General features: G+C 51.5%; 57 protein-coding genes, 2 pseudogenes, 1 riboswitch and 1 other annotated feature (2 of these 61 only partly in view). Of the genes and pseudogenes, 27 read left to right on the top strand and 32 right to left on the bottom strand.

Annotated features, from left to right (window positions below):
• The 9 genes from J4645_RS09055 to wzzB form a co-directional block, all read left to right on the top strand.
• On the top strand, positions 1-835 hold the 3' portion of the coding sequence (locus J4645_RS09055) for a glycosyltransferase family 1 protein (protein ID WP_000924686.1). The gene continues 167 nt to the left of window position 1, outside the view; 835 of the gene's 1002 nt are visible here — the last part of the coding sequence; its start codon lies off the left edge, out of view; its stop codon occupies positions 833-835.
• Positions 819-1826 (top strand): glycosyltransferase, encoded by a 1008-nt coding sequence (locus J4645_RS09050; protein WP_001536394.1) that lies wholly within the window; start codon positions 819-821, stop codon positions 1824-1826. The genes J4645_RS09055 and J4645_RS09050 overlap by 17 nt, the downstream gene beginning before the upstream one ends.
• The gene (locus J4645_RS09045; protein ID WP_000415709.1) at positions 1813-3012 is read left to right on the top strand and encodes a glycosyltransferase; all 1200 of its coding nucleotides are present in this window, start codon (positions 1813-1815) and stop codon (positions 3010-3012) included. Before J4645_RS09050 ends, J4645_RS09045 begins: the two co-directional genes overlap by 14 nt.
• Positions 3009-4427, top strand: a complete 1419-nt coding sequence (locus J4645_RS09040; protein ID WP_000632420.1) for a mannose-1-phosphate guanylyltransferase/mannose-6-phosphate isomerase — start codon at positions 3009-3011, stop codon at positions 4425-4427. The genes J4645_RS09045 and J4645_RS09040 overlap by 4 nt, the downstream gene beginning before the upstream one ends.
• Positions 4428-4441: 14 nt before the next feature.
• Positions 4442-5812, top strand: a complete 1371-nt coding sequence (cpsG, locus tag J4645_RS09035) for a colanic acid biosynthesis phosphomannomutase CpsG (RefSeq protein ID WP_001061775.1) — start codon at positions 4442-4444, stop codon at positions 5810-5812.
• A gap of 285 nt (positions 5813-6097) precedes the next feature.
• Positions 6098-7624, top strand: coding sequence for a hypothetical protein (locus J4645_RS09030; RefSeq protein ID WP_001259152.1), 1527 nt, complete (start codon positions 6098-6100; stop codon positions 7622-7624).
• A gap of 136 nt (positions 7625-7760) precedes the next feature.
• Positions 7761-9167: an NADP-dependent phosphogluconate dehydrogenase gene (gndA, locus tag J4645_RS09025; protein ID WP_000043532.1), complete on the top strand. Its 1407-nt coding sequence runs from the start codon at positions 7761-7763 to the stop codon at positions 9165-9167.
• 236 nt (positions 9168-9403) lie between these two features.
• On the top strand, positions 9404-10570 hold the full coding sequence (gene ugd / locus J4645_RS09020; RefSeq protein WP_001606027.1) for a UDP-glucose 6-dehydrogenase: 1167 nt from the start codon (positions 9404-9406) through the stop codon (positions 10568-10570).
• 142 nt (positions 10571-10712) lie between these two features.
• A complete protein-coding gene (wzzB, locus tag J4645_RS09015; RefSeq protein WP_000215265.1) occupies positions 10713-11696 on the top strand; it encodes an LPS O-antigen chain length determinant protein WzzB in 984 nt (327 codons plus the stop codon).
• 82 nt (positions 11697-11778) lie between these two features.
• On the opposite strand, the gene hisIE is transcribed toward wzzB, so the two are convergent.
• From hisIE to hisL, 9 genes are all read right to left on the bottom strand, one after another.
• Entirely contained in the window at positions 11779-12390 is a 612-nt protein-coding gene (hisIE, locus tag J4645_RS09010) for a bifunctional phosphoribosyl-AMP cyclohydrolase/phosphoribosyl-ATP diphosphatase HisIE (protein ID WP_000954846.1), read from the bottom strand.
• Entirely contained in the window at positions 12384-13160 is a 777-nt protein-coding gene (hisF, locus tag J4645_RS09005; RefSeq protein ID WP_000880125.1) for an imidazole glycerol phosphate synthase subunit HisF, read from the bottom strand. Before hisF ends, hisIE begins: the two co-directional genes overlap by 7 nt.
• Complete coding sequence (hisA, locus tag J4645_RS09000) at positions 13142-13879, bottom strand: 1-(5-phosphoribosyl)-5-[(5-phosphoribosylamino)methylideneamino]imidazole-4-carboxamide isomerase (protein ID WP_000586408.1); 738 nt, start codon at positions 13877-13879, stop codon at positions 13142-13144. The genes hisF and hisA overlap by 19 nt, the downstream gene beginning before the upstream one ends.
• Positions 13879-14469, bottom strand: a complete 591-nt coding sequence (gene hisH, locus J4645_RS08995) for an imidazole glycerol phosphate synthase subunit HisH (protein WP_001103591.1) — start codon at positions 14467-14469, stop codon at positions 13879-13881. Before hisH ends, hisA begins: the two co-directional genes overlap by 1 nt.
• On the bottom strand, positions 14469-15536 hold the full coding sequence (gene hisB, locus J4645_RS08990) for a bifunctional histidinol-phosphatase/imidazoleglycerol-phosphate dehydratase HisB (protein WP_000080044.1): 1068 nt from the start codon (positions 15534-15536) through the stop codon (positions 14469-14471). The genes hisH and hisB overlap by 1 nt, the downstream gene beginning before the upstream one ends.
• Complete coding sequence (hisC, locus tag J4645_RS08985) at positions 15533-16612, bottom strand: histidinol-phosphate transaminase (protein WP_000102715.1); 1080 nt, start codon at positions 16610-16612, stop codon at positions 15533-15535. The genes hisB and hisC overlap by 4 nt, the downstream gene beginning before the upstream one ends.
• Positions 16609-17913 (bottom strand): histidinol dehydrogenase, encoded by a 1305-nt coding sequence (gene hisD, locus J4645_RS08980; RefSeq protein ID WP_023214790.1) that lies wholly within the window; start codon positions 17911-17913, stop codon positions 16609-16611. Before hisD ends, hisC begins: the two co-directional genes overlap by 4 nt.
• Positions 17914-18013: 100 nt before the next feature.
• Positions 18014-18913, bottom strand: a complete 900-nt coding sequence (hisG, locus tag J4645_RS08975; protein WP_000886599.1) for an ATP phosphoribosyltransferase — start codon at positions 18911-18913, stop codon at positions 18014-18016.
• Between the two features lie 47 nt (positions 18914-18960).
• Positions 18961-19084, bottom strand: a sequence feature (His leader region).
• The gene (gene hisL / locus J4645_RS08970) at positions 19060-19110 is read right to left on the bottom strand and encodes a his operon leader peptide (protein WP_001364200.1); all 51 of its coding nucleotides are present in this window, start codon (positions 19108-19110) and stop codon (positions 19060-19062) included. (Overlaps the previous feature by 25 nt.)
• Positions 19111-19272: 162 nt before the next feature.
• Here hisL and J4645_RS08965 point away from each other — a divergent pair, with 162 nt between their 5' ends.
• From J4645_RS08965 to plaP, 4 genes are all read left to right on the top strand, one after another.
• Positions 19273-20097 carry an SDR family oxidoreductase gene (locus J4645_RS08965; RefSeq protein WP_000754712.1) on the top strand — a complete coding sequence of 275 codons (825 nt, stop codon included), beginning with the start codon at positions 19273-19275 and terminating at the stop codon, positions 20095-20097.
• A gap of 45 nt (positions 20098-20142) precedes the next feature.
• Positions 20143-21057: a LysR family transcriptional regulator gene (locus J4645_RS08960; protein WP_000803316.1), complete on the top strand. Its 915-nt coding sequence runs from the start codon at positions 20143-20145 to the stop codon at positions 21055-21057.
• A 233-nt stretch (positions 21058-21290) separates the two neighbouring features.
• Positions 21291-21353 (top strand): membrane protein YoeI, encoded by a 63-nt coding sequence (gene yoeI, locus J4645_RS08955; RefSeq protein ID WP_096335044.1) that lies wholly within the window; start codon positions 21291-21293, stop codon positions 21351-21353.
• A complete protein-coding gene (plaP, locus tag J4645_RS08950; protein WP_001519005.1) occupies positions 21343-22701 on the top strand; it encodes a putrescine/proton symporter PlaP in 1359 nt (452 codons plus the stop codon). Before yoeI ends, plaP begins: the two co-directional genes overlap by 11 nt.
• A gap of 135 nt (positions 22702-22836) precedes the next feature.
• Here plaP and sbcB read toward each other — a convergent pair whose 3' ends face one another.
• Entirely contained in the window at positions 22837-24267 is a 1431-nt protein-coding gene (sbcB, locus tag J4645_RS08945; RefSeq protein WP_001528420.1) for an exodeoxyribonuclease I, read from the bottom strand.
• A 135-nt stretch (positions 24268-24402) separates the two neighbouring features.
• Between sbcB and J4645_RS22215 the strand changes: the two are divergent.
• Positions 24403-24480: pseudogene (locus J4645_RS22215) on the top strand (hypothetical protein); the annotation flags it as partial.
• A 129-nt stretch (positions 24481-24609) separates the two neighbouring features.
• Here J4645_RS22215 and sopA read toward each other — a convergent pair.
• Entirely contained in the window at positions 24610-26958 is a 2349-nt protein-coding gene (gene sopA / locus J4645_RS08940) for an SPI-1 type III secretion system effector HECT-type E3 ubiquitin transferase SopA (protein WP_023215554.1), read from the bottom strand.
• Between the two features lie 261 nt (positions 26959-27219).
• On the opposite strand from sopA, the pseudogene J4645_RS08935 reads away from it, so the two are divergent.
• The 8 genes and pseudogenes from J4645_RS08935 to J4645_RS08900 form a co-directional block, all read left to right on the top strand.
• Positions 27220-27319 (top strand): annotated as a pseudogene (locus J4645_RS08935) (heavy metal-binding domain-containing protein); the annotation flags it as partial.
• Positions 27320-27578: 259 nt separating this feature from the next.
• Complete coding sequence (phsA, locus tag J4645_RS08930) at positions 27579-29855, top strand: thiosulfate reductase PhsA (protein ID WP_023214789.1); 2277 nt, start codon at positions 27579-27581, stop codon at positions 29853-29855.
• A gap of 14 nt (positions 29856-29869) precedes the next feature.
• The gene (gene phsB / locus J4645_RS08925; protein ID WP_001016236.1) at positions 29870-30448 is read left to right on the top strand and encodes a thiosulfate reductase electron transport protein PhsB; all 579 of its coding nucleotides are present in this window, start codon (positions 29870-29872) and stop codon (positions 30446-30448) included.
• Complete coding sequence (gene phsC / locus J4645_RS08920; protein WP_001605991.1) at positions 30445-31209, top strand: thiosulfate reductase cytochrome B subunit; 765 nt, start codon at positions 30445-30447, stop codon at positions 31207-31209. The genes phsB and phsC overlap by 4 nt, the downstream gene beginning before the upstream one ends.
• Positions 31210-31332: 123 nt before the next feature.
• Positions 31333-32505 carry a serine-type D-Ala-D-Ala carboxypeptidase DacD gene (gene dacD, locus J4645_RS08915; protein ID WP_000925038.1) on the top strand — a complete coding sequence of 391 codons (1173 nt, stop codon included), beginning with the start codon at positions 31333-31335 and terminating at the stop codon, positions 32503-32505.
• A 150-nt stretch (positions 32506-32655) separates the two neighbouring features.
• Positions 32656-33123 carry a DNA gyrase inhibitor SbmC gene (gene sbmC / locus J4645_RS08910; RefSeq protein ID WP_001605986.1) on the top strand — a complete coding sequence of 156 codons (468 nt, stop codon included), beginning with the start codon at positions 32656-32658 and terminating at the stop codon, positions 33121-33123.
• Between the two features lie 118 nt (positions 33124-33241).
• Positions 33242-34300 (top strand): FUSC family protein, encoded by a 1059-nt coding sequence (locus J4645_RS08905; RefSeq protein ID WP_023214788.1) that lies wholly within the window; start codon positions 33242-33244, stop codon positions 34298-34300.
• 244 nt (positions 34301-34544) lie between these two features.
• A complete protein-coding gene (locus J4645_RS08900) occupies positions 34545-34880 on the top strand; it encodes a DUF496 family protein (protein ID WP_000450405.1) in 336 nt (111 codons plus the stop codon).
• 33 nt (positions 34881-34913) lie between these two features.
• Here J4645_RS08900 and pduX read toward each other — a convergent pair whose 3' ends face one another.
• The 21 genes from pduX to pduA all read right to left on the bottom strand — a co-directional run bounded on the left by pduX (position 34914) and on the right by pduA (position 51880).
• Positions 34914-35780: an L-threonine kinase PduX gene (gene pduX / locus J4645_RS08895; protein ID WP_031607637.1), complete on the bottom strand. Its 867-nt coding sequence runs from the start codon at positions 35778-35780 to the stop codon at positions 34914-34916.
• Between the two features lie 93 nt (positions 35781-35873).
• A complete protein-coding gene (gene pduW, locus J4645_RS08890; protein WP_000120646.1) occupies positions 35874-37088 on the bottom strand; it encodes a propanediol utilization propionate kinase PduW in 1215 nt (404 codons plus the stop codon).
• The gene (gene pduV / locus J4645_RS08885) at positions 37073-37525 is read right to left on the bottom strand and encodes a propanediol utilization protein PduV (protein WP_000826270.1); all 453 of its coding nucleotides are present in this window, start codon (positions 37523-37525) and stop codon (positions 37073-37075) included. The genes pduW and pduV overlap by 16 nt, the downstream gene beginning before the upstream one ends.
• 4 nt (positions 37526-37529) lie before the next feature.
• Positions 37530-37880 carry a propanediol utilization microcompartment protein PduU gene (pduU, locus tag J4645_RS08880; protein WP_000441100.1) on the bottom strand — a complete coding sequence of 117 codons (351 nt, stop codon included), beginning with the start codon at positions 37878-37880 and terminating at the stop codon, positions 37530-37532.
• A complete protein-coding gene (pduT, locus tag J4645_RS08875) occupies positions 37880-38434 on the bottom strand; it encodes a propanediol utilization microcompartment protein PduT (RefSeq protein WP_000075777.1) in 555 nt (184 codons plus the stop codon). The genes pduU and pduT overlap by 1 nt, the downstream gene beginning before the upstream one ends.
• A gap of 2 nt (positions 38435-38436) precedes the next feature.
• The gene (pduS, locus tag J4645_RS08870) at positions 38437-39792 is read right to left on the bottom strand and encodes a cobalamin reductase PduS (protein WP_023214786.1); all 1356 of its coding nucleotides are present in this window, start codon (positions 39790-39792) and stop codon (positions 38437-38439) included.
• A complete protein-coding gene (gene pduQ / locus J4645_RS08865; protein ID WP_023214785.1) occupies positions 39789-40901 on the bottom strand; it encodes a 1-propanol dehydrogenase PduQ in 1113 nt (370 codons plus the stop codon). Before pduQ ends, pduS begins: the two co-directional genes overlap by 4 nt.
• Before the next feature lie 11 nt (positions 40902-40912).
• Positions 40913-42307, bottom strand: coding sequence for a CoA-acylating propionaldehyde dehydrogenase PduP (gene pduP / locus J4645_RS08860; protein WP_001097675.1), 1395 nt, complete (start codon positions 42305-42307; stop codon positions 40913-40915).
• On the bottom strand, positions 42304-43314 hold the full coding sequence (gene pduO / locus J4645_RS08855) for a two-domain cob(I)yrinic acid a,c-diamide adenosyltransferase PduO (protein ID WP_001029486.1): 1011 nt from the start codon (positions 43312-43314) through the stop codon (positions 42304-42306). The genes pduP and pduO overlap by 4 nt, the downstream gene beginning before the upstream one ends.
• 9 nt (positions 43315-43323) lie before the next feature.
• Positions 43324-43599 (bottom strand): propanediol utilization microcompartment protein PduN, encoded by a 276-nt coding sequence (gene pduN, locus J4645_RS08850; RefSeq protein ID WP_000549823.1) that lies wholly within the window; start codon positions 43597-43599, stop codon positions 43324-43326.
• Positions 43600-43602: 3 nt separating this feature from the next.
• Positions 43603-44094: a propanediol utilization microcompartment protein PduM gene (gene pduM, locus J4645_RS08845; protein WP_023214784.1), complete on the bottom strand. Its 492-nt coding sequence runs from the start codon at positions 44092-44094 to the stop codon at positions 43603-43605.
• On the bottom strand, positions 44091-44723 hold the full coding sequence (locus tag J4645_RS08840; protein WP_000356727.1) for a phosphate propanoyltransferase: 633 nt from the start codon (positions 44721-44723) through the stop codon (positions 44091-44093). The genes pduM and J4645_RS08840 overlap by 4 nt, the downstream gene beginning before the upstream one ends.
• Complete coding sequence (gene pduK / locus J4645_RS08835) at positions 44723-45205, bottom strand: propanediol utilization microcompartment protein PduK (RefSeq protein ID WP_001284380.1); 483 nt, start codon at positions 45203-45205, stop codon at positions 44723-44725. Before pduK ends, J4645_RS08840 begins: the two co-directional genes overlap by 1 nt.
• A gap of 3 nt (positions 45206-45208) precedes the next feature.
• The gene (pduJ, locus tag J4645_RS08830) at positions 45209-45484 is read right to left on the bottom strand and encodes a propanediol utilization microcompartment protein PduJ (RefSeq protein WP_001057755.1); all 276 of its coding nucleotides are present in this window, start codon (positions 45482-45484) and stop codon (positions 45209-45211) included.
• Positions 45485-45503: 19 nt separating this feature from the next.
• Positions 45504-45854 (bottom strand): propanediol dehydratase reactivase beta subunit PduH, encoded by a 351-nt coding sequence (gene pduH / locus J4645_RS08825; RefSeq protein ID WP_023214783.1) that lies wholly within the window; start codon positions 45852-45854, stop codon positions 45504-45506.
• Entirely contained in the window at positions 45844-47676 is a 1833-nt protein-coding gene (gene pduG, locus J4645_RS08820) for a propanediol dehydratase reactivase alpha subunit PduG (protein WP_023214782.1), read from the bottom strand. The genes pduH and pduG overlap by 11 nt, the downstream gene beginning before the upstream one ends.
• A gap of 206 nt (positions 47677-47882) precedes the next feature.
• Entirely contained in the window at positions 47883-48404 is a 522-nt protein-coding gene (gene pduE / locus J4645_RS08815; RefSeq protein WP_001090597.1) for a propanediol dehydratase small subunit PduE, read from the bottom strand.
• A 14-nt stretch (positions 48405-48418) separates the two neighbouring features.
• Positions 48419-49093 (bottom strand): propanediol dehydratase medium subunit PduD, encoded by a 675-nt coding sequence (pduD, locus tag J4645_RS08810; RefSeq protein ID WP_000405048.1) that lies wholly within the window; start codon positions 49091-49093, stop codon positions 48419-48421.
• A gap of 10 nt (positions 49094-49103) precedes the next feature.
• Positions 49104-50768 (bottom strand): propanediol dehydratase large subunit PduC, encoded by a 1665-nt coding sequence (gene pduC / locus J4645_RS08805; RefSeq protein ID WP_001256896.1) that lies wholly within the window; start codon positions 50766-50768, stop codon positions 49104-49106.
• An 18-nt stretch (positions 50769-50786) separates the two neighbouring features.
• Positions 50787-51599, bottom strand: coding sequence for a propanediol utilization microcompartment protein PduB (pduB, locus tag J4645_RS08800; protein WP_000097492.1), 813 nt, complete (start codon positions 51597-51599; stop codon positions 50787-50789).
• The gene (pduA, locus tag J4645_RS08795) at positions 51596-51880 is read right to left on the bottom strand and encodes a propanediol utilization microcompartment protein PduA (RefSeq protein WP_001183618.1); all 285 of its coding nucleotides are present in this window, start codon (positions 51878-51880) and stop codon (positions 51596-51598) included. The genes pduB and pduA overlap by 4 nt, the downstream gene beginning before the upstream one ends.
• 524 nt (positions 51881-52404) lie before the next feature.
• On the opposite strand from pduA, the gene pduF reads away from it, so the two are divergent.
• The 5 genes from pduF to J4645_RS08770 all read left to right on the top strand — a co-directional run.
• Positions 52405-53199, top strand: a complete 795-nt coding sequence (pduF, locus tag J4645_RS08790) for a propanediol diffusion facilitator PduF (protein ID WP_001000023.1) — start codon at positions 52405-52407, stop codon at positions 53197-53199.
• 216 nt (positions 53200-53415) lie between these two features.
• Complete coding sequence (gene pocR / locus J4645_RS08785; RefSeq protein ID WP_000622323.1) at positions 53416-54327, top strand: regulatory protein PocR; 912 nt, start codon at positions 53416-53418, stop codon at positions 54325-54327.
• A 325-nt stretch (positions 54328-54652) separates the two neighbouring features.
• A riboswitch (cobalamin riboswitch) is annotated at positions 54653-54828 on the top strand.
• A gap of 96 nt (positions 54829-54924) precedes the next feature.
• Positions 54925-56304 carry a cobyrinate a,c-diamide synthase gene (locus J4645_RS08780; RefSeq protein WP_023214781.1) on the top strand — a complete coding sequence of 460 codons (1380 nt, stop codon included), beginning with the start codon at positions 54925-54927 and terminating at the stop codon, positions 56302-56304.
• Positions 56301-57260 (top strand): adenosylcobinamide-phosphate synthase CbiB, encoded by a 960-nt coding sequence (gene cbiB, locus J4645_RS08775; protein ID WP_023214780.1) that lies wholly within the window; start codon positions 56301-56303, stop codon positions 57258-57260. The genes J4645_RS08780 and cbiB overlap by 4 nt, the downstream gene beginning before the upstream one ends.
• A gap of 10 nt (positions 57261-57270) precedes the next feature.
• On the top strand, positions 57271-57537 hold the start of the coding sequence (locus J4645_RS08770; protein ID WP_023214779.1) for a cobalt-precorrin-8 methylmutase. The gene runs 366 nt beyond the window's last position; 267 of the gene's 633 nt are visible here — the first part of the coding sequence; its start codon is at positions 57271-57273; its stop codon lies off the right edge, out of view.

The raw sequence follows: 57537 nt of genomic DNA, 5'->3' as shown, positions 1-57537 counted from the left end.
TATTAATATTCAATATCCATCGATTGGATTTTCGACAAACAAAATTGCGGCTTTTAAACCTCATGTTGCATTTATCTTAGCTAAGTTAGTTGGCTTAAAAACATCGATAACGCTACACGAATTTAGTAGTTTATCAAAGAGAGCTCAATATTTCCTAAAAATTTTTAAGCTTGCTGATTATATAATCTTTACAACTCAGTATGAGAAGAATATAGGTGAAAAAACATTATTTAATTCTGCAAAAACAAGACTAATTCCTATCGCATCTAACATACCTTCTTGCCAAAAGAAAGAAAAAAAATTTGATCTTGTTCATTTTGGTATAATTTCCAAAGGAAAGGGAATAGAAGAATTTATCTGGATTATTAAAGAACTTAATAAGAAAAATATTAAATTCCGCTCTGCCTTGATTGGTTATGTTCCTAGTGCTGACAATAGTTATGCCAATTTAATTATAGAACAGTGTACAGAACAAAAGTGCGAGTTACTTTTAAATAAATCAGCAGCCGAAATATCAAATCTGCTAGCTGAAACTGACATGGCTATATTACCATATCCCGATGGCATCTCAGAACGGAGAGGTACTGCCCTTGCTGCGATGATTAATCGAGTATTAGTATTTTCCCTAAGGGGGCAGTTTTCGTCTGAATTTGAAAATATTGCCGTATTAGGGAACGATAAAAATGATCTTTTGAGTAAGGTTTTATATTATATAAATAATACAGATAGCTTTGCCAAAATTAATGATAGTGCCTATGAGTACTCTGAAAAAAGAAATTGGCAGTCGATCGCTCAACTGTATATAGGACTAATAAACAATGATAGTAATAAATAATTATTTTAGTGGTGTTTTAAAAAGAGGAATACCGATTTATACTGAAGAGTTAGTTCTTCAAATGAAAAAGGACTCTATGCAAGTCTGTGAATTAACTTGTCCAAAAGTCCTATACCCTTTACCTGCTTTTATACATAATTTTTTATTCATATTCTATGAACAAATACTTACTCCGCTTATTGGACTTATATTAAAGTCAAAATTTAATATCTATCCATATAATAGTACATCAATTATAGACGCGTACTTGGGTAAATCAGTGGTTATTATTCATGATCTAATAAGCTTAAGAAAAAAGAACCATTCTTTATCCGCGAAATATGTGTCATATTGTATGCTCAAAGCATCACAATTAAAAGCCGATTATATATATATATCAAAAACAACTAAGCGTGTTATAGATAGCATTGAACTCTTTAAAAATTGTAAAGGCTATTATTTCCCAAACACATTTTTTCGTTTCGAGGAAATTGCGAAAAAAAATACGATTCTTGATCTTGGATATATATTATTGGTAACAGGGGTGGGTGATAATAAAGATCTCGATGGTGCTTTGAAATTATATTCATCTATTAGCAAGGATGAACGATTGCCGCTTAAAATATTAGGCTGTGGAAATGCCATAGAGAGGGTAAAAAAAATAATTGATGACCATAGAGTCCAAAGTGAAATTGAAGTTATTCCTTTCTTGGATCTTGATGATGTTGTAAGTCTTTATTGTAACTCTACCTTTATTTGGGCACATTCGAAATATGAGGGTTATGGAAGAGCTGTAGCAGAGGCTAAGTTGTCCCATAAAAAGATTTTATGTACACAAATATCAGCCTTTATGGAACAAAAAGATGAAAATGTATATCTTTATACTAATCAAAATGACTTTCACATCCAATATAAAGCTGTGTTAGCTAGCAAGTATAAAGATATCCATGGGCAATTGATAGAACATGAAATTTTTAAATCCCAACTCGAGTTTTTATATGGAAAAAAGTAAAATACTCATCCTCACCCCACGATTTCCGTATCCAGTGGTAGGAGGGGATAGGTTAAGGATATATCGCATTTGTAAGGAATTGTCTAAATACTACACATTAGATTTGCTAAGTCTATGCGATAGTATCGAAGACTTAAATTTTATAGTAAAAAATGATCACGTCTTTGATAAAATTTTCCGGATCTATCATCCTAAAATAAAAAGTTATTTTAATGTATTAAAAGCATTACCTGGTAGAAAACCACTTCAGATAGCTTATTATAAAAATACTGAATTTGAAAATAAACTTAATGAGATAATTGGGAATTATGATTTGACTCTTTCTCATCTCATTCGTGTTGGTGATTACACTTTAAATAAGCCTGGCTTGCATATTCTTGAAATGACTGATGCAATTTCCTTAAATTATTCGCGTATAAAAAAAGAAGCTCCGAAAAATTCTTTAAAAAGCATCATTTACTCTATCGAACAAGAGCGATTATTAAAATATGAAAAAGAAGTTTATGGCCGCTATTCACTCATATCGTTAATATCAGAGGTTGACAAAAAATTCCTTTTTGGGAATAGGAATGATAACATTTTGGTTTGTAATAATGGAGTTGATCTTGAGGATTATCCTTTTACAAAGAGAGTCATTGAAAATACCAATATAATTAATCTTATTTTTATTGGGAACTTGTGTTCATTCCAAAATTTTGACGGAGTGAAATGGTTCGTAAAAAATATTCTACCATCAATAAATAAAAATAATAACGGTAAGCAATATATTTTCCACATTTTAGGTAAAATAAACAAAAGTGATAAACTATATTTACAAGGTTTTGAAAATGTTGTGGTGAGTGGCAGCGTTACAAATATGGCTGATGCGGCTAAAATAGGACATATCGGAATTTGCCCAGTTCGGTTTGGTGCAGGTGTACAAAATAAAATATTAGAATATATGGCTCTTGGACTTCCAACTATCACATCCCGAATGGGTTATGAGGGTATAGAAGCAAATATTGGTGAAGAGATATTAATTGCTGATAATAGTGATGAGTACTTGAAGTCGTTAGAAACTTTGAGTGAAAATTCTGTATATCAAATGATTGCTAAGAATGCGCGAAATTTTGTTGCGGAGAAATTTAATTGGTCAACGCGTTTATCAGTTTTGGTGAAAAATATTGAGAGGTTAACAGGAAAATGATTACACCAATAATTATGGCTGGGGGAAATGGAAGTCGGTTATGGCCACTTTCTCGAACGTTATATCCTAAACAGTTTTTATGTTTAGATGGCTCTCAAAGTATGCTTCAGACCACAATTACGCGAATTAATAATTTGAATGCTTCAGATCCTATTGTTATTTGTAATGAGCAGCACAGGTTTATTGTTGCAGAACAGCTTAAAGAATTATCTAAATCATCTGGCGATATAATTTTAGAACCTGTTGGACGTAACACGGCCCCTGCAGTAGCCTTGGCAGCTTTAAAATGCCTTAAGAAAAACGCTTTACTGTTAGTATTGGCTGCTGACCATATAATTAAGGACGAAGAAACGTTTTGTAAGACTATACAAGACGCTAGAAAATATGCCGAAGCAGGAAAATTAGTTACGTTTGGTATTGTACCTACCATGCCAGAGACAGGTTATGGTTATATACGGCGTGGGCAAGCTCTTTTCTCTGCAGAAAATGATTGTTCTTTGGCGTTTAGGGTGGCTGAATTTGTCGAAAAACCCAATCTAGAAACGGCTCAGAGTTATCTTGATTCTGGTGAGTATTACTGGAACAGCGGTATGTTTTTATTTAGGGCAGATCGATATATTGAAGAGTTAAAAAAATTTCGCCCTGATATTTATAAAGCTTGCTCATTAGCGATGGAATCTGCTGTTACGGATCTCGATTTCATTCGAGTGGATGAAGATTCATTTTGCGCTTGCCCGGATGAATCAATTGATTATGCAGTGATGGAAAAGACGAATGACGCGGTTGTCGTACCTTTAAATGCGGGTTGGAGTGATGTCGGTTCGTGGTCTTCTCTTTGGGAGATAAGTGATAAAGATAGTAATGGTAATGTGACTAAAGGCGATGTATTAAGCCACAATGCAGATAATTGCTATCTCCATGCAGAAACGGGTTTGGTAACCGCTGTTGGTGTCAAAGATCTTATAGTCGTGCAAACGAAAGATGCCGTTTTAGTTGCAAACACAAACTGTGTTCAAGATGTTAAGAAAATTGTTGAGAAAATTAAATTAGAAAATCGTCATGAGCATATAACTCATCGGGAAGTTTATAGACCATGGGGTAAATACGATTCAATCGATTTCGGTGAGCGTTATCAGGTAAAGAGAATCACTGTAAAACCCGGAGAAGGAATTTCAGAGCAGCAACATTATCATCGCGCGGAACACTGGATTATCGTTGCAGGTACCGCAAAAATAACCATAAAAGGTGAAGTGAAAATTTTAACTGAAAATGAATCCGTATATATTCCTGTCGGTGTTAAGCACTGCCTTGAAAACCCAGGGAAAATTGCACTTGAACTTATTGAAGTAAGATCCGGCGCATATTTAGGGGAGGATGATATTGTTCGTTTTTCAGATAAGTATGGTCGTAATTAAGGAATAACGTAATAATGAATAATTTAACTTGTTTTAAGGCCTACGACATTCGCGGCAGGCTGGGCGAAGAGCTCAATGAAGATATCGCGTGGCGGATTGGCCGCGCCTACGGCGAATATTTAAAACCGAAAACCATCGTGCTGGGCGGCGACGTGCGCCTGACCAGCGAGGCGCTGAAGCTGGCGCTGGCAAAAGGGTTACAGGACGCGGGCGTCGACGTGCTGGATATCGGTATGTCCGGCACCGAAGAGATTTACTTCGCCACCTTCCACCTCGGCGTGGACGGCGGTATTGAGGTGACCGCCAGCCATAACCCGATGGACTACAACGGTATGAAGCTGGTGCGCGAGGGCGCCCGCCCGATAAGCGGCGACACCGGTCTGCGCGACGTTCAGCGTCTGGCAGAAGCGGGCAATTTCCCGCCGGTGAACGAGGCCGCGCGCGGCAGCTACAGACAAATCAGCCTGCGCGACGCCTACATCGACCACCTGCTCGGCTATATCAGTGTTAACAATCTCACCCCGCTGAAGCTGGTGGTGAATTCCGGCAATGGGGCGGCGGGGCCGGTCATTGACGCCATCGAAGCGCGTCTGAAGGCGCTGGGCGCGCCGGTGGAGTTCATCAAAATCCACAACACCCCGGACGGCACCTTCCCGAACGGCATTCCCAACCCGTTGCTGCCGGAGTGTCGCGACGACACCCGCAAGGCCGTTATTGAACACGGGGCGGACATGGGCATCGCCTTTGACGGCGACTTCGACCGCTGCTTCCTGTTCGATGAGAAAGGGCAGTTTATCGAGGGGTACTACATCGTCGGGCTGCTGGCGGAAGCGTTTCTGGAAAAACACCCGGGGGCGAAGATTATCCACGACCCGCGCCTGACCTGGAACACGGAGGCAGTGGTGGCGGCGGCGGGCGGGACGCCGGTGATGTCAAAAACCGGGCACGCCTTTATCAAGGAGCGGATGCGTACGGAGGATGCCATTTATGGCGGGGAAATGAGCGCGCATCACTATTTTCGTGATTTTGCCTACTGCGACAGCGGGATGATCCCGTGGCTGCTGGTAGCGGAGCTGGTGTGCCTGAAGAGACAGTCGCTGGGTGAACTGGTCCGCGACCGGATGGCGGCGTTCCCGGCGAGCGGGGAAATCAACAGCAGGCTGGCGGAGCCGGCGGCGGCCATTGCGCGGGTGGAAGCGCACTTTGCGGAAGAGGCGCAGGCGGTGGATCGCACGGACGGTCTCAGCATGTCATTCCCGGACTGGCGTTTCAACCTGCGCTCGTCGAACACCGAACCGGTGGTGCGCCTGAATGTGGAATCACGCGGCGATATTCCGCTGATGGAAGCGCGAACGAAAGAAATTCTTCAGCTACTCAATTCATAAAAAGCAGCCCTTCTTTATGGAGGGCTAACTTTTCGGATATTCTCTAACCAATTCGTAGTATAAAGCCAATAAATATTAAGTGTGTTTGATTGTTGTTGGTTTCCATTTCTAATAGATATAAGGCTTTCGCTATGTTCTTTTCGGACAGTATAAATAATCATTGATATGATTATTTATTTTACCTTCCTGGTAATATTAATTATTATGGGGCTAATAATAATTGATGTAATCCTGTAACTTCCCACGAATATTTATTTACTTTAAGTTTACATCCGGAAAGTAAAAATGCGAACTATAAAAGCGATTAACAACTTTAAAGTTGATTTATTTATTACTTTTTTTCTTATTGCGCTAGGATTTTATCTTCGAACTATATTTGTCTCTAAGATGGGCGCTGATTTAACAGGTGTGATGTTGTTATTTACACAACTGACTGCTTATTTAAATCTCGCCGAGCTTGGCATAGGGGTAGCTGCGGCAAGCCTTTTATACAAGCCGCTGAGTGAGGGGGATTATGCAAAAATAAAATACTTAACTTTATTGCTGTCTACAATCTATAGATATATCTCGTTTTTAGTTTTATTGATAGGTATAGTAATTGGCTTTGGTATTTACTTTTTCATCGATTCTGTTAATGCAGTAAGTCACGTTTTTATTTATTGGGCATTTTTTGTAATAAATACATCTTTAACTTATTCTTATGCAAAGCATTCAACTCTATTAACTGCAAATCAGCAATATTCAGTAGTCCGTAAAATACAGGGTGGCGGGAAAATATTAATTATTGCGCTGCAAATATTGCTATTAGTCACCACACATAATTTCTTACTCTATTTGCTCGTTGAAACTATTGGCGTGATAGTACAGTATTTTATATTTAAAAATATTATTAATAACGACATCCATTTTAAGGTAGTTCCACAATCTATTAGCGATGATGAAAAAACAACATTAAAAAATGAATTAAAAATAAAAATAAAAAACATGTTTTTTCATAAGATTGGTGGTGTGTTAGTTTTAAATACTGATTATTTGCTAGTTTCAAAATTTCTTAATTTAAGCTACGTCACGATTTATGGAAGTTATATGATGGTCTTCCAGGTTGTGACTGTGCTTATGTCCAGTTTTGTTAATGCTATTACAGCTAGTGTGGGTAATTTTTTAATCAATCAAAATGATGATGAAGTTACCAGTATTGCAAAGCAATTTAACACAGTATTTATAGCATTGGCTACCTTCATTTCTTTGAATATGTATTTTTTGGTTAATGACTTTATTACCAGCTGGATAGGCGAAAAATTCATACTAGGTAATGGTATTGTTATATTAATGCTTGTTAATGTATTTATAAGTGTCATTAGAATTCCTTGTGATATTTTTAAAAACGCAACTGGTTTTTTTGGTGATGTATATTATCCTTTGCTTGAGGGAGTGGTTAATTTATTTTTTTCCGCGCTCCTGGCTTTTTATATTGGTCTTCCCGGTATTATTATTGGCACGATTATATCTAATGTATTAATTACATTAATTGCAAAGCCATTATATCTATATGGTAAAATGTTTGGTAGATTTAATGCATTAAAAAAGTACTTGTCATTTGTACTGAAACCTTTAATATTCTCATTTGTTATTTTTGCTGTTTTTTATTTTACAAGAGAACAAATAATTTTCTTTAAAGTTTCCAACTGGTTTGACTTTATAAGTAAGCTTACTATTGTATCGCTGGTAAGTATGATTATAGTTTTTGCGGTTTTTTATGCAGATGCTAACTTTAGGTCTTTTGTTAAAAGAATTTTACGCGTGGTATTTTAAGTTAACCAAGCGGGAAAATATCCGCCGAACCACAATGTGCTATTAATGGACAAGTATTTAATATGCTTTACGCTGTAAAATTTGTAGCACATAATGGTGAAATATATGTAACTTCCACACCTGACAGGAGTATGTAATGTCCAAGCAACAGATCGGCGTCGTCGGTATGGCAGTGATGGGGCGCAACCTCGCGCTCAACATCGAAAGCCGTGGTTATACCGTCTCCGTTTTCAACCGCTCCCGTGAAAAGACCGAAGAAGTGATTGCCGAGAATCCCGGCAAAAAGCTGGTGCCTTATTACACGGTGAAAGAGTTTGTTGAATCCCTCGAAACGCCTCGTCGTATCCTGTTAATGGTGAAAGCGGGCGCAGGTACTGATGCAGCTATCGATTCGCTGAAACCGTATCTGGAAAAAGGCGATATCATTATTGATGGCGGTAACACCTTCTTCCAGGACACAATCCGTCGCAATCGTGAGCTGTCTGCGGAAGGTTTTAACTTTATCGGTACCGGTGTTTCCGGTGGTGAAGAGGGCGCGCTGAAAGGGCCATCTATCATGCCTGGCGGTCAGAAAGATGCCTATGAACTGGTGGCGCCGATCCTGACGAAGATTGCTGCTGTGGCGGAAGATGGCGAACCGTGCGTGACCTATATCGGCGCCGATGGTGCGGGTCACTACGTCAAGATGGTCCACAATGGTATTGAATATGGCGATATGCAGCTTATCGCTGAAGCTTACTCCCTGCTGAAAGGCGGCCTGAACCTCAGCAATGAAGAGTTGGCGAACACTTTTACTGAGTGGAATAACGGCGAGCTGAGCAGTTATCTGATCGACATCACTAAAGACATCTTCACTAAAAAAGATGAAGACGGTAATTACCTGGTGGATGTCATTCTTGATGAAGCCGCCAACAAAGGGACCGGTAAATGGACCAGCCAGAGCGCGCTGGATCTGGGCGAACCGCTGTCGCTGATTACCGAATCTGTCTTTGCGCGTTACATCTCTTCGTTGAAAGCGCAACGTGTTGCCGCATCTAAAGTGCTCTCCGGGCCGAAAGCGCAACCGGCAGGCGACAAAGCGGAATTTATCGAGAAAGTGCGTCGCGCGCTGTATCTTGGCAAGATCGTCTCCTATGCGCAGGGCTTCTCACAGCTACGCGCCGCGTCTGATGAATATCACTGGGATCTCAACTACGGCGAGATTGCTAAGATTTTCCGTGCGGGTTGTATCATTCGCGCTCAGTTCCTGCAGAAAATCACCGATGCTTACGCAGAAAACGCTGGTATTGCCAATTTGCTGTTAGCGCCTTACTTCAAGAAAATTGCTGATGAGTACCAGCAGGCGCTGCGTGATGTTGTGGCTTACGCGGTGCAGAACGGCATTCCGGTGCCGACATTCTCTGCGGCAGTGGCCTACTATGACAGCTATCGCGCCGCAGTACTGCCAGCTAACTTAATTCAGGCGCAGCGTGACTACTTTGGTGCGCACACCTATAAACGTACTGATAAAGAAGGCATTTTCCATACCGAATGGTTGGAGTAATTTCTGCAAAAATGTTTAAGCCCGGTTTAATACCGGGCTTTTTTTTATCTCTATTCTTATTGATTTATCGCTTTTGCTTAATATTAACTTAATAATCTGTGTTTATCGTAATGAAGATAATCTGAATTGTTTTCGTCTGCGTTGCACTTTATATACTCAGGCGTTAAAACTTTAATATCTTATCAGGATGCGAAATACATCATGATTCATAATTAAGTTAATTCTGAGAGCGAATAATGAAAATCACGATATCCGGGACGGGTTATGTTGGCTTGTCTAATGGTTTGCTTATTGCACAACATCATGATGTGGTGGCATTAGACATTGTTCCTTCCCGTGTTGAACTGTTAAATGATCGGATATCTCCGATTGTTGATAAAGAAATTCAGCAATTTTTAAAGGAAGATAACATCAGATTCAGGGCAACGCTGGATAAGTTTGATGCGTACCAGAATGCAGATTACGTCATCATTGCTACGCCTACAGATTACGATCCAAAAACCAACTATTTTGATACGTCCAGTGTGGAATCGGTCATTCAGGATGTGATCAGCTTCAACCCCGCAGCCGTGATGATTATTAAGTCTACGGTGCCGGTTGGCTTCACGGCAGCAATGCGGCAGAAGTTTGCGACAGAAAATATCATTTTCTCTCCGGAGTTTTTACGTGAAGGTAAGGCCCTTTACGATAACCTTTATCCTTCCCGTATCGTGATTGGGGAACAGTCTGAGCGCGCCAGAGAATTTGCCACATTACTCCAGGAAGGCGCTATTAAACAGGAGATTCCGACGCTGTTTACGGACTCCACTGAAGCGGAAGCCATTAAACTTTTCGCCAATACTTATCTCGCTATGCGAGTCGCTTATTTTAATGAATTAGACAGCTATGCTGAAACGTTAGGGTTAAATACCCGACAAATTATTGAAGGGGTATGCCTCGACCCGCGTATTGGCAATCATTATAATAATCCCTCTTTTGGTTATGGCGGATATTGTTTGCCAAAAGATACCAAACAGTTGCTGGCTAATTATCAGTCGGTGCCTAATAATATTATCTCCGCTATCGTTGAAGCAAACCGTACGCGTAAAGATTTTATTGCCGACGCTATCCTCGCCAGAAAGCCTAAAGTGGTGGGCATTTATCGCCTGATTATGAAGAGTGGCTCCGATAACTTCCGCGCCTCATCGATTCAGGGGATTATGAAACGTATTAAAGCGAAAGGCGTAGAGGTCATTATCTATGAGCCGGTAATGGAAGAAGATACTTTCTTCAACTCTCGCCTTGAGCGTGATTTGCACTGCTTTAAACAGCAGGCGGATGTCATTATTTCCAACAGGATGGCGGCAGATCTTTTGGATGTCGCTGAAAAAGTGTATACCCGCGATCTTTTCGGTAGTGATTAATAAGGCAATCGGGGCTGATGAGTCCCGATGATTTATTGACCAAATGGAAATAATGTCTGATTTTTATCATTAATCCTATGGCATATATTTGCTTTATGACTACACTGTCTCCAGCTTCATCCTTTTTTTAGTTAGGGTATCTATGACAGTGGATAGTAATACGTCTTCCGGGCGTGGGAACGATCCGGAACAGATTGATTTGATTGAGTTATTGCTACAGTTATGGCGTGGGAAGATGACCATTATTGTAGCCGTTGTTATCGCCATTTTGCTGGCCGTAGGCTACCTGATGATAGCCAAAGAAAAATGGACATCCACGGCGATTATTACCCAACCTGATGCCGCGCAGGTTGCCACCTATACCAACGCGCTCAACGTCTTGTATGGCGGGAATGCTCCCAAAATCTCTGAAGTGCAGGCGAATTTTATAAGCCGCTTTAGCTCTGCGTTTTCCGCATTATCGGAAGCGCTGGATAATCAGAAAGAGCGGGAAAAGCTCACCATTGAACAGTCGGTAAAGGGGCAGGCGCTGCCACTCTCGGTTTCTTATGTGAGTACTACCGCTGAAGGGGCGCAGCGTCGGCTGGCGGAATATATCCAACAGGTGGATGAAGAGGTCGCTAAGGAACTGGAAGTTGACCTGAAAGATAACATCACGCTGCAAACCAAAACGTTGCAGGAGTCTCTTGAGACGCAGGAAGTTGTGGCGCAGGAACAAAAAGATCTGCGTATTAAGCAAATCGAAGAAGCGTTGCGCTATGCGGATGAGGCCAAAATCACGCAGCCGCAGATTCAGCAAACCCAGGATGTTACCCAGGACACGATGTTCCTGCTGGGCAGCGATGCGCTGAAATCGATGATACAGAACGAAGCGACGCGTCCACTGGTCTTTTCTCCGGCCTATTACCAGACGAAGCAGACACTGCTGGACATTAAAAATCTGAAAGTGACTGCCGATACGGTGCACGTCTATCGTTATGTGATGAAGCCGACGCTGCCGGTCCGTCGCGATAGCCCGAAAAAAGCCATTACTCTTGTGCTGGCTGTATTGCTGGGTGGGATGATCGGTGCCGGGATTGTGCTGGGGCGTAATGCGCTACGTAGCTATAAGCCAAAAGCCTTGTAAGCTTCTTTGCCGGATGGTGGTCGGCTTCGAAAGGTAAAATTTCTCATTAAAAAAACCGGGCATTGCCCGGTTTTTTTTACGCTTATTGATGACGCTTACGAAGATTGTCGATCACGGTGGTGAGGTTGAGATCCTGATCCTGCAACAGCACCAGCAGGTGGTACATCAAATCAGACGCTTCATTGGTTAATTCAAAACGATCATTGACGGTGGCCGCCAGCGCGGTTTCTACACCTTCTTCGCCAACTTTTTGCGCAATACGTTTAGTACCGCTGGCGTACAGTTTCGCCGTGTAAGAGCTGGCCGGATCGGCGGTTTTGCGCTCTGCCAGTAGCTGCTCCAGTTGATACAGGAATAACCATTGATGGCTGGCGTCGCCAAAGCAGCTGCTGGTACCTTTGTGACAGGTCGGCCCGACAGGGTTTGCCAGCACCAGCAGTGTATCGTTGTCGCAATCTGGCGCAATGCTGACGACATTCAGCACATGGCCTGAGGTTTCGCCTTTGGTCCATAAACGCTGTTTCGTGCGTGAGAAGAACGTGACATGGCCGGATTCAATGGTTTTGTCCAGCGCTTGTGGGTTCATATAGCCCAGCATCAATACTTCGCCGGATACCGCATGTTGCACGATGGCTGGCATCAGGCCATCGGTTTTTTCCCAGTCCAGCTCGCGGCGTTGTTGCTCTGTTAACATATCCTGATCTCCACGCCCTGGCCTGCCAGGTACGCTTTTAATTCGCCAATATTGATGATTTGCTTGTGAAAAACGGAGGCGGCAAGCGCGCCGTCGACATCGGCATCACGGAATGCCTCAAGAAAGTGTTCCATCGTGCCCGCGCCGCCGGAGGCGATCAGCGGCACGCGGCAAACGTCACGGACTTTTTTCAACTGCGTCAGATCGTAACCGTTACGCACGCCGTCCTGGTTCATCATATTCAGGACGATTTCCCCCGCGCCGCGCTGTTGTACCTCTTGCACCCAATCCAGCGTCTCCCACTGCGTCACACGGGTACGGTTTTCATCGCCGGTATACTGGTTAACATGATATTTCCCCGTGGCGTCGTCAAACCAGGTATCAATCCCGACGACAATGCACTGTACGCCAAAACGGTCAGCCAGACGGGTAATCAGCGTTGGGTCAGCCAGTGCCGGGGAATTGATAGAGATCTTATCCGCCCCGAAAGAAAGAATTTTGGCGGCGTCGTCAATTGACCGGATACCGCCCGCTACACAAAACGGAATGTCGATCACCTCGGCAACGCGCGCCACCCAGCTTTTATCGACTACGCGACCATCGCTGGAGGCGGTAATGTCATAGAACACCAGTTCGTCCGCGCCTTCGTCGGCATAGCGTTTGGCCAGCGGAACGATATCGCCAATGATCTCATGGTTGCGAAACTGTACGCCTTTCACCACCTGACCATCACGAACGTCCAGACACGGAATTATACGTTTTGCCAGCATTGGATGGCCTCCTTAACGGTAAATTTCCCTTCTAACAGCGCGCGCCCGACAATCACGCCGCGCACGCCGGTGCCGCGCAGGGCGGCAATATCATCGATATCGCCAATACCGCCGGAGGACTGAAAGGCGATTTGCGGATATCTGGTGCATACCTCTTCGTACAGAGAAACGTTAGAGCCCGCCAGCGTGCCGTCGCGGGAAATATCGGTACACAGTACATGTTTCAGGCCGACGGGGAGATAGGTCTCCACCAGTTGTTCCAGCGAGACGCCGGAATTTTCCTGCCAGCCGCTAACCGCCACCTGCTTATTGCCGTGTTCGTCTATGCGAACGTCCAGCGCCAGCACCAGCGCCTGCGCGCCAAAACGTTCAAACCAGCCTTTCACCACGTCAGGGGATTTCACCGCCGTTGAACCGATGACCACACGGGCAACGCCAGCTTTCAGTAATGCCGCAACGTCTTCTTCGGTACGCACGCCGCCGCCGACCTGAACAGGCACGTTCACGCCCGCGACCAGGGTTTTAATCAGCGGTATCTGTCGCTTCGCCGGATCTTTAGCGCCGGTCAGATCTACCAGATGCAGCACCCCGGCGCCCTGGGCGGCGTAATCCTGCAAACGGGGCAGGGGATCGTTACCGTAATCCCGCTGGCGGGCGTAGTCGCCCTGATGGAGACGCACCACGGTGCCGTCAATTAAATCTAATGCCGGAATAATCATTACATCTCCAGGAAGTTTTTCAGCAACTGTGCACCCGCCGCGCCCGAACGTTCCGGGTGGAACTGTACGCCGAAGAAATTATCTTTCTGTACCGCCGCGGTAAACGGCTCGCCGTAATTGCACTGGGCGATAGTCCACGGGTTGACCGGCATCGCGTAGCTGTGAACAAAGTAAAAATAGGCGCCATCTTCAATGCCCTGAAACAGCCGGTTGCCCGCCTGCGGATACACGCGATTCCAGCCCATGTGCGGCAGCGGCAGACCAAAGTCGGTCATTTTCGGCACGTCTTGTTCGATAATGTTCAGCAGATCCACGCCGCGCGTCTCTTCGCTGCGACGACCCAGCAGTTGCATCCCTAAGCAGATACCCAGTACCGGCTGAGTACACGCTTTAATTAAGTCGATCAGTTCACGTTCGCGCAGTTGATCCATAGCGGCCTGCGCCGTGCCGACGCCGGGCAGAAAGAGTTTGTCAGCGCGTAATACGATTTCCGCTTCGCGGCTGACCACCGGAGTGTAACCGTGGCGCGCCACGGCGGATTTTACCGAGCTTAAATTGGCGCAGCCGGTGTCAAGGATGACGACGTTCATCACAGCACTCCTTTCGAGGACGGTAATGTATCGCCCTCCACGCGAATAGCCTGGCGTAGCGTTCGACCAAAGGCTTTAAACAAACTTTCGACACGGTGGTGATCGTTCTTACCCTTAGTCTTGAGATGCAGAGTGACGCCCATCGTGTAAGAGAGTGAGCGGAAAAAGTGTTCAATCATCTCTGTGCTCAAATCGCCCACACGCTGGTAGGTAAATTCAGCTTTATATTCCAGATGCGGACGACCGGAAATATCCAGCGCGCAGCGCGCCAGACATTCATCCATCGGCAGTACAAAGCCAAAACGGCAGATACCGCGCTTGTCGCCGAGTGCCAGTTTTAATGCCTCACCGAGCGCCAGTCCGGTATCTTCTACCGTGTGGTGATCGTCGATATAGAGATCGCCCTTAACGGTAATCTCCATGCGAAAGCCGCCGTGGGTGGCGATTTGATCGAGCATATGGTCAAAGAAGCCGACGCCGGTATTAATCTTGCTGTTGCCTTCGCGATCCAGCCAGACACTGACATCAATCTGTGTTTCTTTGGTGTTACGGACCACATGCGCATAACGATCGCGTTTCGTTAGCTGTTCGCCAATCATCGTCCAGTTCAGCGTTTCACGATGATAGCGTAAACCAGTAATGCCCATGTTATCAGCGAGCTGGATATCGGTTGCACGATCGCCAATCACATAGCTGTTGGCGCTATCCATTGCTTGTTCCGCAAGATAACGCTCCACCAGCTTCACTTTGGGCTTGCGGCAGTCGCAATCGTCTGCGGGCAGATGAGGGCAGATCAGCACCTCATCAAAGCATACGCCCTGAGAAGTGAAAATCTGCATCATCAGGTTGTGCGGTCCGTCGAAGTCCGCCTGCGGGAAGCTTTGCGTGCCAAGTCCATCCTGGTTAGTGATCATCACCAGCTTAAAACCGGCTTTTTGCAGCTTCAGCAATACGGGAATCACCTCTGGCTCAAAGGCCAGTTTATCAAAGCGGTCTACCTGAAAATCGCTTGGCGGTTCGGAAATTAAGGTTCCGTCCCGGTCGATGAAAAGATACTTCTGACTCATACTGGCTCCGCACGTAAGGCGTCAATGACGCGCTGGTTTTCCTGGCGGGTGCCGACCGTAATCCGCAGGCAGCCGCTTAAAGAAGGTTGTTTATTCTGATCGCGTAAGATAATGCCCTGATCCCATAAGGATTTAAACACGCTGCTGGAGGCAGTAAACCGCGCCAGAATATAGTTGGTTTCAGAGTCAAAGACGTGTTCTACGCAGGCGGTCTGTTGCAGGGCATTCACCAGATACTGACGTTCCTGCACTGTCTGCGCCACGCGATCGCGCATTGCGTTTATTCCCTGCGGACTCAGCGCCTGGGCGGCGATATCCGCCACTGGCGTAGAAAGCGGATAAGGGGCGATCACTTTTAACAGCAGGTTGATCACCTCTTCATTAGCCAGCGTAAAGCCGCAGCGCAGACCCGCCAGCGCAAAAGCTTTCGACAATGTGCGCAGGATAACCAGATGAGGATATTCAACCAGCCAGCCTGTCAGCGTGGCCTGCGGGCAAAACTCAATATAAGCTTCGTCGGCGACGACTATCGCTTTACCGCGTGTCAACTCCAGCAGCGTGCGCAAATCCTGCGGGTTGATAAGTTGCCCGGTAGGATTATTGGGGCTACAAACGAACACCACTTTTGTGCCGTCAAGGTTGTCGGAAATCCCCTGTAGATCCAGCTGCCAGTTTTCAAGCGCGGGAACCGTCCGGCGCTCTACGCCAATGGTTTCGGCGCTGACGCTGTACATACCGTAAGTGGGCGGACAGTAGAGAATGGCGTCTTTTCCCGGTTCGCAGAAGGCGCGGATCACCAGCTCGATCCCTTCATCCGCGCCGCGGCTGACCAGCACCTGCTCTGGCTTTACGCCAGCATATTGCGCGTAGTTTTCAATCACGGCCTTTGGCTGGCATTCCGGGTAGCGGTTAAGCGTTTGTTGGGTGAGCTGAAACTCCACCGCTGTCGGGAATTCATTCGCGTTCAGCCAGACATCGCCGTTACCGCCCAGACGGCGGGCGGACTGATACGGTACCAGGTTGCGGACATTTTCACGGGCTAAGTCAGCGACGCTGAGAGTGTTTTCAGTGCTCATGCTTGCTCCTTGAGGGCGTTTACGCGCAGGGTCACGGCATTTTTATGGGCGGTCAGACGTTCTGCCGCCGCCAATGTTTCAATGGTTGATGCCAGAGCGGAAAAGCCCGCTTTCGACAGTTCCTGAACGGTCATCCGTTTCTGGAAATCCGCTAACCCAAGGCTGGAACAGGTAGCAGTATAGCCATAGGTCGGTAAGACATGGTTGGTTCCGGAAGCGTAATCACCGGCGGATTCCGGCGACCAGTCGCCGAGAAATACCGAGCCTGCGCTGGTAATCGCATCCACCAAATCGCGCGCATTGCGCGTCTGGATGATTAAGTGTTCCGGCCCATACTGATTAGAGATGGCGACGCACTGCGCTAAATCTTTGGTCACAATCAGACGACTGGCGCTCAGGGCCTGCCGGGCGGTGTCCGCGCGCGGCAGTTCTGCAAGTTGACGTTCTACCGCCTCCGCCACCTTGCGGGCAATGTCAGCATCAGGCGTCAGCAGGATCACCTGCGAATCCGGACCGTGCTCAGCCTGGGAGAGCAGGTCAGAAGCGACGAAATCCGGTGTTGCGCCGCTGTCGGCGATCACCAGTACTTCAGACGGCCCGGCTGGCATATCGATAGCCGCGCCGTCGAGGCGTTGGCTGACCTGACGCTTGGCTTCGGTTACAAAGGCGTTGCCGGGGCCAAAAATTTTATCCACTTTCGGTACGGACTCGCTGCCGAAGGCCAGAGCGGCAATCGCCTGCGCGCCGCCGACGTTAAAGATTTCCTGCACGCCACACAGTTGCGCCGCATAGAGGATTTCATCAGCGATGGGCGGCGGCGAGCACAGAACTACGTTCTGACATCCCGCAATGCGCGCCGGCGTCGCCAGCATCAGCACCGTTGAGAAGAGCGGAGCCGAGCCGCCGGGAATATACAGACCGACAGACGCGACGGGACGCGTAACCTGCTGGCAACGCACGCCTGGCTGGGTTTCCACATCTACAGGCGGTAGCGTCTGCGCGGAATGGAACGTTTCAATATTTTTGACGGCCGCGGCCATCGCCTGTTTTAATTCTTCGCTCAGACGCGCGCCGGCGGCGGCGATCTCTTCAGGGGTGACGCGTAGCGCTGTCACTTCTGTTTTATCAAATTTAGCGCTGTATTCACGCAGGGCATCGTCACCGCGCGTTTTTACATTATCCAGAATATCGCTGACCGTCCGGGTAATACTGTCAGAGGCGGAAATCGCCGGACGCGTCAGCAGCGCACGCTGCTGTTCAGGGCTACAGCTGTTCCAGTCAATCAGGGTATTGAAGCTCATGGTCTACTCCATCACAGGGTTCCGCCTTATCCGGCCTACTGAACCCAAAATATCAACGCATTACGTAGGCCTGATAAGCGCAGCGCTATCAGGCGTCAGATCACTCCATCATCTTCTCGATCGGCAGTACCAGAATCGAGCTGGCGCCAAGCGCTTTCAGTTTCTCCATGGTTTCCCAGAACAACGTTTCGCTGCTGACCATGTGCATCGCCACGCGCTGTTGCTCGCCCGCCAGCGGCAGAATTGTCGGCCTTTCAGCGCCTGGCAGTAGGGCGATAACCTCTTCCAGGCGTTCACTTGGCGCGTGCATCATGATGTATTTCGATTCGCGCGCCTGAATCACGCCCTGAATACGGGTCAGCAATTTATCGATCAGCTCTTGCTTGCTCTGTGCCATCTCACCGTCGCGCTGAATCAGACAGGCTTTAGAGCGGTAGATAACTTCGACTTCACGCAGGCCGTTAGCTTCAAGCGTCGCGCCAGTAGAGACCAAATCGCAGATAGCGTCGGCCAGCCCCGCGCGCGGCGCGACTTCGACAGAACCATTTAACAGACACGATTTAAAAGAGACGCCTTTCTGGTCGAGGTAGCGTTTGAGGAGGTGCGGATAAGAGGTAGCGATACGTTTACCGTCCAGCGCGGCCGGGCCGTCCCAGGCTTCGTCAACCGGCGTTGCCAGCGATAAACGGCAGCCGCCGAAGTCAAGACGGCGCAGGGTAAAATAGCGCGGATCTTCGCCCTGCGCGCGGCGGTTGAGTAGCTCTTCTTCCAGCACGTTCTCGCCGATAATGCCGAGATCGACCACGCCATCCATCACCAGACCCGGAATGTCATCATCACGCACGCGCAGGATATCAATCGGCATGTTTTCCGCCATCGCAATCAGGCGCTGAGTGTGTAAATTAATTTTTATGCCGCAGCGGGCCAGCAATTCTCGTGAATCATCGCTTAAACGGCCTGATTTCTGAATAGCTATGCGTAAGCGGGTGTTGTCTAACATTCTGCGTTCCTCTTTATCCTGTCTGAACCGGTCTGTATCGCGCGCCAAAAAAAAAGCCCCCGGAAGATGATCTTCCGGGGGCTTTCTCATGCGTTCATGCACCACTGGAAGATCTGAATGTCTTCCAGCACACATCGCCTGAAAGACTAGTCAGGATGATGGTGATGATGGTGGTGTTTAAATTGAACGCGTGTCATAAAAATTCCGATGAATGCTTATTCATTTGATACCTTTTAACCTAAACCACTTTTACGCCTTAAAGCAAGCGCTTTTTTCATTTCGCATTTATAGTATGAATTGTCAGTCACGGCGGGCTGGCGTAGCCTTATGTATAAGGCGTTAAAGTCAGGAGAAAATGGATGAAAAAGGTCGCAATTGTCGGTTTAGGTTGGTTAGGCATGCCGCTGGCAATGTCGCTGGCAGCGAGAGGCTGGCAGGTTACCGGCAGCAAAACCACCCTTGACGGGGTGGAAGCGGCCCGTATGAGTGGAATTGAAAGCTATCCGCTGCGTCTGGAGCCGGAGCTGGTCTGTGAGGCGGACGATCTTGACGCTCTGCTGGATGTCGATGCGCTGGTGATAACACTGCCCGCGCGCCGTAGCGGTCCGGGAGAGGATTTTTATCTGCAGGCGATGCAGGAACTGGTCGACAGCGCGCTGGCTTATCGTATCCCGCGTATTATTTTTACCAGTTCGACGTCTGTTTACGGCGATGCGCAAGGCGTGGTGAAAGAGAATACGCCGCGTAATCCGGTCACGGCCAGCGGGCGTACCCTGAAGGAACTGGAAGATTGGCTGCATAATCTGCCGGGCACGTCAGTGGATATTCTGCGGCTGGCGGGGTTGGTCGGGCCTGGACGCCACCCCGGACGTTTCTTTGCTGGAAAAACCGCGCCGGATGGTCAACACGGGGTCAATCTGGTGCATCTTGAAGACGTGGTTGGCGCAATTACCCTCTTGCTACAGGCGCCGAAAGGGGGGCACATCTATAATATATGTGCGCCGGCGCATCCAGCCCGCAACGTGTTTTATCCGCAAATGACGCGTTTGCTGGGAATGGCGCCGCCGCATTTTCGTGACGCACCGGACAACGGCAAAGGGAAGATTATCGACGGTAGCCGGATTTGTAATGAGCTGGGATTTGAATATCAATATCCCGATCCGCTGGTGATGCCGATGGAGTGAGTCGCTGTCCAGCAGGTGGTCGCCATATAGCGCAAGGGGACGAGTATGAAACCACTGCTGGACGTTCTGATTATTCTTGATGCGTTAGAAAAAGAAGGCAGCTTCGCGGCGGCGTCGGCAAAATTATTTAAAACGCCGTCCGCCCTCAGTTATACCGTTCATAAGCTGGAAAACGATCTTAATATCCAACTGCTCGACCGTAGCGGGCACCGCGCGCGATTTACGCGAACCGGTAAGATGCTACTGGAAAAAGGCCGTGAAGTGTTGCACACCGTTCGCGAGCTGGAAAAGCAGGCGATTAAACTGCATGAAGGCTGGGAGAACGAACTGGTCATCGGTGTGGATGATACCTTTCCCTTTTCTCTTCTGGCCCCGCTTATCGACGCTTTTTATCAACGCCACAGCGTGACGCGCCTTAAATTTGTCAATGGCGTTCTCGGCGGTTCATGGGAGACGCTGACGCAGGGAAGGGCGGATATCATCGTTGGCGCCATGCGCGCGCCGCCGCCTGACACCGGCTTTGGCTTTGCAAGACTGGGCGATCTTGAACTGGTGTTTGCTGTCGCTCCGCATCATCCGCTGGTTCATGAAGAGGAACCGCTTAGCCGCCAGACGATCAAACGTTTTCGCGCGATTGTGGTTGGCGATAGCGTCCATTCCTCGCGATCAATAGGGTCTGAACTGCTCGACGCTCAGGAAGCGATTACCGTGTTTGATTTTAAAACCAAGCTGGAGCTGCAAATTAGCGGCCTGGGATGCGGCTATTTACCGCGTTATCTGGCGCAGCGATTTTTGGAAAGCGGCGCGCTTATAGAGAAGAAAGTTGTAGCGCAAATCGTCTATGAACCGGTGTGGGTTGGCTGGAATGAACAGACCGCCGGGCTGGCCAGCGGCTGGTGGCGGGATGAAATTTTAGCAAATAATGCTATTGCTGGGGTGTATGCAAAATCGCCGGTTTAAAAATCAATCGCTTATGAAAAATAATTTTTTGAACGCGCTCGCATTCTCTTGTCATTTCACTTCAATTTAGGGCAGAATACGCCGCTTGCAAAAAATGACACTAACCGACGTTTTAATACGCGTCGGTTATTTTTTTGCTTCAAACACATCATTCAATACCAAGAGGCCGGGCTTCGTACCGGATAGATACTTACTTAAAAATCGACAGTTGTTGTCGCTGAGGAATCCAGAAAATGGGGCAATTTTTTGCTTACGCGACGGCATTCGCCGTAAAGGAGAATGACCATGTCGCATAACGTTACTCCAAACACCTCTCGCGTGGAATTACGTAAAACGCTTACGTTAGTTCCGGTTGTAATGATGGGTCTTGCCTATATGCAGCCGATGACGCTGTTCGATACATTTGGTATCGTTTCAGGCCTCACTGACGGTCACGTACCGACGGCGTATGCATTCGCGTTAATCGCGATTCTGTTTACGGCGTTGAGCTACGGGAAACTGGTGCGTCGCTACCCTTCCGCGGGTTCGGCGTACACCTACGCCCAGAAATCCATCAGCCCGACCGTTGGCTTTATGGTGGGTTGGTCTTCTCTGCTCGATTATCTGTTCGCGCCGATGATCAACATTCTGTTGGCGAAAATTTATTTTGAAGCGCTGGTGCCCTCCATTCCGTCATGGGTGTTTGTCGTGGCGCTGGTGGCCTTTATGACGGCCTTTAACCTGCGCAGCCTCAAATCGGTCGCTAACTTCAACACCGTGATTGTAGTGCTACAGGTGGTGCTGATTGCGGTCATTCTGGGCATGGTGGTTTATGGCGTATTTGAAGGCGAAGGCGCCGGTACGCTGGCGAGCACCCGTCCGTTCTGGTCCGGCGATGCGCACGTTATCCCGATGATTACGGGAGCGACGATCCTGTGCTTCTCCTTTACCGGCTTTGACGGCATCAGTAACCTGTCGGAAGAGACCAAAGATGCTGAGCGCGTGATCCCGCGTGCGATTTTCCTGACCGCGCTGATTGGCGGCCTGATCTTCATCTTTGCGACCTATTTCCTGCAATTGTACTTCCCGGATATCTCTCGCTTTAAAGATCCGGATGCGTCTCAGCCGGAAATCATGCTGTACGTGGCGGGTAAAACCTTCCAGGTGGGCGCGCTGATCTTCTCTACTATCACCGTGCTGGCTTCCGGTATGGCGGCGCATGCAGGCGTAGCGCGCCTGATGTACGTAATGGGGCGTGACGGCGTATTCCCGAAAAGCTTCTTCGGTTACGTTCATCCGAAATGGCGTACGCCAGCGATGAACATCATCCTGGTCGGGGCGATCGCGCTGCTGGCGATTAATTTTGACCTGGTGATGGCGACGGCGCTGATTAACTTTGGTGCGCTGGTCGCGTTTACCTTCGTTAACCTGTCGGTGATTTCGCAGTTCTGGATCCGTGAGAAGCGTAATAAAACGTTGAAAGATCACTTCCAGTATCTGTTCCTGCCTATGTGCGGTGCGCTCACGGTTGGTGCGTTGTGGGTTAACCTGGAAGAGAGCTCAATGGTACTGGGCCTGATCTGGGCGGGTATCGGGCTGATTTATCTGGCGTGCGTAACTAAAAGCTTCCGCAACCCGGTTCCACAGTACGAAGACGTCGCGTAATCGCGCGTATTATTGGTAATAGTAAAACCGGAGGCAGTGCCTCCGGTTTTTTGTTTGTCATCCAGCATGTTTACCGGATGGCGGCGTCACTATTTATCCGCTCTGGATTAACAATGCCCGTCAGGCATTGGTCAATTACACAATCTCAGTTGCGTACTGCCACAGTGATTTCAGCAGCCCCAGCTTCGTTTTATCTTCCGCATACTGCTGAGAAAGCATCTGCAATTCGTTGGCATACTGTTGTAAAAACTCCGGCGTCAGCACCTGACGGCGATGCTCCAGCCAGCGCTGCTGCTCTGCGTCATCCAGCGTACCGGGAAAATTGCGCGCGCGGTAATTAAACAGTAGCTTCTCAATGCGCTTATCGACAAAGGTAATATCCAGCGCGGGCAGGTTACGCGGCTCGGTTTCGAGTACGATTTTCATGGCTGCGCGATCGGCATCGCTGAAAAAACCATCATAGAGCTGGGCATCAACGTTATCCGAGGCGGCAAAAGGTTCGGTTTCGGCAAAAATCGCCACCACTTTGTCGCGGACCTGCGGGTTTTCACGCAACACTTTCAGGTTATCCAGGCAGTGCTGGCGGTTAATTCCCAGCCGGTCGGCATCCTCCGGGCGCAAGGTATTCGCCTGCGCCAGTACCGGACATTTATTGATATGCACCAGCTTTACCGGCACTGCGACGTGATCGCCAAGATCGGCTTTGGCCGTATAAAGCCGCTCGCGAAGGGTGTCGCTGTCCAGCTCAAGAAGAGGAGAAATATCGCCTGCTAAATCGACCATGATCACCGCGTTACGGTTTTCAGGATGCCACGCCAGCGGCGCGACCCAGCTTGTATTACCGCGCCACGCGCCAAACATGCCGGAGACATGCACCAGCGGCTTCATTTGCGGAACGTCAATCAGCGCCGCCAGTTTATGTTTACTGCGGTGGCTATAAAGATAATCAAACAGCCGCGGCTGGCGTGTTTTCACCAGTTGCGCCATCGCAATAGTGGCGTAGACATCCGCCATCGCATCATGCGCGTTGCTGTGTTCGATCCCGTTCGCCTGGGTTAAATGTTCCAGACGAAAGCTGGGCAGGCCGTCGTCGTTTTCCGGCCAGTTAATTCCCTCCGGGCGCAGCGCATAACAGGCGCGCATGACATCCAATAGATCCCAACGTGAATTATCATGCTGCCAGCTCCAGGCATAGGGATCGTAAAAGTTGCGATAAAAAATATTGCGCGTGACTTCATCATCAAAACGCACATTGTTGTAACCCACAACGCAGGTTTTAGGAACGGTAAACAGCGCATGAATGCGTCTGGCGAAAGCGGCTTCGTTTTCTCCTTTCTCACGCGCTTCCTGCGGCGTGATGCCGGTAATCAGCACTGCGCCGGGCTGCGGTAGATAATCATCGGCGGGTTTGCAATAAAACACCTCCGGCTCGCCAATAACGTTGAAGTCGTTATCCGTACGGAGCGCGGCGAATTGCGCAGGTCTGTCGAGGGCCGGATGCGTACCGAAGGTTTCGTAATCGTGGAAGAGGAATGTGCTCTGTATGCTGTCGTTTTTAACTGTCACTTGATGTACACGCCTGATGTTATATGTATATGAAATATTTTATTCTTTTATTTTGTCGTTGATTGATTGTATTTGTACACCAATTGATATTGTTGCTAATGTTCGTACATGCGATGGTGAGTACAAAATACTAAAATGACCATCAGCGACACTAAGCTACGCTCCCTCTATGGTAAACCATATTCCGGTTCATCTGAAATTACTGATTCCGATTTAGTACTGTATGGAATTTAGGCCAGGGTCAATCTGGCCGGGATCTCAAAAAATGCATGGACTAAAACGGGTCTATTTACAGAGGGACACAACGCTGTGTCCCTTAATTCCATACGGGTTAAGGCTGGACTACGCCCAGGCCAGTGGCAGGATGGATGACAGAACACTCGGGAAATATTTTCTGGCATGACGTTGCATACTATCCGCCACAACGCTGGTACAGGTAAAGGCGCCATGGAGGCCGTGAAAACGGTCGGACCAGTCGGTAAACTGTTCGCTGGACGGGAAGATCGCCGGAGACAGCTCCCAGGCTTTCTGCATCAGCGCCTCCGCATAGCCTCTCAGGGCCGGCGGAGAGTCATGCTCAGTGCCGAAAATGGCGCTGGAGGAATAGCGTGCGAATGCGGTACTGAGACAGAACAGGGTTTCCGCCTGCTTCTGTGGGGTGGCGTCAGTCAGGTGATAAGCACTGAGGATGTGCTGGTAGTGTGCCGGGCTGAGTTTGCCTTCAGGAAACAGGGGGTCAAAAATGGTGTTCAGACGCGACACTGAGGCATCATCAATCAACTTCACGGTGGAATGTTTCTGGTTCGTGGCGGCAATAAACTGCTGGTTCAGCTCCCCGTGCTCTTCAGTGCTGAGGATGATATCAATCAGTTCCCCAAAGCGTCGCTGCACGGCCTGCTGATTAAATGCGGCGAGAAACACCGGAAAGTCATGACGGAATAACTCTACCGGAGAGATTTGCGCGGTGGAAACGTTCTCTCCGGCTCGCAGCAGGTAAAAGTTGTCCCATGCAGTGTCAGGAGTAGGGTTTAGCATTGTTAACAGCGTGTCAGTGGAGAGCATCATCGCCGTGTCTGAATCCTGGGAGGAAAGCAGCAGGAAATTATCTGCCGCGCGGGTTGTCCAGTCCGGGCTGCCGTCATAATTGCCGAAGAGCCCATTATGGATGTGGGGAGACACCGCCGGGTGAGCAAGATACTGTTCATAAAGCGCTGCAGCTTTCTGGCGGATGCCATCAGTGCAGTCCACGCCTGTCATACAGTGTAAAATCACCTGATTAAAGAGTCCGCTGTGAGTGGTCATGGCGGCGCTGTTCCTGTCAAACGAATCCAGCAACACAGGCAGTATGCGCTGCTGATAATATGTGTCAGGAGCCGGCAGGGGAACGTCATTATAGGTCTGGCACTGGTGGGCAAAAAAACGTTCCTGAACAGGCCTGATCCACTCGCTGATAAGCGCACTTTGCGTATAGGGGGGGTGGGCCAGTACGCTCACCAGCGAGCTTTCAACTGGCCGGATACGTGCCTCTGTTAAGCGGCCACTCCGAAATGACTTTACCAGATCTTCCATTGCCCGGACTTTTTCCTGTCTGTATTTATCGGGCAGGTTGTTAATGGTCATCAGAATACTTTTACCATTATTATGTTCATGATTTAAAAATCCATCCACAGCGTTCTCAGTCCAAAGGAGTGGCATTTGCAGCCAGATATCACCTAGACGAATAAAATTTCCGCCCCCTGACATTGACGGAGGTAATAAATTATCCGGTTCATTTAAAATAACGTCGGAGAGGTTGGCTTTGTGAGGTATAAGCGTATTTTTTAATGTTGTATTAATAAAAGAGGGCTGTTGTTGTGTAGTAATTGAATACAGTAAAGACACTTCATTCATGTCTGAATTACTAAATTTCGTATTACTGCAGACTACATCATTCAGTGTCGAATAAGTGAATCGGCATTCGTCAAAATGTAAATGAGATATATCAGAATAAGTAAATTTTGAATTTGAAAAGTTGAACCCCTTGATAATATCGCCGTCTCGCTTCATGAAGTTGGGGGGCAATATTTTGCTGAATTTAATATTACGGAAATCTGCGTTTGAAAAATCGCGATCTGCGGTCGTAAGGGGTTCTCCGGCTTGCTGTCGTAAAACTGCATCCGTGAGTTTCTTAGCCCAGTCGGCAGGTGATGACGGGGAAGACGTAGCCTGAAGTGAGAGGGAGGGGGATACTGGTGGTGTTCTACCTTCAGAAACCGTTGGCCTGTTATTGGCTGATACAGAGACTCCACCGGGGAGCGGGGCCGCACCTGTCACTCTGTAATTATAATCACGTGATTGATTTGCAATATGCTTGCGCATTAATGCTGCAGTCATTTTTGAGGCATCTTCTTCTGAAATATTTTTCTTACCTGTATTATTTGTATCTTTAATATTTTTAACAGTAATCAATGTTTTGTTTAAGGTGTTTTTATCTTTCGGCTGAAAGAAGTCTTTTATTTTTTGTGGTAACGTGAACTCAATCGGTGAGTCCTTTCCTGTTTTAAATTTTTCATTTAAAGATGTATGCGTGTTTTTAACACTGGTTATTTTTGAGGCGAGCCCGTTTTTCGTATGTTCACGAATAGAGGTAATTAATTTTTTAACCTGGTTAGGAATAGTAGAAAAATTAATTGTGCCTGATGATATTTTCATTAGAATTCCTTATCAACATCATTATGGAAAAACGGTCTGGATTTTTAACGCCTTAGAAGTAAGTTTCATATGTCGGTATGGCGATGGAGATCACAATTCACCATGTTATCTGGCATGTTTCTTTCAGAAAGTGTCCATCCTGCCATCATGTCACCGTATTGTGGGATGCTGACGTATCTGCGGAAAAATCCATGCATAAGAGAGCGGGTCGGGTAATGAAGCCTATAAGTGCGCAAAAGTAAACCCGCTTTGATGCTCAATCAGCGTTTTTTCGCCGGCATTCGGGATATCGTCGGCGGACGGTCCGGCGCGTATGAGAAAGAACTGCGAAAAGCCGCGCGAAATCGCTTTTCAGGAACTAATCGTTTTTTTTAAAATATTATTACGTGTTATTGGAGTTGTATCATTTTTATAATTAACAGTGGGTTGTTTGATAATTCTGCTGATTATTCAATGACAGTCCATGTGCGTGTTCAGAAAATATAAAATTTTTATAAAACAAAAGGTTTTATCGTGTTGGCGTGTTCATTTTAACAACTATTTCAAATTGTGATTGAAGCCGACATTTCATAATACAAATTAAATATAATCTTCAGCTATATCTAATAACAGGAGGTTATATGAGCATTAGTCGTCGTTCTTTTTTGCAGGGGGTAGGCATCGGCTGCTCTGCCTGCGCGCTGGGCGCTTTTCCGCCCGGGGCGCTGGCGCGCAACCCGATTGCCGGCATTAACGGTAAAACCACGCTAACGCCAAGCTTGTGCGAAATGTGTTCCTTTCGTTGCCCTATTCAGGCGCAGGTAGTCAATAACAAGACCGTTTTTATCCAGGGCAATCCTTCTGCGCCGCAGCAGGGGACGCGCATATGCGCCAGGGGCGGGAGCGGCGTCAGCCTGGTCAATGACCCGCAACGGATTGTAAAACCTATGAAACGCACCGGGCCACGCGGCGACGGTGAATGGCAGGTGATTAGCTGGCAACAGGCTTACCAGGAAATCGCGGCGAAAATGAATGCCATCAAAGCGCAGCATGGCCCCGAGAGCGTGGCTTTCTCTTCCAAATCGGGTTCGCTCTCCAGCCATCTTTTCCATCTGGCTACGGCCTTTGGTTCGCCTAATACCTTTACTCACGCCTCAACATGCCCTGCCGGGAAAGCCATTGCGGCAAAAGTGATGATGGGCGGCGATCTGGCGATGGATATCGCTAACACGCGCTATCTGGTTTCGTTTGGCCACAATTTGTATGAAGGGATTGAAGTTGCCGATACCCATGAGTTAATGACCGCGCAGGAGAAGGGGGCCAAAATGGTGAGCTTCGATCCGCGTCTGTCGATATTTTCCAGCAAGGCGGATGAGTGGCACGCTATTCGTCCCGGGGGAGATTTAGCGGTTCTGCTGGCGATGTGCCACGTCATGATTGATGAACAGCTCTACGATGCGTCTTTTGTTGAGCGTTATACCAGCGGATTTGAACAGTTAGCACAGGCGGTAAAAGAGACGACGCCGGAATGGGCCGCCGCGCAGGCTGATGTCCCGGCCGACGTCATTGTCCGGGTGACACGCGAACTGGCCGCCTGCGCGCCTCACGCTATTGTCAGTCCTGGTCATCGCGCGACGTTCTCGCAGGAAGAGATCGATATGCGGCGTATGATTTTTACGCTTAATGTACTGCTCGGTAATATTGAGCGTGAAGGCGGGCTATATCAGAAAAAAAACGCGTCGGTTTACAACAAACTGGCCGGAGAAAAGGTCGCGCCAACGCTGGCGAAACTCAACATTAAAAATATGCCGAAACCGACGGCGCAACGAATCGATTTGGTCGCACCGCAGTTTAAATATATCGCCGCTGGCGGCGGCGTGGTGCAAAGCATTATTGACGCGGTGTTAACCCAGAAGCCTTACCCGGTAAAGGCGTGGATTATGTCGCGGCATAATCCTTTCCAGACCGTCACCTGTCGTTCGGACCTGGTAAAAACCGTTGAGCAACTGGATCTGGTGGTTAGCTGCGATGTCTATTTGAGCGAGAGCGCGGCGTATGCCGACTATCTGCTGCCGGAATGCACTTATCTCGAACGGGACGAAGAGGTATCGGATATGTCGGGACTGCACCCGGCTTACGCTCTGCGCCAACAGGTCGTAGAGCCGATTGGCGAGGCGCGTCCGAGTTGGCAAATCTGGAAAGAACTTGGCGAGCAGTTGGGATTAGGGCAGTACTATCCGTGGCAGGATATGCAGACGCGCCAACTCTATCAATTGAACGGCGACCATGCTTTAGCGAAGGAACTGCGACAGAAAGGGTATCTCGAATGGGGCGTTCCGCTGCTATTACGCGAACCAGAATCCGTTCGCCAGTTTACGGCGCGTTACCCCGGCGCTATCGCGACGGACAGCGACAACACCTATGGCGAACAGCTTCGCTTCAAATCGCCCTCCGGCAAAATCGAACTTTATTCCGCAACCCTGGAGGAATTGCTCCCAGGCTACGGCGTTCCGCGCGTTCGTGACTTTGCGCTTAAAAAAGAGAATGAGCTTTACTTCATTCAGGGCAAAGTGGCCGTGCATACCAATGGCGCGACGCAGTACGTACCTTTACTCAGCGAGCTAATGTGGGATAACGCGGTCTGGGTCCATCCGCAAACGGCGCAAGAAAAAGGCATTAAGACCGGCGATGCGATCTGGCTGGAAAATGCTACGGGTAAAGAGAAAGGTAAGGCGCTGGTGACGCCCGGAATCCGCCCGGACACGCTTTTTGTCTATATGGGATTTGGCGCTAAAGCTGGGGCCAAAACGGCGGCGACGACACACGGTATCCACTGTGGCAATTTACTGCCGCACGTGACGAGTCCGGTATCCGGTACGGTAGTGCATACCGCAGGCGTGACACTGAGCCGGGCATGAGGGAGGAGGGAACCATGAATCATTTAACGAATCAGTACGTCATGCTGCATGATGAAAAACGTTGTATCGGCTGCCAGGCGTGTACCGTTGCCTGCAAAGTGCTTAATGACGTACCGGAGGGATTTAGCCGCGTACAGGTACAAATTCGCGCCCCTGAACAGGCATCCAACGCACTAACCCATTTTCAATTTGTCCGCGTCTCCTGTCAGCACTGTGAAAATGCGCCATGTGTCAGCGTTTGTCCTACCGGAGCGTCATATCGTGATGAAAACGGGATCGTGCAGGTGGATAAATCGCGCTGTATTGGCTGCGATTATTGTGTTGCCGCGTGTCCTTTCCATGTGCGCTATTTGAATCCGCAAACCGGCGTCGCCGACAAGTGTAACTTCTGTGCCGACACGCGGTTGGCGGCTGGCCAGTCTCCGGCGTGCGTATCCGTTTGCCCAACGGACGCGCTGAAATTCGGCAGACTGGATGAGAGCGAGATCCAGCGCTGGGTCGGTCAGAAAGAGGTCTATCGCCAGCAGGAAGCGCGTAGCGGCGCGGTCAGTCTGTACCGTCGTAAAGAAGTCCATCAGGAGGGTAAAGCATGAATACTATCTGGGGAGCGGAACTACATTATGCGCCAGATTATTGGCCGCTGTGGTTAATTTACGCAGGCGTCGTGGTGCTGCTCATGCTTGTTGGGCTGGTTATCCATGCGTTATTGCGCCGGATGCTGGCGCCAAAAACGGCGGGCGGCGAAGAGCATCGTGACTATCTCTACTCGCTGGCGATTCGCCGTTGGCATTGGGGAAATGCGTTACTGTTTGTTTTATTACTGTTAAGCGGTTTATTTGGTCATTTTTCTCTCGGCCCTGTAGCGCTAATGGTACAAGTGCATACCTGGTGTGGTTTTGCCTTACTGGCTTTCTGGGGCGGGTTTGTGCTGATCAACCTCACCACAGGTAACGGGCGTCACTATCGGGTAAATTTTTCCGGACTGGTGACGCGCTGCATACGCCAGACGCGTTTTTACCTTTTTGGCATCATGAAAGGGGAAGCGCATCCGTTCGCGGCAACAGAGCAGAGTAAGTTCAATCCACTGCAACAACTGGCATATCTGGCGATTATGTACGCGCTGGTACCGCTGTTAATCATCACCGGTTTGCTGTGTCTCTATCCGCAGGTTGCGGGTCTGGGCCCTGTGATGCTGGTGCTGCATATGGCGCTTGCTATCATCGGCTTACTGTTTATTTGCGCGCATCTCTATCTGTGTACTCTTGGCGACACGCCGGGACAAATTTTCCGTAGCATGGTTGACGGCTATCATCGTCATCGTACCGCGCCGCGCGGGGATAAGTCCGCCGTCTGAGCGTATCCATAAAATAAAGTCAGCAAGAAAATGTGCCTTGTGTCACATTTTCTTGCAATTTATCCATGTTTGTTTAACTGAACTTCCGTAAAAAGAACGGCAAATAGAGACCATCCTGAGGACATGCTGTTGAAACGCCGTTTGTTTATTGCCGCTTCTTTATTCGCGATGCACCTTTCTCCTGCGCTTGCGGCCGATGCCGTAAGTTTTGCTCCCCAACCGCCAGCCATTGATGCAGGCGCCTGGGTGTTGATGGATTACACTACGGGACAGGTTCTTACCGCCGGTAATGAACACCAGCAACGTAATCCCGCCAGCCTTACCAAGCTAATGACGGGCTACGTCGTCGATCGCGCCATCGATAGTCATCGTATCAGCCCTGACGATATCGTCACCGTTGGGCGCGACGCCTGGGCGAAGGATAATCCGGTGTTTGTCGGCTCCTCGTTGATGTTTTTAAAAGAAGGGGATCGCGTGTCGGTGCGTGATTTAAGCCGTGGCTTAATCGTGGATTCCGGTAACGATGCCTGTGTGGCGCTGGCGGATTATATCGCGGGCGGGCAGCCGCAGTTTGTGGCGATGATGAACAGCTATGTGAAAAAACTCAATTTGCAGGATACCCATTTTGAAACCGTCCACGGTCTGGATGCGCCGGGACAACATAGCTCCGCGTATGATCTGGCCGTACTCTCCCGGGCGATTATTCACGGCGAACCTGAATTTTATCACATGTACAGCGAGAAAAGCCTGACCTGGAACGGCATCACGCAGCAGAACCGTAACGGCTTGTTATGGGATAAGACCATGCATATCGATGGGCTTAAAACCGGACACACATCGGGGGCGGGATTTAATCTTATCGCATCGGCGGTGGACGGGCAGCGTCGACTTATCGCTGTTGTGATGGGAGCGAAAAGTTCGAAAGGCCGTGAAGAACAGGCGCGAAAACTGTTGCAGTGGGGCCTGCAAAACTTTGCGACGGTGCAGATTTTGCACAGCGGTAAAAAAGTGGGCAGCGAGCGAATCTGGTATGGAGACAAAGAAAAGATTGCGCTGGGTACGGAACAGGATTTCTGGATGGCGCTGCCTAAAGCGGAAATTCCGCATATCAAAGCAAAATATGTGCTGGATAGAAAAGAGCTGGAGGCGCCAATCGCCGCTCATCAACAGGTAGGTGAAATAGAGCTCTACGATCGGGATAAACTGATCGCTCAGTGGCCGCTGGTCACTCTGGAATCGGTGGGTAAAGGCGGTATGTTCTCTCGTCTGAGCGACTATTTTCAGCATAAAGCGTAAGCCGTTGTCACACACCGTTCACCGTCATCTGAGGTGTCAAAAGGGCGGGATTGCGAGGTTGCTCACAAAATGATCACGCTGTCCTTGTGACCGTAAGATGCTGTAATTATACTGTACATTCATACAGTATAGTAAAGTGACGGAGGCAGCATGGATTACGAAATCAGGCAGGAGCAAAAACGTAAGATAGCCGGTTTCCACATGGTCGGTCCATGGGAACACACCGTGAAGCAGGGTTTTGAACAACTGATGACGTGGGTGGATCGACAGCGGATCGTGCCAGTTGAATGGATTGCCGTCTATTACGACAATCCAGATGTCGTACCTGCAGAAAAACTCCGCTGCGATACCGTGGTGTCCGTGGCAGAGCATTTCATCCTGCCGGACAATAGTGAAGGCGTAATCGTGACCGCCATTGAAGGCGGCGAATATGCCACTGCTGTCGCGCGAGTGGAAGACCGTGACTTTGCGAAGCCGTGGGAACGGTTTTTTGACGTCCTGGAGCAGGATAGCGCTTATCAGATAGCCTCTGCGCCCTGTTTTGAAACCTATCTGAATAACGGTATGGAAGATGGATACTGGGATATTGAAATGTATATTCCGGTACAGCGGAAGTGATCGACTGGTTTCCTGTCTGAAAAGAGCGGACGGATAATGTGTTCCGTCCGCCAGTGCGCTATTTTTGCTATAAAGCAGGTACAATGCATTTTTTGCCATTCCCGTAAGGAGCGCAAGCGTGCGTGCCGATAAGTCATTAAGCCCTTTTGAAATACGGTTGTACCGTCATTATCGCATCGTGCATGGCATACGTATCGCCCTGGCGTTCATTCTTACCTTTCTGCTGGTTCGTCTGTTTTCTATTCCCGAGGGCACATGGCCGCTAATCACGTTAGTGGTGATTATGGGGCCCATCTCATTCTGGGGAAATGTAGTGCCTCGTGCTTTTGAGCGCATAGGCGGTACGATCCTGGGCGCGGCGTTAGGGTTGGTGGCGCTACGCCTGGAGCTCTTTTCCTTACCACTGATGCTGGTGTGGTGTGCGATAGCGATGTTTTTGTGCGGCTGGCTGGCATTAGGGAAAAAACCGTATCAGGCGCTACTGATAGGCATAACGCTCGCCGTTGTTGTCGGCGCTCCCGCTGGTGATATGAATACGGCATTATGGCGTGGCGGGGATGTGATTTTGGGGTCGCTACTGGCGATGTTGTTTACCGGCATCTGGCCCCAGCGCGCCTTTTTGCACTGGCGCATCCAACTGGCGCATTGCGTCACGACGTATAATCGGGTGTATCAGGCAGCGCTGTCGCCGAATTTGCTGGAGCGCCCCCGGTTGGATAAACATTTGCAACGGTTGCTGAACGATGTCGTCAAAATGCGCGGGCTGATAACGCCCGCCAGTAAAGAAACCCGGATACAAAAATCTATTTTCGAGGCCATTCAGACCATCAACCGCAATCTGGTTTGTATGCTTGAATTACAAATCAACGCCCACTGGGCGACGCGCGCCAGCCATTTTGTGATGCTTAACGCGCACACATTGCGTGAAACCCAGCAGATGACGCAGCAAACCTTGTTAACGATCACCCACGTGTTGTTTGAAGGTAACCCGCAGCCGGTACTGGCAAACACCGGTAAACTGAATGATATTGCTGCCGAGTTGCGGCAGCTAATGAACGAGCAGCAGGGCGACGCGGTGGCTGAAACCCCCATCCACGGCTATGTTTGGCTAAGTATGGAAACGGCCCGACAGTTGGAACTGCTTTCGCATTTGATCTGCCGGGCTTTGCGCAAATAAAAAGCAGATGGGGTGAATGAATTTGTTGCTGCTTCGATTCAGCAAAGATTAAGAGTATGATACTAATATAAGGATAAAATGAGTGCTACTGGCAACGATTTTATCCCCGAACCTTCAGGTTTCCCCAGACGGCGACGTAACGGTGTTTCCTCTGGCGGCTTGAAGTATGACGGGGATAAACGTAATGTTTATCCACTAGCAGTTGCTTAACGAATCCGAATCTCACATTATCAGGGGTGTAAAAATGGAAACAACCAAGCCTTCTTTCCAGGACGTGCTGGAGTTTGTTCGTCTGTTCCGTCGCAAAAATAAACTGCAACGTGAAATTCAGGACATTGAGAAGAAGATCCGTGACAACCAGAAGCGTGTGCTGCTGCTGGACAACCTGAGCGACTACATCAAGCCAGGTATGAGCGTTGAGGCGATTCAGGGTATCATCGCCAGTATGAAAAGCGACTATGAAGATCGTGTTGATGACTACATCATTAAAAATGCCGAAATCTCCAAAGAGCGTCGCGACATTTCCAAAAAGCTGAAAGCGATGGGCGAAATGAAACACGCCGATGTAAAAGCCGAATAATGCGCTACGGCAGTGAGAGCGTATATCAGGCTCTCACTGCAGTTTGACCCCGCCTGTGACCATCTTGAGTAAATGTTGTTTTGGCCAGTGTCGGGTAAGTTTTTTCTCTGCCAGCTTACCTTTCAGACGCGCAATATCATGACGTTTCCGGTCCAGCATCAGACCCACCACGCTACCGCTATGCGCCACGTTCAATCCGTATAAATCACACTCTTCGACCAGCGACAGCAGGGCGGTAAAGCCCGGCTTAGGTAACAGCGTCTGGCTGGCGATAGCGCTAAGCGTTGCCGCCTCACCCAGTCGGAGCGGATTTTGCGTTATACAGGCTTCCTGCACCAGATTCCAGGCCTGCTGCAAGGTTGCTGAACTTGCTATTAATTTCTGCTGGCGAGGGAGACGGTGGTAATCTTGCGTGCGCAGTGTGACCGGGCTTTCCAGTACCAGCAAATCGATTGGCGGCGGTGGCTCGCAGGCGATTTGCGTGGCCGCATTATTATGATCAAACAGCGTTAACTGATGAAAAACGGTGCTATCAGTGGGTTCGATTGAGACGCAAAGCTGTGCAAGGGTGGTTTCATCCAGCGAATGGTCAAGATGATGCGCCGTTGCCACTGCCGTAGCGGCAATATCTGCGGTGCTGCTGGCCATGCCTTTGGCAACAGGAATTGACGAACGCACATCGACGCGAATCTCGTTACTCCAGTGCGCAGGATACTGCCAGTGCGCCAAAACGCGCTCCACCATCGCCCGCGACAATGGGCGCTCGTTTACCAGCGGCGGCGCAGCCGTGACTGCTACGGTGCTGTACCAGTCAACAGGGCAGGAGATCAGTTTCTCACTGCCCAGAATCCATCCCTGGATAAGTTCCCCGCATGAGGCGGGGCATTGCGCAACAGCCACGTTATCACCTTTCAGGTACAAATAGTGTGCGCGCATAGTGTCATGGTAAAAGCGTTATTACCATGACTTGCCGCAATGCGTCGTATAACCCTCTCAGGCTGGTACACAAAGCCCTTCCGTGGCAGGTAGCGCAACGCGCATAACGTCTTGTGCGATCATTAACTCTTCGTTGGTGTTGATGACGGCGACTTTCACCAGGGCGTTCTCCGTCTGGATAAATGTCGCATTACGCTGATTTTTCTCTTCATCAACGGCTAAGCCCAAAAATTGCAAATTATGGCACACCGCCGATCTGGCGCGCGCTGAGTTCTCGCCAATGCCCCCAGTGAATACCAGCGCATCCAGTCCTCCCATTTGCATAATATAGCTGCCGATGGTGGCGCGAATGCGTTCGGCAAACAGAGTGAGAGCGAGTTTAGCCTGCCGGTTACCGGTATTGGCTGCCTGTTCGACATCGCGGTAATCAGACGACACGCCAGAAACGCCCAGCAAGCCTGACTCATTATTTAATAACTGATTCAACTGTTGCGGCGTTTTGTTTTCGCGCTGGGCTATCCACGGCAGAATAGAGGGATCAATATCTCCGCTACGGGTGCCCATCATCACGCCTGACTGCGGCGTAAAGCCCATCGACGTATTGACCGAACGCCCGTTCTTGATAGCGCAAATGCTGCTACCGTTTCCAAGATGACAACAAATCACCCGTAATGCGCTGAGTGGTACGCCCAGCTTTTCAGCCAGAACGCCGCTGACATACTTATGGCTGGTGCCATGAAAGCCATAACGGCGAATCCCCAGTTCAGCGTAATAATGCCAGGGAAGCGGGTAAATATAGGCGGGTTCATCCAGCGTCTGGTGAAATGCCGTATCAAACACGGCTACGGAAGGGGCATCAGGCAACAGTTGACGAAAAACGTGAATACCCAACGCGTTTACCGGGTTGTGAAGCGGGGCCAGTTCAGCAAGACGTTCGATTTGCGCTAACGTTTCATCCGTGACCAGCGTCGAGTCTTTAAAAAACTCACCGCCGTGCGCCACACGATGGCCCACCCCGTCAATGTCCCGCAGACTGTTAATGATTTGATAACCCAGCAGCTTTTCCAGAAGCAGCGTTACCGCATCGCGATGATCGGCAACGGGGACGGTTTCCTGCCATTTTTGGCTGTGCGTCTTAATTGTCACCTGCGCATCCGCCATACCGATACGCTCAATCAGCCCCTGGCAGAGCATGTCGCCCTGCGGCATCTCCAGCAGCTGGAATTTTAACGATGAGCTGCCGGCGTTAATGGCCATTATTTTGTAAGACATAAAGGTTCCTTCGAATTCAGAAAATCCAGCACGGCGTCGAGACCCGAGTTATTCAGCGCGCTGGTAATAAAAATCTGCCGGGCGCCAGCCTGCGTAAGCCATTGTGCGATAAGCGAAATACGCTGCGGGTCAGCGAGATCGGCTTTGGTGACAAGGCCAATCGTCGGGCGGTTCATCGGGGCGGTAAAACCCGGAGAAAAGGGCGACCACTGGGCGTCGGCATTCAGCACCAGCGCGATGACGTCGGCCTCGCAGGCGCTGGTTAGCAGGGCGCTATACAGGCAGCGGTTCTCCAGATATTCGCCCGGCGTATCGATAGCCATCGGAGACCATTCAATGGCCTGAGTTTTCTTATAATGGAGCGCTTCGCCGCGCAGGCTTTGGGTCAGCGAGGTTTTCCCGCATTGGCTGGGGCCGATAAACATCAAACGCTTCATGACGTTACGTCCGGGTGATCGAACAGGTGGTGAACTGCATCATTTCGCCCAGCGTGCGCGTTACCTGCTTGAGGGCATACTCGACGGCGGAAACGTCGCCGGTCAGCACTACGGCACCGGTAAAGCGATCGAGAAAACCAATTTCCACCGCGCCGGATTTAGTGGCGATATCGCAGGCGATAATCGATGCTTCGCTCGGCGTGATGGTAAGGATGCCAATCGCGGAAACCGCATCCGGCAGGCCCAGCTTCTTAAAGAGATCTTTCCCCGGATTGGCAATCAGGTGCGCGAGGGTGACCTGTTTCCCGGGAACGTACTCCTGAATCATGCGATCCGTTGTTGGCTGTCTTTCCATTATCCCTCCACCATCTGTCGCCACATGGCTTCATGCGGGCGCGGGATCACCGAGCGGTAAACCAGCAACCCTTTTTCGCCCGCGCTTTCGCTGGCAACCGTCACGGCGTTGTTGACATCAGAAACGTCGCCCGCCACCACCATGTAGCATTTACCGCCGATGCCGAAGGCCATATGCACCCGCACCAGGGTGACGTTTGAGCCTTTCACCGCCCGGTCTGCGGCGCTAATGCAGGCCGCTACGCTCCAGGTTTCGACGATACCTACCGCCTGGCGCTTATCGACGCTGTTCAGGCCGCTGATGGCCGGAAGTACGCTGGGATGAATATTTGCCAGCACCAGGCTGTCGACGAGCATTTCGCCGGCCTGGGACGTACCGGTTTCAATGGCCTGCTGGATAGCGCCGATATCGCCGCCGAGCATCAGCAAAAACTTCCCCGGACAGATGGTCTTACTGACCAGCAGATTAACGTTGGCGCTTTTCAGCATCGCATCGCCGAGTTCCATCCCTTTGGCGATGCTGGTGAGTTCTAAAATTCCTATAGCCTGAGACATGGTTAACCTCTTACAACCGTGATGGCCTGTTCGCTGATGGCCGAAACAATGCCGTCGATGCTGGCGTGAATGGGGGTGCCGAGCGCGCCAGGCGGGACATCGGCAACGCACTGTCCGCGCGTCACGCGCTCGCCGACGGCAACAGTCGGTACTGCGCTGGCACCAATATGCTGGCGCAGCTGCAAAGTGACTGTTTCTACTGACGGCTCTTCTTCCACCAGCGGTGCCTCCTGGTACCAGGGACTTAGTCCCAGTTTGGCGATCAGCCGCTTCACCGGCACCAGGCGATATTTCGCCATCTCGTCGGCCGGGTTCAGCGGCCCTACGTAGCGCTGGTTTTGCGCCCGCAGCTCGCGTTTTAACATGCGGTTGATGCGCATCGGCGAGATCCCCACCGGGCAGGCCACGCTTTCGCAAACGTTGCATTCCGAGCAGGTAAGGGCGCTCAGCAGCAACTGCGGCGTGGCGGCCTGGTGAAAGTTCAACGCCCGCACCAGCAGGTGCGGGGAGAGTTCGTGGCCGATCAGATGCCGTGGGCAGAGATCGGTACACAGTCGGCACTGCTCGCAGACGGTGCGCGCGACGGAAAGCACCGTGCGCTCGTCCTGCATTCTCCGCTGGATAAGCGGATGGCTTTTGGGGAGCACCAGCAGGCCGCCGGTAGTTTTCGTCACCGGGTTATCAAGAGAGGTAATCAGGCCACCCATCATCGGGCCGCCGTTAATAAAACCAGGGTCGTCGACCGTTGCGCCGCCCGCCAGCGCCAGCACTTCATGCAGTGACATGCCGACAGGAACGGTAACGGTCAACGGTCTGGCGACCGCGCCGTTTACGGTCAACGTGCGACGAGTGACCGGAAACTGCTGCTCGACCGCCCGGGCAATATTCAGCACCGTTTGCACGTTATTGACGACCACGCCGACGCTGGCCGGTAGCGCAGCCGGGGCGACCCGGCGGCCGGTTGCCATCCAGATAGTCAGCACCTCATCGCCCGCAGGATAAACATCCGGCAGGATATGCAGGCGGATACCGGCTGGCAGCTGCGGGGTGAGCGCGTCGATGGCCCGGCGGTATTTTTCTTTCAGGGCTATCACCCCTTCGCGCGCGCCGGTTGCCGTCATCGCGTACTGCACGCCGCGAACAAGACGCGCGGCCTGCTGCCACATCAGTTGCTGGTCAACTTTGAGCATCGGTTCACACTCGGCGGCGTTCACCAGAAAAATCTCTACCTGCGCCTGTAGTTTGACGTGAGCGGGAAAACCTGCGCCGCCCGCGCCGACAACGCCCGCTGCGCGGACGCGCTCGCGAATTTCATCAGCGCTATAAGACATTTCAACGACGTTGACGGCGGTACTCATAGCAGTTCCTCCAGCAGTTCCCGAATGGCTTCGGCATTGGCCGGGCGCGGGTTAGTGCGCAGCGTAACGTCAGCCAGCGCAGCCTGCACCATCGCCGGAATGCGTGCGGAAAAGTCGGATCTTCCTTCTTTAAGCGCAACGGCCAGTGAGGGAAGGGCGCAGCGTTGCTTAAGCAGTTCGATTTGCTGAATCAGCGCATTGATTGCCGCGATATCATTGGCTTCTGCCGGGCAAAAACCGCAGGCTTTGGCCATCCGCGCGTAGCGTTTGGCGGCGCGTGGAACTCCGGCGTTAAAACGGATCACCGCCGTGAGCAGCAGCGCATTGGCCAGCCCGTGCGGCAGATGAAACTGTCCGCCAAGCTGGTGGGCTATCGCGTGGTTAAGCCCCAGCCCCGCCTGGCTGAAGGCCATCCCGGCGAGCGTTGAGGCATTGTGCATTTTCCCGCGCGTCGCCACGCAGTCGCCTTTTTCCACCGCCGTGGGCAGATACTGGAACACCAGTTTGGCGGCTTTTTCCGCCAGCGCGTCGGTAAAGTCGCTGGCGTGCGGTGACACCCACGCTTCCAGGGCGTGGGTCAGCACGTCCATGCCGGTGTGGGCGGTAATCTGCGGCGGTACGCTGACCACCAGCTCCGGGTCGAGGATCGCCATATCCGGATACAGCGCATTATTGAACAGCGGATACTTGATGCCTTTATCCGGGTCGCTAATTACGCAGGCGCTGGTCACTTCCGAGCCGGTGCCGCTGGTGGTCGGGATCGCCACGCAAGTTTCGATATTGATGCCGCTTTGCTGGCTAAACCAGACAATCGCTTTTGCCGCGTCCATTGCCGAGCCGCCGCCAAAACCGATCACCACCTGCGGTTGCAGGGCCTGCATTTGCGCAATGCCCTGCACCACGGTATGGATGGTGGGGTCCGGCGTTATCTCGCTAAAGACGCTGATGCGGTTATCTGCGGGCAGCGCGTTACGCAGCGTATCCAGCAGCGGAGAGCGCGCCAGAAAACCATCGCAGATTATCCAGATGTGCTTATTGGTAAAGCGCTTGAGCACCGCCAGGCTGCCCTGACCGCTGTACAACCGCGTTTGTAGTGAGAAGGTATTCATCGCGACCTCGGTTAGCGAATAGAAAAGCCGTTGGTCAGTACGCAGCGCCGGGAGCGGGCAAAAGTACGCGCTGACGTGGTCCCTTCACCGGTTGGCGTGGCGATAGTGAAGGTGGTAAAGCCTTCGCCGCCGACGCCGATCCCGGCATAAGAGGGGCCGTTTTTGACGAATATCGAGGTTTGCAGCGTGCGGGCCGCGAGGTTCAGGCGCGACACGTTCTGCGAGTGCATAATGGCGGTATGATGTAGCCCCTCTTCAACCTTCAGGGCCAGCGCCAGCGCGCTATCGAAATCGCTGACTTTTACCACCGGCAGCATCGGCATCAACTGTTCGCTGGTGACCCACGTATCGTCGGCATTGACAACGGCAATCAGCAGACGCGGCGCTTTTGCAGGGACAGCGATCCCGGCGGCTTCCAGCATGGCCGATGGGCTCTTGCCGACCAGTTTTTTATTCGCCTGGCCTTCAGGCAGGCAGACGGCGCGGAGTTTGTCGGTATCGGCAGGGCTTAGCAGCAGCGCGCCGAAGGTTTGCATTTGCTGCACCAGACGCTCGGCGACGCTCTCCACTACGATCAGGCTCTTTTCGGCAATGCAGGGCAGGTTGTAATCGAATGACGCGCCGTTAATGATATCTTCCGCCGCTTTCACCAGGTCTGCCGTTTCATCGACGATGCAGGGCGGGTTACCCGCGCCAGCGCCAATCACCTTCTTACCGCTCTTCATGCCCATTGCCACAATGCCCGGGCCGCCGGTAATGGCCAGTACTGCGATTCGCGGGTGGGCCATCATCTGCTGGGTCGCTTCGAAAGTCGGTTCAGCCACGGTCACCACCAGATTGCGGATGCCGCAGCAACGGAAGGCAATCTCTTCAATCAGGCTAATCAGCTTCAGAGAGACCTTTTTCGCTCCCGGATGCGGGCTAAAGTAAATACTATTGCCCGCCGCCAACATGCTGATGCTGTTATTGATGATGGTTTCCGTCGGGTTGGTGCTTGGGGCGACCGAACCGATGACGCCAAACGGCGAGTATTCAAAGAGCACCATGCCGCCGTCACCGGTCAGCGCGGTGGTGGTGAGATCTTCTACGCCCGGCGTGTTGTCCAGCGCAGCCTTGTTCTTGAGGAATTTATCTTCTTTGTTGCCCATCCCCGTTTCATTGGCGCTCTCTTCCGCCAGGGTTGCCAGTAGCGGCGTCAGCTCCTGACGCATCGCGCTGATAATGGCGCTGCGGGTTTTTAGCGGGCACTGCTGATAACGTAAGAACGCCTGGTGCGCGGCGTCGATGGCCTCGCTCACGGACTGGAAAATCCCTTTGCCCTGAGGCTGGGCCGGCGTTTGCGCCGGCGTGGTTAATTGCTCGCTAAGAATGGTGCGAATCAGGGTTTCGAGTTCAGAAGTATTCATTGATGAGTTCCCACGTTAATAGCCGCGATGGCGGTCTGTGCTATGTCCATGTCCTGCTCAACGCTGCCGCCGCTGATGCCAAGACCCCCAATTAATATGCCGTCGCGCCACAGGGCGTAACCGCCGCCAAAGGTGACCACTTTTCCCTGTAAATGACTTTCCAGGCCATAAAGCGCCGCGCCCGGCTGAACAACATCGCTCAGCTCATGGGTCGCCGTTTTCATCGCCACTGCGGTCCAGGCCTTTTTCGGCGCCAGTTCGCTGCTGACCAGCAGGGCGTCCGGCATCCGCCAGGTCACAGTTTCCGTGCCGTGCGCGTCAACGATGCTGACGACTACCGGAACCTGCAGTTGCTGCGCGCGTTCAACGGCGGCGCGGGTGAGCTGGTGCAGATCGTGGAATGAGAGGGCCACGGGCGTTGTCTCCTTGCTGCGGGTCGGCTGGCTGGCAGCCAGATAGCGCTTGCTAACTTCACGGATGATGTTGGCCTGGTGCGCATCGCTATCTTCCGCGCGGGCCAGGGCGTACAGGCAGTCCGATAAGCGGTTGATGTAGCGCATCAGCACCTGGCGTACGTTGACTTCAGTTGCCAGTTCAACCAGACGGCGTTCGGCGCGGCGCGCCAGCGTGCGGGCAAAATGTAAGCGGCTCGCGGCTTCGCAGCGTCCGGGTAAAATAAAGCTGTGCAGCGGTTCGACGCGGGCCATTGCCCGATCGATAGCGGCTTCCAGGGCCGAAATCTCTTCGCTGCTGATGTAGCGCTGTTTGGGCGACGGCTGCTCGCTGTCGCTGGCCAGCTCTGCGCTAAACCAAAAAAGTTGCTGCTGGATGGCCTCGAGTAAGGTGCGGTGATTTTCATCCGCAGCGGCGCAGGCGCACAGGCTCAGCGCGGCGTTCAGCTCATCCAGCGTGCCGTAGGCTTCAACCCGCGGGTGGGTTTTGCTCACCCGCTGGCCGGTAAACAGTGATGTGGTGCCAGCGTCACCTGTTCGGGTATAAATCGCCATAACCGCCCCTTAACGCGAAAGCGTATCTACAATGCCGACAACGGCGAGGTCGATGGCCTCATTTGGCCCGGAAAAAACGTGCCTGGCGCTGGAGCCGCCGCTGAGCAAAACCAGCTCGCCAATGCCTGCGCCGACGGAGTCCACGGCCACTTCATCGCCGGAGGTAGGCGAGGCGGGGAGTTCGCCATCGGCGCTGACCCGACGCACCAGCAGCAGCTTTTTCCCAATCAAAGAAGGTGATTTTTGCGTGGAGACAACCGCGCCCGTGACTCGTGCCAGATGCATGATTTACTCCTGCTTAATTAATTGAATATTCCGCGCATTGGCCGCGTCACGCGCCATGGCGGTCACGATGCATTTGCGGTGGACAACCACACGCCCCCGGCTTAGCAGCGCGACATCGCGATAGCTCAGCACCGAACCCGCATGCAGAACCAGCGGCAGTCCGTGCTCGTCGGTGAATACCAGCGGCAGACGAGCCAGTTTTTTTACCGGGATAACCGGCAGCAGCTGGCTGTGCAGGCTGAGCTGTACGCGGATGCCAAACGCCAGCGCGTCGTGAATTTTCCGGGCGGCGGCATCGTCGGTTTCTGCATCCGCAAGCTGACTCAGCAGCGGCAGGTCGACGAGCAGGATGCGCAGCGACGCGTACTGACAGAACAGTGCTGGACAGTCGGCATCGCGAAGTTGCGTAACGCTCAGCGTCGCCGTGCTCTGGGCACGGCGATGCAGCCGGGAGACAATCTCCTCGACAATGCGCTGCAGGGTTTCGCCGTTCATCGCGGGCCTACCAGCCGGGCAAAGGCCTGCGGGTTATCGGCACCAGCGGCGTTGGCTTCATCGGTATCAATGTGCATTTCGAGGCGCATGTCCGGTGAAACGCGAATCGCCACGTTGTTGAAAATCAGCCCGCGCTCGTCGCCTTCAATCGCCACTGAAACCCTATCGCCGTGGGAAACCCGCAGGATCAGCGCATCAAGCGGCGACATATGGATATGCCGCTGCGCGACGATAACCCCGGAAGGTAGCTCCAGTTCGGCAAAGGGGCTGACCAGGCGGATGCCCGGCGTCCCCTTCAGGTTGCCGGACATTCTCAGCGGCGCGGCAATCCCCAGCGTTCTCGCATCGGTACGCGAAATTTCCACCTGGCTTACCGAGCGCAGCGGACCGAGCAGGCGCACATTTTTGAGCTGCCCTTTCGGTCCCACTAGGGTGACGGTTTGCTCCGCGGCGTATTGTCCCGGCTGCAGCAGCGCTTTTTTCTCGCTGATGGGATGGCCGGGAAACAGCCGCTCATAATCCTGTGCGGACAGGTGGATATGACGGTTTGAGACGCCCAGCGGGATAGGCCGCAGGCGCATCTCATCAAGAACTTTACTGACCGTTGATTGCAGAAGCTCTTTATCCATTACGCTTCACCTCGCTTACCGGGATGAATGCAAAGCGTACGAGGTTCGCCCTTCTGGCGAGGACATTTTGGATCCAGACACAGGTTGCAACTGACCAGTTCTGATTCCTGCGGGGCCTCTTCTGCTGTCGCTTCAGAAACGACATCAGCTATCTCTGACGCTTCAGGCTCAGGTTCAATGACGGAGGGTGGGGGGGGCTCTGCGAGCAGGATCCCTTCTCCGGGCCTGGCGATAACCTTGTGGGCCACCAGGCCATTCCGCTGTTCGGCGAAATGCGCACCGGTGGTGATAGCCGCCTGAACGGAGGCCACATCACCGGTAATTTTAATCACCATCCAGCCTGAACCATTGGTCTTTTCGAGGGCGAGCAGCGTGATAGAAGCGGATTTCGCCATGATATCGGCGCAGCTGATAGCCAGTGCCAGACCACAAACTTCAAGTAATCCCAGTGATTGCTTCACGCGGTGCTCCTTATTTGCCATCGATTAGGCTGATTTCGGTAAAATGGCCTCAACATCGCTGTGCGGACGCGGGATAACGTGGCAGGATTTCACTTCACCCACGACGCTTGCCGCCGCGCTGCCTGCATCTACGGCTGCTTTAACCGCGCCGACATCGCCGCGAACCATGACGGTAACCAGGCCAGAACCAATTTTTTCGTAGCCCACCAGCTGTACGTTGGCGGATTTAACCATTGCATCGGCGGCTTCAATGGCGCCGACCAGCCCTTTTGTTTCAACCAGTCCCAGTGCGTTATTCATACTGCAGTTCTCCTGTTGCTTAGCTATTCAGATCCCGGAAAGGGATCCCTTTGACCAGCCGTGCCGCGTTATTACCGGTGTTGCGTTGGGCCTGACTGTCCTGATGATGCATCAGCGTAAAAAGCGGCGCCGATGCGGGTAAATTCTTGTAATGCACGACCAGCGAGTGTCGATCGCAGGCAATGCCAACCAGCAGCGGCGAGCTGCGCGCCGCCTGCCAGGCGCTGTCAACGACATCTCCAGCCGGGTGACGCTGAAGCAGGAAAGGGATGCCTTCCTCTTCAATGCCCAGCAGCACTTCGTGCCAAAGGCTGGCGCAGTCGCTGATAACGGTAATGACGATGGCCGGGGCGCTGTGATTACTGTCCATGTGCAAACTCCTTATGCCAGGAGAGAATCAGGCCGGTGGCTACCGCGTTTCTTGGGCCTTCGCTGCCGCGAATATTTCCTCGCCCGGCGACCAGGCGGTAGTGCGCCAGCGCATCGGTGACCAGCTGCGGAACTTCGAAATCCAGCGACGAGCCGCCGACCAGCACCACGAACGGAATATCGCGAATGTTGCCGGTTGGACTGACCTGACGCAGCGCGCGCAGGGCGTTGGTGACAAAGACGCGCTCTTTGGCGCTGCGGCGAATGGCGCGCACTTTTTCCAGCACTAAGTCGCCGGGAAGCGGCACCAGTTCGTCCGGTTTCACCACGCAGACGCGGGCGAACACGGCGGGAGGCAGCGGCGTCGGGAAGAACTGGACGCTGCCGTCCTCGTGGCGTAAGTGGAACAGGCTTTCGACCTTAGCCAGCGGGTATTTTTTGATCTCTTCCGCCAGATAGCGGTCTTCCAGCCCCAGTTCGCGGGCAATAATCATCGTGACCATGTCGCCTGCCCCGGCGAGATGGGTGGCGATGATTTCGCCTTTAGGGTTGATGATGGAGGCATCGGTGGAGCCCGCGCCGAGGTCGAGGATCGCCAGCGGTCGGGTGGTACCCGGCGTGGTCAGCGCGCCCAGAATGGCGGCTTCAGCCTCAGCGCCGCCGATCTGCACGTCGATATTGAGCTTCTGTTCGATTTCGCGGGCAATCATCGCCATTTGCAGACGGTCTGATTTCACCATCGAGGCGATGCCGACGGCCTGCTCCAGCGAGAACTCCCCGGCCAGACCGCCGGTGACGCTCACCGGAACCGAGGTGTCAACGGCCAGAAGATCCTGAATGAAAATCTCGCTGCTGGGCTTATTGGTTAGCTCGGCCATGGTCTGGCGCACGTGCTCCAGCATGCCGCCGATATTGGTTCCGGCCTCGCCGGTGACGTTGTCGAGTTTGCCGCAGCCGTCGACCGCTTTCATGATAGCTTCGGCACCGGCGGCAACATCCACGCGCACGGTACGACCCTGAGCCTGCAGCTCCAGGTTACCGGCGGGTATTGCGCGCGCTTTGACGTCGCCGGATGGCGTTTTAACCACCACGGCGGAACGGTTGCCAATCAGCGCGCGCGCCATCGGAACGATGTTTTTCGTCTCATCGGCGTTGAGATTAAATACGGTGGCGATGCCGTAAGGGTTAGAGAGGGTTTCGATAACCTTTCCCGGCACGGCGACTTCAATCGCCGCCAGCATTCCCAGCGGAATGCGGTCGATGTACAGAACTTCGTCAACGATCGGCAGCGATTTTTCCAGCCGGTTGCTGACCAGTACGCCATCGTCGCGCTGCAAAATGACGCCGGTAATCTGGTATCCGGCGCGCATTGAGGCGTTGATAACATTGGCGATATCGGCAAAATCAAAGGCTGACGATACCACCAGAATATAGGACGAGTCCGCAGGGCGGGTTAACAGCTCCTCCGGCGTAATCGTGATACCCACACCAAGGCCTACTCCCCCCGGCGTTTTTGGGTTATGGCCGATCATTGTCGATTCGGTGATGATGGTTTCGGTAATGGTTTCCATCGCCACATCGCCAATCACCGGCGTGGCTTCGTTAATGCGGATGAGCGAAATATCGCTGACATTGATCCCCGCGCGCTTTGCGACGAGGGCGAGCGCTTCCTGAATGCCGAACACGTTACGCAACGTGCCTTTGATCCCGGTCGTTTCCGCCAGCGCGCTGTGGGTGATTGCCAGCGCGCCAGTCTCATCTTGCCGCGCCAGCGCGACTTCCGTTGATGAGTTACCGATGTCAATGCCAGCTATATATCGCATCGTATATCCTTTTTCTCGTCGTACTTCAAACTGCCTTTTTGTTGGCTGCGTTCTTTCACCCGAATCACTTACTACAGTAAGCTCATCGGGGTTATGAGGGACATCCCTGTCCCTCACTAAAGCCAGCCTATGGCTGTTCAAATTCGTTCCAGACGAATTTGTCACTCACTTGCCGCCTCAATGCATCTCGAATTACTTAGAGAAAGCTAATCGTCGCCTTTGAGTTTTTTACGCTCAACGTACAGCCCTGCCGCTTCACGAACGAAAGCTGCGCAAATCTTTGCCTGATAACGGTTTTCGAGATCGTCGGCGATAGCGAGCAGCTCTTCTTTCGTTGAACGATACGGACGAAGGGCGTTGTAGATTTCAAGAATGCGATCGTCCGGTACCGCGGTCAGTTCGGCGGCGCGTTCGAAGTTCATCGCCAGCCGGTCGCGGCCCGCATCTTTGGCGATAGACGCCTGTAAGCGCAGGGTTTCCGGGGTAATACGCATATCCTGAGCGGTGACTTTATTGCTCAGCACGTTTTCCAGCGTAAAGTCGTCCAGCGTTTTATTGGTGGCGGTTTTCACCCATTCCGGGTGCTTGTTCGCCAGCGGGTAGTCGCTGACCTTTGCGCTGCGGGACGTGCCGCCTGCCGCAGGAGCCGCTGCTGGCGCATCGCCCTGCAGGCTGTTCATGCGGCTCAATACGTCCCGGACCATCGATTCAATTGCGTCGGTATTCATGGAGTTATCCTTTATCAAAGCGCCACGCGCAGTTCCTGCGGGTTTTTGCCCGTCACGACGTACTTGGTCTCTTTAATGTGCAAAATGGCCGACTTTGCCTGGTACTTCGGGCGTGCCATCTGGTCATTAAGCGTAGGAACCGGCTGCGGTGATTCGCGTTTCGCATAACGGGCGGCGTTTTTACCAATCTGACGGTAGGTTTCCAGCGTCAGCAGCGGTGCCTGCGGGAACAGCTCCAGGTTGGAGAGCGGCGGTAGCCCCTGCTGGTGGATAACCGTAGTACCTTTCGACTGGATGCCGATGGAGATGCCGGAGCCGCTCAGGCGGTTACCTTCAACGGCGACGAACGCCACGTCGGAAGATTTAAAGCAGCGAATCACGCGCGCCTTGATGCCTTCTTCTTCAATACCGGCAATGACTTCGCGCAGAATGCTCTTATGCGGTAAGCCGACGATATTGACGGTTTGCGCCAGGCCAAATGCCGGGCCGACGGCGATAATGACTTCGTCCTGCTGAGTGCCCTGGCGCGCTTCGCCCACTTCGGTCAGAAAGCCGTCGCCCGCAGGCGCAGCGGTCTGTGGTGCTGTGGATGCCGCAGGCGCATTAAACGAGACGGGTTTATCGCTGCCCTTCATATCGCGGAGCACGTCTTCAATTATCTGGCGCAGCAATTTTTCATTAATTTCCATTTCTCACCCCTTAATCAATCTCGTTGGGATCAAGAGCGCCAGGGATGTTTTTAATCTCTTCCCAGCGTTCTCCCTGCAGGCGATAACCTGTTGCCGGACCGGCATAGTCATTGACGTCATTAACCGCAGAGAGCACTTGTCCGTCGCCGACGATAATGGCGGAGGTGTGCAAATAGTCGCCGGTTAGCTTGGCTTTCTGGATGTTGAGCATGTCCTGGGCCACGTCGGTAAACCCGCCCTGCGCCAGCGCTTTAACGACTTCCAGACCGTTGCGGTTTTTATTGATGATTTCCTGGGCGAACTTGATGTCTTCGACGATGTTACGCTCCGGCATATCTTTCGAACCGTGGGCATAGGTCGCGGCTTCAACTTCTTCATCGGTAATCGGCGGTAGTCCCATTCCGGCAAACACGGCCTGCAGCGCGCGGGCGGCTTTGTTACGGATGGCGATAACGTCCTCTTCGCGAACCGGGCGCAGACCGCCGTCCACTTTCAGGTCACGCTGGATAACGTTGTAGTCGTCAAAGTCTTCCGCATCTTCGTTGGAACCGGCGAACATGTTGTCGTAGTTCGGCACCGCGGAATAACCAGAGGAGATAAAGTCGGTACCCGGCAGGAACTGCATCAGCAGGCGCGCGGTACGACGCATATCGGAGTGGGTGAAGGTCTGGTCGTTACTGGAGGCGCATTCCAGATCCAGCGACGAGCAGATCAGGTTTTCCGCCAGCACGGCACGAATGCCTGACGGCACGGCAGACGGTACGCCGATGCAGCTTACGGAGCCGTTTTGCAGACCCTGAACGCCAGCCGCTTTGGTGATATAGATGCAGCGCGCTTCCAGATACAGCATGGATTTGCCTTCGGCGTAGCCCATCTGCACTTCTGAGCCGGAGCCGGAGGTGAAGCGCATTTTCAGGCCGCGAGAGGCGTAGGAAGAGGCTAAGAAGCCCTTCGACCATGGTGTATCGTCACCGTCGGTGAAGACCGGCTCGGTGCCGTAAACGGAGATGGTTTCGGCGTAGCAGGTGTGGCCCAGCATGCCGAGCTTAAGCTCGGTGGCTTCTTCCAGGGAGCACTGCGTCAGTACGCCCGGACGACCAACCTGAGAACCGACCAACAGCGCGATGGCGTTGAACGGCGCGTAGCGTGCTACCGCAACCGTGGTTTCTTGTTCGTCAAACCCGCGCCATGCGCCTTCGGCGGCATCGGCGGCAATTTGCACCGGGTTATCCTTGACGTTGGTGACGTGCGCTTGCTGAGATGGCGTGCGGCGGGCGCGCATTTTCTGCATCGCCATCATCATCTCAACCACGTTCATATGCGAAACCACTTCAACAATTTTCGCCGGGGTCATGGCGGTGGTCAGCGGAACGATTTCGCTGCGCTTGACGTTAGGATCGCACAGCATATTGGCAAGCTTGACCGAATCCATCGCCATCACTTCTTCGGCGCGGTTCAGGTTGATGCCGTAGCGGGCGATAAAGTGGTCGATCAGGTCGAATTCGCTAACCGGTTTTCCGTCCAGCTCGGTCACCGCGCCGTTAACGATTTTAATCGACGGTTTCGGGTCGTTCGGGCTTTCCATTGCGATAAAGCCTTCTTCGATCCACTCCTTAACAAAGCCGTCCTGATTCACAGGGCGTTTCGCCAGTGCTTCAAATCTTTTCGATCTCATGAATCAGCCTCGTGGGTATCAGATGTAGGACGGGCGATCGTTTTTCGGTTCAGAACCGAGGGTCGCAAGGACGGTTTTGCCGATTTCGCGGGCGGAGGTCACCGCCTGACGGACCGCGCCGGAGTCGCCGGAAATCACCAGAATGGCTTCGTTACTAAAGCTGGTGCCGTGCGCCGGAGAGCTGTACGCCACGACTTCAACGTTGGCTGACTTCAGGGCGGTATCGGCCATCAGTACGCCGACGGAAGCCGGAGCGCCGACGATGACGCCGCAGGCACGGCCAATCGGCGCGCCGAACGCTTTTTCCAGGGCGTAGCTGGCGCGAGCGGTGTACTGCAGCTCGATATGCCCGGCTTCGTTGCCGTAAACATCGCCGAAGGTGCGGTCCAGCTCTTTCAGCGCGACTTCGATACCGCGCTTGACGTCGGACACGTCGTTACCGCCTAAAATAATCAGCGAACCGTGGCCCGCGCCGCCTTTGGTATCGCGCGGCAGCTCAATGCTGACCACTTCGGTGTTGGTGGCTTTCACCGCTTCGTCCGCCGCCATAATGTGCGGGCCTGCGCCAGTGCGGGCGCCGAGAATACCGATGGAACGATAGCGCTTCTCAAGCTTCATCGCGTCCAGCAGGGCGGCATCGACGTTGGCGATAACCAGGCCCAGGGTATCGCCAATGGCGGTCCCGACAAATTCCGTTAAACTGCAGCTTTTTTCTGCCATAGCCGTCTCTCGTATAGGTTGGGGTTGACCAGGGATGGCCTGTTGTTCCGGCGTTGCCACACGGGCAATCACCTGTGCCATGATCTGTTCCACCAGCTCATTGCTGCTCATTGGCTAATTCCCTTCGGTAAGATTTTTTCTACATCGGTGTGAGGGCGTGGGATGACGTGTACGGCTTTCACTTCACCCACGTTGCGTGCGGCTGCGGCACCTGCATCGGTGGCCGCTTTGACCGCGCCAACATCGCCGCGCACGATGACGGTTACCAGCCCGGAGCCAATCTTTTCATAGCCCACTAACATCACATTGGCTGACTTAACCATTGCATCAGCGGCCTCTATGGCTGCGGTTAAGCCTTTGGTTTCTACCATTCCTAGTGCTTCTTGTTGCATAAAGACCTCGCATGGAGTGTTCCGATAGTGGGGACTATAAGAAGATGCGAGGAAAAAGAATGGCTGACTTGCTATTGAACATCAGAAAATAATGGGAAAGCAATATGATTAAATTGCCTTTTATTTTTATAACTTATTGATAAATTACATTTAATTTATTATTGTCTATATGATTATTTTGTTTTTATTATTTCATTTTTACATTTTTGTTAGTGACGAGAGTATTTTTATTTGATATGGCGAAAGACGCAAAATGTGATGCTTATTCGAAATTGATAAGTTGGCTTGTGCAATATTTTATTATTTCCACAGGCGTATTTTATAGCTCAAATTTCCCGTGTGATGGGCTGATAAAAATATCGGAAAAGCAAAATTTTGCTATCGCAACACGATTTTTCCGGGAGACAGGTCCGCAGGTTGCCAACAATTTACAGGCGGCACTTTTTATAGTGAGGTTAGCTGTACTCTACTGCCAGCCGAAACTTGCGCTGGCCAGGACACGAACTTTGCTCAGAAGGTGTCACATGAATGATTCTCTAAAGGCGCAATGTGGTGCGGAATTTTTAGGCACCGGACTCTTTTTGTTTTTTGGTATCGGTTGTTTGAGTGCGCTCAAAGTCGCAGGCGCCAGCCTCGGATTATGGGAGATTTGCATTATTTGGGGGCTTGGAATTTCACTGGCCGTTTACCTTACGGCCGGGATCTCCGGCGGACATCTTAACCCTGCGGTGACGATTGCGCTGTGGCTGTTTGCCTGCTTTCCCAAACAGAAAGTATTGCCTTATATTATTGCCCAGTTTGCCGGCGCTTTTGGCGGCGCTCTGCTGGCGTATGTGCTTTATAGTAGCCTTTTTACTGAATTTGAGACTGCGCATCATATGGTGCGCGGTAGCGTCGAAAGTTTGCAATTAGCCAGCATTTTCAGTACCTATCCGGCCGCAGCGCTAAATGTATGGCAGGCTGCGTTGGTGGAAGTGGTCATTACGTCGATTCTGATGGGCATGATCATGGCATTGACGGATGATGGCAATGGCATTCCTAAAGGGCCGCTTGCGCCTTTGCTTATTGGGATATTGGTTGCCGTTATCGGCGCGTCTACTGGACCCCTTACCGGTTTTGCAATGAACCCGGCGCGTGATTTCGGTCCCAAACTGTTCACATGGTTAGCGGGGTGGGGGAACATGGCGATGAGCGGTGGGCGAGAGATCCCTTATTTTATCGTGCCGATTGTCGCGCCTGTTATCGGCGCCTGTGCCGGAGCAGCCATATATCGCTATTTTATTGGTAAGAATTTACCTTGTAACCGCTGTGAACTGTAAGAAAATGCGAACCAGATTCACAGCAATGATGTATCGTAAAAACAGGTGAGATAATTTCGTGATCTGCTTTCACGAACTGATCAAAACGTCTCCCAGCAATGGGAGACTTTTGATATTGTCATTGTACTTTTTATCAGGGCCAGGATAATGCTAATAAAAAGTGAATGTAAATAATGTGTTTTGTTTATAACAATAAATTAACTGAGGGGTTTTATCATGATTTCTGCGAGCGCTCTGAACTCAGAACTCATTAATAAAATCGCACAGGATTTTGCACAAGCCACCGGTCTGGCGGTTGTGGTTGTCAATATTCATGGTGATGAAATATCTGAGCTATTCAATTTCACGCCGTTTTGTCAGTTGATGCGGCAGCATCCCCAGCATAGTACACGTTGTCGTATGAGCGATCGCTGCGGGGGACTGGAGGCATCGAAGTCCGATCAACCCTGTATTTATCGTTGTCATGCCGGTCTAACGGATTTTTCTATTCCGCTGGTAATCGCAGGGCATTTAGTTGGCTTTGTTTTATGCGGGCAGGTTCGTTTAAGTAATGACGTGGAGCTGGTAAACATTCTTAATGTCGACGATCGCTGGCAGGCTGACCCTGAGCTCTTGAATGAATTTCGGAATGTGCCAGAGATGGACTATTCACGCGTTATCGCTTCCGCCGATCTCCTTAAACTGATTGTTGAGAATTGCCTGAAAAAACAGCTCAATTTCGTGGTTATCAAAGACAATCCGCAGCAATCGGAGGCAAATAAAGCCGCTCGTGGTCCCACTCCGCATGACAGTAAAATGAAAAAAGCGCTTCGCTATATTGATGCGCATTTGTCCGACGATCTTCGTCTTGAGGATGTCGCCTCACATGTCTATCTCAGCCCCTATTACTTCAGTAAGCTATTCAAGAAATATCAGGGAATCGGATTTAATGCGTGGGTGAACCGCCAGAGAATGGTTAGCGCCAGAGAATTGCTTTGCCATAGTGACTGGAGTATTGCCAGTATTGCGCGTAATTTAGGCTTTTCGCAAACCAGCTATTTTTGTAAAGTCTTCCGCCAGACCTATCAGGTTACGCCGCAGGCTTATCGCCAGCAGATAAATGAGAATTCTCATCCTCCATCGTTATGAATAGCAATATTTTGCTATTGCCGATTTTTGATAGTGTTTTGTATCTTAATCATTTCAGAAAGAAAATTTATCTGGTGTAACAATAAATTGTCATAGCGCAACAAAATAATAAAATTTAGGGCATAAACTGCACCAGTTTTTATTTTTGTGATGAAGTACAGTGTCAGGAAAGATAACTTTTATTACGCTTTGTCGACACGTTTTATCGTCAATATACCGGTAAGGATGAGTAGATTAACGTCAGATGAGCAACCGCTCAGGCTATTGCTCACAGAAATGTAAAACGTAACACATTATTAATTACCGTTATGGGTGTGCCGTACAGCCATAACGTAAACCAACAGGTTTGCCACATTTGTGGTAGGGAAGGGGGTGAAAATCCCCCGCAGCCCCCGCTGCTGTGATGCTGACGACCCCGTAAAGACCACTGATCGCAAGATTGGGAAGGACGGGCGAGGAGGACGCTAAGCCAGAAGACCTGCCTGTCGGTGATAACCAACAACTTCGGTGGGAAGTGGGTTGCGAAGACGCGTACAGTCGAAAGACTGAACATGCGCGTACCTGTATACCCCTACCACCCTGAACAGGATCAGGGTAATGGCGGCAAGGCATCACGCATTTATTCTTGCAGGCACAGGAAGCGGTTGCGGCAAAACCACGGTGACGCTTGGTTTGTTGAGGCTGCTGCAAAAACGCGCGCTGCGCGTACAGCCGTTTAAAGTTGGGCCAGATTACCTTGATACCGGCTGGCATACCGCTATCTGTGGCGTGGCGTCCCGTAATCTTGACAGTTTCATGCTTCCTCCTCCTGTTCTCAACGCCTTATTTTGCGAACAAATGCGGCAGGCGGATATCGCTGTCATTGAAGGCGTCATGGGGCTGTATGACGGCTATGGCGTCGACCCCAATTACTGCAGCACAGTCGCGATGGCCAAACAGCTTGGTTGCCCGGTCATCCTACTGGTGGACGGCAAGGCTGTTTCAACGTCGCTTGCGGCTACCGTTATGGGATTTCAGCACTTCGACCCGACCCTCAACCTCGCGGGCGTGATTGTGAATCGCGTCACTAGCGACGCCCACTATCAGCTCCTCAAAAATGCCATTGAACATTATTGCTCACTGCCGGTACTGGGGTATGTCCCTCCTTGCGACGGCGTCGCATTACCTGAACGCCACCTGGGGTTGATTACTGCCAGAGAATCCCTCGTCCATCAGCAATCATGGCATGATTTTGCCGCCACGCTGGAACAAACAGTGGATGTGGATGCGTTACTCTCGCTGAGCGTGTTATCAGCGCTTCCGGCGGGAATGTGGCCTGAACGCCCTGGTAAAACAGCGGGGGCAGGGCTGACGCTTGCTCTGGCTGATGATGAGGCCTTTAACTTTTATTACCCCGATAACATCGATTTGCTGGAGCGTGCCGGCGTTAACATTGTGCGTTTTAGCCCACTGCATGACCGCGCATTGCCTGATTGTCAGATGATCTGGCTGGGCGGTGGATATCCTGAATTATACGCCGCAGAGCTGGCGGCAAATACGGCGATGTTAAAACATTTGCGGGTGGCGCATCAGCGCGGCGTGGCGATTTACGCGGAGTGTGGTGGTCTGATGTATTTGGGGAGCACTCTGGAGGATAGCGGCGGGGAAATTCATCAGATGGCGAATATTATCCCCGGTCACAGCAAAATGGGTAAGCGACTTACCCGCTTTGGTTATTGTGAGGCGCAGGCTATGCAGCCAACGCTATTGGCGGTGCCTGGCGAGATAGTGCGCGGCCATGAATTTCACTACTCAGATTTTATCCCCGAAACACCCGCCGTTATGGCCTGTCGTAAGGTTCGCGATGGTCGCGTGTTACAGGAATGGACCGGCGGCTGGCAGACAGGCAACACGTTTGCCAGCTATCTGCACGTCCATTTCGCCCAGCGTCCGGAAATGTTGCAGCACTGGCTGGCGGCGGCGAGGCGCATATTATGACGATCCTTGCCTGGTGTATCGCCTGGGTGCTGGATTTTATCATCGGCGACCCTCAACACTGGCCCCATCCGGTACGCTGGATAGGCCGTTTAATCACGTTTGTGCAGCGTATTGTGCGTCGCTATTGTCCCGGCGATAAAGCGCTGCGGATTGGCGGCGGCGTAATGTGGGTTGTGGTTGTCGGGGCGACCTGGGGCGTGGCATGGGGCGTACTGGCGCTGGCGCAGCGGATTCACCCCTGGTTTGGCTGGAGCGTCGAAGTCTGGATGATCTTTACCACGCTGGCCGGACGCTCTCTGGCCCGCGCCGCGCAAGAGGTTGAGCGACCGTTGCGGGAGAACGACCTTGCGGAAAGCCGAATAAAACTCTCCTGGATCGTCGGGCGCGATACGTCGCAACTTCAGCCAGCGCAGATCAATCGCGCCGTGGTGGAAACGGTTGCAGAAAACACCGTTGACGGCATTATCGCGCCGCTCTTTTTCCTCTTTCTCGGCGGCGCGCCGCTGGCGATGGCCTACAAAGCCGTCAATACCCTGGATTCAATGGTGGGCTACAAACATGAAAAATACTGGGCGATTGGTATGGTCAGCGCCCGTATGGACGACGTAGCGAACTATCTTCCCGCCCGCCTGAGCTGGCTGTTGCTGGGCATTGCGGCAGGACTGTGTCGCCTGAGTGGTTGGCGGGCGCTGCGTATTGGCTGGCGTGACCGTTATAACCACAGTAGCCCAAATTGCGCCTGGTCGGAAGCGTGTGTGGCCGGCGCCTTAGGTATCCAGCTCGGCGGCCCAAATAACTACTTTGGCGAGCGTGTGGACAAGCCCTGGATCGGCGACGCGCAGCGCGATATTTCCGTGGACGATATTTCCCGAACGATTCGATTGATGTGGGTCGCTTCAACCCTGGCGCTGGCGCTGTTTATTGTAGCGCGGTGCGGGTTATCTGGCGTGGCCTGAGGACGACAGTATGCATTATATCCAGCAGCCCCAAACCATTGAGGCCAACAGTTTCACCATTATTAGCGACATTATTCGCGAAACGCGTCCTGATTACCGTTTCGCCAGTCCGCTCCATGAGGCCATTATCAAGCGGGTTATTCATACCACCGCCGATTTCGACTGGCTGGACATTTTGTGGTTCTCTGCCGATGCGCTGGAGCAGCTTTGTGATGCGCTACGCCAACCGTGCATTATTTATACCGATACCACGATGGCGCTGTCCGGCATTAATAAA

The sequence above is a fragment of the Salmonella sp. 32082101201600294FB01SM01 genome (assembly GCF_017572865.1).
Classification (GTDB): Bacteria; Pseudomonadota; Gammaproteobacteria; order Enterobacterales; family Enterobacteriaceae; genus Salmonella; species Salmonella enterica.
This window is presented reverse-complemented; position numbering and strand designations above follow the sequence as displayed.

Excerpts from the sequence above, each read along its gene's own strand:
- J4645_RS09050 (WP_001536394.1), top strand. The coding sequence starts at position 819 with ATGATAGTAATAAATAATTATTTTAGTGGTGTTTTAAAAAGAGGAATA.
- J4645_RS09045 (WP_000415709.1), top strand. The coding sequence starts at position 1,813 with ATGGAAAAAAGTAAAATACTCATCCTCACCCCACGATTTCCGTATCCA.
- J4645_RS09040 (WP_000632420.1), top strand. The coding sequence starts at position 3,009 with ATGATTACACCAATAATTATGGCTGGGGGAAATGGAAGTCGGTTATGG.
- cpsG (WP_001061775.1), top strand. The coding sequence starts at position 4,442 with ATGAATAATTTAACTTGTTTTAAGGCCTACGACATTCGCGGCAGGCTG.
- J4645_RS09030 (WP_001259152.1), top strand. The coding sequence starts at position 6,098 with ATGCGAACTATAAAAGCGATTAACAACTTTAAAGTTGATTTATTTATT.
- gndA (WP_000043532.1), top strand. The coding sequence starts at position 7,761 with ATGTCCAAGCAACAGATCGGCGTCGTCGGTATGGCAGTGATGGGGCGC.
- ugd (WP_001606027.1), top strand. The coding sequence starts at position 9,404 with ATGAAAATCACGATATCCGGGACGGGTTATGTTGGCTTGTCTAATGGT.
- wzzB (WP_000215265.1), top strand. The coding sequence starts at position 10,713 with ATGACAGTGGATAGTAATACGTCTTCCGGGCGTGGGAACGATCCGGAA.
- hisIE (WP_000954846.1), bottom strand. The coding sequence starts at position 12,390 with ATGTTAACAGAGCAACAACGCCGCGAGCTGGACTGGGAAAAAACCGAT.
- hisF (WP_000880125.1), bottom strand. The coding sequence starts at position 13,160 with ATGCTGGCAAAACGTATAATTCCGTGTCTGGACGTTCGTGATGGTCAG.
- hisA (WP_000586408.1), bottom strand. The coding sequence starts at position 13,879 with ATGATTATTCCGGCATTAGATTTAATTGACGGCACCGTGGTGCGTCTC.
- hisH (WP_001103591.1), bottom strand. The coding sequence starts at position 14,469 with ATGAACGTCGTCATCCTTGACACCGGCTGCGCCAATTTAAGCTCGGTA.
- hisB (WP_000080044.1), bottom strand. The coding sequence starts at position 15,536 with ATGAGTCAGAAGTATCTTTTCATCGACCGGGACGGAACCTTAATTTCC.
- hisC (WP_000102715.1), bottom strand. The coding sequence starts at position 16,612 with ATGAGCACTGAAAACACTCTCAGCGTCGCTGACTTAGCCCGTGAAAAT.
- hisD (WP_023214790.1), bottom strand. The coding sequence starts at position 17,913 with ATGAGCTTCAATACCCTGATTGACTGGAACAGCTGTAGCCCTGAACAG.
- hisG (WP_000886599.1), bottom strand. The coding sequence starts at position 18,913 with ATGTTAGACAACACCCGCTTACGCATAGCTATTCAGAAATCAGGCCGT.
- J4645_RS08965 (WP_000754712.1), top strand. The coding sequence starts at position 19,273 with ATGAAAAAGGTCGCAATTGTCGGTTTAGGTTGGTTAGGCATGCCGCTG.
- J4645_RS08960 (WP_000803316.1), top strand. The coding sequence starts at position 20,143 with ATGAAACCACTGCTGGACGTTCTGATTATTCTTGATGCGTTAGAAAAA.
- plaP (WP_001519005.1), top strand. The coding sequence starts at position 21,343 with ATGTCGCATAACGTTACTCCAAACACCTCTCGCGTGGAATTACGTAAA.
- sopA (WP_023215554.1), bottom strand. The coding sequence starts at position 26,958 with ATGAAAATATCATCAGGCACAATTAATTTTTCTACTATTCCTAACCAG.
- phsA (WP_023214789.1), top strand. The coding sequence starts at position 27,579 with ATGAGCATTAGTCGTCGTTCTTTTTTGCAGGGGGTAGGCATCGGCTGC.
- phsB (WP_001016236.1), top strand. The coding sequence starts at position 29,870 with ATGAATCATTTAACGAATCAGTACGTCATGCTGCATGATGAAAAACGT.
- phsC (WP_001605991.1), top strand. The coding sequence starts at position 30,445 with ATGAATACTATCTGGGGAGCGGAACTACATTATGCGCCAGATTATTGG.
- dacD (WP_000925038.1), top strand. The coding sequence starts at position 31,333 with ATGCTGTTGAAACGCCGTTTGTTTATTGCCGCTTCTTTATTCGCGATG.
- sbmC (WP_001605986.1), top strand. The coding sequence starts at position 32,656 with ATGGATTACGAAATCAGGCAGGAGCAAAAACGTAAGATAGCCGGTTTC.
- J4645_RS08900 (WP_000450405.1), top strand. The coding sequence starts at position 34,545 with ATGGAAACAACCAAGCCTTCTTTCCAGGACGTGCTGGAGTTTGTTCGT.
- pduW (WP_000120646.1), bottom strand. The coding sequence starts at position 37,088 with ATGTCTTACAAAATAATGGCCATTAACGCCGGCAGCTCATCGTTAAAA.
- pduV (WP_000826270.1), bottom strand. The coding sequence starts at position 37,525 with ATGAAGCGTTTGATGTTTATCGGCCCCAGCCAATGCGGGAAAACCTCG.
- pduU (WP_000441100.1), bottom strand. The coding sequence starts at position 37,880 with ATGGAAAGACAGCCAACAACGGATCGCATGATTCAGGAGTACGTTCCC.
- pduT (WP_000075777.1), bottom strand. The coding sequence starts at position 38,434 with ATGTCTCAGGCTATAGGAATTTTAGAACTCACCAGCATCGCCAAAGGG.
- pduS (WP_023214786.1), bottom strand. The coding sequence starts at position 39,792 with ATGAGTACCGCCGTCAACGTCGTTGAAATGTCTTATAGCGCTGATGAA.
- pduQ (WP_023214785.1), bottom strand. The coding sequence starts at position 40,901 with ATGAATACCTTCTCACTACAAACGCGGTTGTACAGCGGTCAGGGCAGC.
- pduP (WP_001097675.1), bottom strand. The coding sequence starts at position 42,307 with ATGAATACTTCTGAACTCGAAACCCTGATTCGCACCATTCTTAGCGAG.
- pduO (WP_001029486.1), bottom strand. The coding sequence starts at position 43,314 with ATGGCGATTTATACCCGAACAGGTGACGCTGGCACCACATCACTGTTT.
- pduN (WP_000549823.1), bottom strand. The coding sequence starts at position 43,599 with ATGCATCTGGCACGAGTCACGGGCGCGGTTGTCTCCACGCAAAAATCA.
- pduM (WP_023214784.1), bottom strand. The coding sequence starts at position 44,094 with ATGAACGGCGAAACCCTGCAGCGCATTGTCGAGGAGATTGTCTCCCGG.
- J4645_RS08840 (WP_000356727.1), bottom strand. The coding sequence starts at position 44,723 with ATGGATAAAGAGCTTCTGCAATCAACGGTCAGTAAAGTTCTTGATGAG.
- pduK (WP_001284380.1), bottom strand. The coding sequence starts at position 45,205 with ATGGCAAATAAGGAGCACCGCGTGAAGCAATCACTGGGATTACTTGAA.
- pduJ (WP_001057755.1), bottom strand. The coding sequence starts at position 45,484 with ATGAATAACGCACTGGGACTGGTTGAAACAAAAGGGCTGGTCGGCGCC.
- pduH (WP_023214783.1), bottom strand. The coding sequence starts at position 45,854 with ATGGACAGTAATCACAGCGCCCCGGCCATCGTCATTACCGTTATCAGC.
- pduG (WP_023214782.1), bottom strand. The coding sequence starts at position 47,676 with ATGCGATATATAGCTGGCATTGACATCGGTAACTCATCAACGGAAGTC.
- pduE (WP_001090597.1), bottom strand. The coding sequence starts at position 48,404 with ATGAATACCGACGCAATTGAATCGATGGTCCGGGACGTATTGAGCCGC.
- pduD (WP_000405048.1), bottom strand. The coding sequence starts at position 49,093 with ATGGAAATTAATGAAAAATTGCTGCGCCAGATAATTGAAGACGTGCTC.
- pduC (WP_001256896.1), bottom strand. The coding sequence starts at position 50,768 with ATGAGATCGAAAAGATTTGAAGCACTGGCGAAACGCCCTGTGAATCAG.
- pduB (WP_000097492.1), bottom strand. The coding sequence starts at position 51,599 with ATGAGCAGCAATGAGCTGGTGGAACAGATCATGGCACAGGTGATTGCC.
- pduA (WP_001183618.1), bottom strand. The coding sequence starts at position 51,880 with ATGCAACAAGAAGCACTAGGAATGGTAGAAACCAAAGGCTTAACCGCA.
- pduF (WP_001000023.1), top strand. The coding sequence starts at position 52,405 with ATGAATGATTCTCTAAAGGCGCAATGTGGTGCGGAATTTTTAGGCACC.
- pocR (WP_000622323.1), top strand. The coding sequence starts at position 53,416 with ATGATTTCTGCGAGCGCTCTGAACTCAGAACTCATTAATAAAATCGCA.
- J4645_RS08780 (WP_023214781.1), top strand. The coding sequence starts at position 54,925 with ATGGCGGCAAGGCATCACGCATTTATTCTTGCAGGCACAGGAAGCGGT.
- cbiB (WP_023214780.1), top strand. The coding sequence starts at position 56,301 with ATGACGATCCTTGCCTGGTGTATCGCCTGGGTGCTGGATTTTATCATC.